This is a genomic window from Avibacterium volantium (genome assembly GCF_900635775.1).
In the GTDB taxonomy this organism is placed as follows: domain Bacteria; phylum Pseudomonadota; class Gammaproteobacteria; order Enterobacterales; family Pasteurellaceae; genus Avibacterium; species Avibacterium volantium.
Map to the genome: position 1 here is coordinate 1960299 of NZ_LR134167.1, position 57506 is coordinate 2017804.

The window sequence follows — 57506 nt, forward strand, 5'->3', positions numbered from 1 at the left end:
TCTGCTCAATCACATCAGGGAAAGACAAATTCCATACGGGATCGTTTTCCACCCAATCCGTATTAAAATGGTAAGCGCCCACAATGTGCTGGGTGTAAGATTTAGCATTTTCCAAACTGCCCCAAGACACTTCAAACAGCATTACCTTGTCATTGGTTAAGGTTTCTGGTTTTTCACCTTTTAATGCTGAATTCACCCATTGTGGCGAAACGCTATATTGGAAATTCGCAAAGGATTCCAGCGGATAATCCGCATTGACATAGCTGATAAAATCGTTAAAACGATGAACTTTGTAGCCTTTTGCGGCGAACTCGGCGGTAACGCAATCTAAATTGTCGGCATTGCTATCATAAAAAACCAGATTCTTTTCTTTGGTAATCCCCTTCCCTTCGACAAAAGATTTAAATTTTTCAGGTTGAATATTGCCAATCCAATCACAGCTAAATTGCACTGCCCCTTTGATGTGTCCGCCCCTTGTGGCGTTTTTATCTTTGAAACCGTTATATAAACTGTCTTGCCTTGTATCCACAATAACAAAATCAGGATTCTCAAGCTGCTTGAGCAATTCAGGGGTATCAATCACTTTCACCGTGCGATCATCACAAGCAGACAACGCCACGCTCACAGCGACCGCCAATAAGATGGGTTTCATTTTCATAAGATTTCCTTTTGATTAGAATTAAACGCCACATTTTGTGGGCTTGATAAAAGCAGAAGTGAGCCAACAACCCAGCATAATCATCAAAGTTGCCAGCCAGCCTTGCCAAGAAAAATAGGCGGTGGAAACTAACGCATTGGTTACGGTACAACCGCCTGCTAAAGCGGCGCCAATGCCCATTACGGCACCGCCCAAAATACGTTGCAACACGCCTTTCGGCTCAGGGAAACGCCAATGCAATTCGCCTGCTAATTTAGCGCTCAGCAACGCCCCCAGTGGAATGCCTAGCACAAAAAGCGTACCCCAATTCCAGTAACGCTGCTGTCCAGTTACCACATATTGCACCACATTGGCAGAAGGCACAGAAATGCCAAAGCCGAAATTTCGCCCAGCTTTCGCACTCAACCACCACGCCACAACACCTAACAACCCAATGGCAACGGCGGTGAGAAAAGGGTGCCAAGTGCGAGCAAAAATTTTAGGCAAAATCAACGCTGCGCTAGGCTCTTGCGGAAATTGATAACGCGGATGTTTGATATAGTAATAAAGCAAAAGTGCGGTAATAAAAATCAGCAAAATCACGCAAATCCAAGGGGAAAGATTAAAGGTGAGATAAATATTATCCAGCGGGGTAGGATTTTCTAACAGGGCATTAATTTGATATTTTAAAATCCCTGATTGCGTGGCTGCCATTGTAAGGGCAAAACTCAGCAACGCCAAATAACTCCCCACTGCTCCTTCAGCACTACGAAACCAGGCCCCGCTACCACAGCAATTCGCCAAACTCATTCCGATACCAAACAGCAATCCCCCTAACAGCGTGGCGAAAATAGGTAACTGGCTTGTGGGAATGGTGATGAGATTAAACTGCGCAAGGGTAAAAAATCCCACCGATTGGATAGATATGGCAATAAAAAGTGCGGTCAAAAAACGGATATTTTTTTGCGTATAAAGCGTCCGAAAGCCAGACACAAAACAGAATTGCCCACGTTGTAACAAAAAGCCAAACAATAGGCCAATAAGAAAACCTGAATACATCGATTAAACCTTAATACGATTATTTGGGAAGTGCCTGAATTAAAGCATAGCCTACGAAAATTTTCAATTTATTAAATCTGATTTTCTGTGCGAGATCACAAAAAATTCCCCATTTTTAACCGCACTTTCAATGAGGAAGATCAAAAAGAAAAACAGATTTTCCATTGAGATTACACACATAAAATAGTAAAGTAACCCACTGTTTCTTCATTCATTACAACTCAGCATACAAGGCGGAATTTATGGGAAAAAGTGTTGTTATCTTAGGCGCTCAATGGGGCGATGAAGGTAAGGGGAAAATCGTTGATCTATTAACGGATCGCGTAAAATATGTGGTGCGTTATCAAGGCGGACACAATGCAGGGCATACCCTGATTATTAACGGTGAAAAAACCGTGTTACGTCTGATTCCATCGGGTATTTTGCGTGAAAACGTCACCTGTTTAATCGGTAATGGTGTTGTGCTTTCACCAGAAGCCTTAATGCAAGAAATGGGCGAATTAGAAGGGCGTGGCATCAATGTGCGCGATCGCTTGCTAATTTCAGAAGCTTGTCCATTAATTTTGCCTTATCACGTTGCAATGGATCACGCTCGTGAAGCTGCATTGGGCAAAAAAGCCATTGGTACAACCGGCCGTGGTATTGGCCCTGCCTATGAAGATAAAGTGGCGCGCCGTGGATTGCGTGTTGGCGATCTTTTCGATCTTGAAAGTTTCGCTGAAAAACTCAAAAATATTTTAGATTACTACAACTTCCAACTTGAACATTATTATAAAGTTGAGCCAGTTGATTACGAAAAAACCTTGGCAGCAATCAAAGAAGTTGCGCCAATTATTACTGGAATGGTTGCTGATGTTACTGCAATTCTTGATATTGCGCGCAAAAATGGCGATAACATTCTGTTTGAAGGCGCACAAGGCACAATGCTTGATATTGACCAAGGCACCTACCCTTATGTAACTAGTTCAAACACTACAGCTGGTGGGGTTTCCACAGGTTCTGGCTTTGGCCCACGCCATATTGATTATGTGTTAGGGATTATCAAAGCCTATTGCACCCGCGTTGGCGGTGGCCCATTTGCAACAGAATTATTTGACGATGTGGGTGCTGAAATTGCACGTAAAGGGAATGAATTTGGCGCAGTAACTGGTCGTCCACGCCGTTGTGGTTGGTTTGATGCTGTGGCAATGCGCCGTGCTATTCAAGTGAATTCCATTTCAGGTTTTTGTATAACTAAACTTGATGTGCTAGATGGTTTTGATGAAATCAAAATCTGTGTTGGTTACAAAATGCCAAATGGTGAAATCGCTGAATTTGCTCCGCTCGCGGCAAAAGATTGGGAAGGCGTTGAGCCTATTTATGAAACCCTCCCTGGCTGGAAAGAAAGCACTTTTGGCGTAACCGATGTGAATAAATTGCCAGAAAACACGCGCAAGTATATTAAACGCATTGAGGAAGTAACAGGTGTACCGGTGGATATTCTTTCAACTGGCCCAGATCGCATTGAAACAATGATTTTACGCGATCCGTTTGCTGAATAAAACTAATAAGCCTCTGTCTATAAACAGAGGCTTATTTTTTATATTTTATTTCTTCGGCTCTAACACAAATTCACCGAATGAAGAATTAATATGGAAATTTGGTTTTTCTGTTTTTGGATCAACCCAAGTAATCCAATTTGCTTGTTCTTTGCCTTTTCCTTTAATAATAGAAAATTCCGCACGATAAGCCCCTGCGCGGATTTTATTGCCTTGAATTAAATTATGTTCTTTTAATTCACTAAGCGCAATTTTACCCTCAAGGGTATAACCTTTTTCTGTGCGAACGCCCACAGTTTCTAAGGTTTTTGGATCCCATTCTGCATTAATATTTTTTTCAACATCACGCAACATTGATAAGGTGCGGCCTTTGTAATCCATTTCCAAGGCAACATATTTTGGATATTTTCCATCTGCTTGCTGTTTATCAATTTCGCCCGGTGCCATAAATAATTCTACACGGTCTTCACGCGCAACCATCCATTCGTGATCGGTGGTGTCATAAATTAAAACATTCGGATCTTCTACATCAAAAGAGAAATAAAAATTTTGATCATCGTGAAACGCCTTAAATTCTGTTTTTGGCATTTGTGCTTGTTCCCAAGGATTAACAAAATCCGTTACTCCTTGCACTTTGCCCCACACGGCTTCATCAAGCTTACCATCTAATACTGGCGCTTGTGATTCAAATGCCACGTTATAGCTCTTAGCTGAAGCTTCTGCTGCCGCATTCATTGAAAATAATGCACCGAAAAGTGTTGCAATTAATAATTTCTTCATAAAAATTCTCCTATGAATTAAAGATGAAATGAATCATTATCTATGAGTTTGACGCATTAAACGAATAATGGTGATGGTATTTACCGCCATAACAGTACTTTCTAATAACACGCCACCTAAAGATCCCACTAAAATATTATTTGTTAGCCAACAAGCTGAGCCGACTAACATAAATAAACGCATTGGAATGCCTTTTAATAAAAATAATGAAATCGTTCCAATAGTTGAAGCAATAATCGGAAAAACCTGCCAAACGGAATCTGCAATGACATAGCCAAAAATAATCCCTAATAAAACAAAAAAGAAGGCAATATATTTTGATGAAACATAAATGGACGTTGCCGTTCTTAAGGTGGAAAGTAACGAACTTAATGCCGCTACATTTGCACCTAATAAAATAAAATGGCTCATATAAGTGATATTTTGAATCAACATCACAATTTTGAGCTTTTTATCATTCTTTTGATAAAAACAAATTACTCCTAATATAAAAGCTAAAATACCGAGTAATTGTGGAATGTTTATAATATCATTAAACATAAAATTTACTACTTCACTAATCCCATTAATTCAGGAATTGACATTGAAATTGCAGGAATATAAGTTACCAACATTAACGTAATAAAAATGGCTACAAAAAATGGAAGTAGCGTTTTTATTACTTGTTCAATTTCAATATTCCCCACCTTACAGCCAGTGAACAAAATTGGGCCAACTGGAGGGGTTATTGTACCTAGTGAAAGATTAAAAACCAACAAAATACCAAATTGAATTGGACTCATTCCAAGAGAAGTACAAATCGGTAAGAAGATAGGTGTAAAAATAAGAACAGCTGGCGTTGGATCCATAAAGGTTCCAATCACTAATAAAATTAAGTTAATAATTAACAGAATGAGAATTGGGTTATCTGTAATAGACAGTAATCCAGAGGCTATCATATTTGGAATCTGTGTGAATGCCATCACCCACGACATCACAGATGAAGTTGCCAACATAAAAATCACGATGGCAGACATTTTTGCTGTTTGCAAAAAGATTTGCGGCAATGCTTTAAAAGATAAAGTGCGGTAACAAATACTTAAAATTAATGAATACACAACAGCAATGGCTGAAGCTTCTGTCGCAGTAAATATCCCTGCAAGAATCCCTCCAATAACAATAAATACTAAAGAAAGACTAGGAAGTGCTGCAAAAATTACGGGAATACTTTGAGTAAAACTCATCTTTTCATGACTAATATATCCTCTCTTCTTTGCCATTAGTGCTGCAATAATCATTACCGCAACACCCCATAAAATTCCAGGTAAATAACCAGCCATAAATAAGGCAGAAACAGATACACTGCCTGCAACAGTGGCATAAACAATAATCGTATTACTTGGTGGAATTAGCATTCCAGTAGGAGCTGAAGCAATATTCACAGCAGCGCTGTAACGAGGATCATACCCTTCTTTTTTCTCTATTGGCGACATTATTCCCCCAACCGCAGCTGCTGAGGCTACTCCAGATCCACTAATAGAGCCAAATAACATATTGGAAATAATATTCGTTTGAGCAAGCGATCCTGGCAGAAAGCGACTAAATAATTTCGCAAAGTTAATTAAACGAATAGCAATACCCCCACTATTCATTATATTTCCAGCCAAAATGAAAAAGGGAATGGCTAATAATGCGAAAGAATCCAAACCTACGAAAATTCGCTGAGCAGAAGTTACCATTCCACCATTAAATGGGAGAATAACCAACATTGCGGCAACAGATGAAATTCCAACACTAATACTGATTGGCGTGCCAATCACGAGGAAAAATACCGTACCGATTAACATTACTAATGCTGCTGTTGTGGCAAGATCCATAATCATTTCCTCTCTATAATCTATTTTTCATTAGGCTGATAAAATTTTATTAAATTACAAATAACATAAAACACAATCAATATCCCGCTAATTGGGATCGCAGAATAAATAAATCCCATTGGAATTTGTAATGCTGAATCCAATTGAAACATCTGACGTAAGGTTGCACTATAACCACCAAAAATCATCACACCAATAGCAAAAGCCGCAATTGCTAATTCAGCTATGGTATTAGCAATAATTTGTCCTTTCGCTGAAAGTTTATTTTTTAGAAAAGCAATCTCCATATGCTCTCTTAGTCCAAAAACATAAGCTCCAGCAAAAAGAATAAGCCAAACAAAAAGATATCGAGAGAGAATTTCACTCACTGCACTTGGGCTATTAAATACATATCTCGAAACTACTTGATAAGTAATTAAGATTGTCATTAACGCAACAATAAAAATACAAATACCTTCGAGTAGGCGATCAATAATTTTTTTAATTCCAAACAGAATATACATGCTATTCTCTCCCAATAAATAAGGGATAGATATCAACTATCTATCCCATAATGTTTTATTTCAATGCAATAATTTTTTCATAGAGTGCTTTCTGAGCTGGTGTTTTAATTAGCTCTTCTTGCAATGATTGGCAACTTTGTTGGAATTCGGTGGTATCCACTTCCACAAAAGTTGCTCCTTTTTCTTTCGCTAACTCTTCTGCTTTTTTAATTTGAGCATTCCAAAGTTCAAATTCAGTTTTTGTACTCTCTTTTGCTAGCTTTTTCAATGTCGCTTGATCTTGTGGTGTCATTGTAGATAAGAACATATCGCTCACAACTAATAAATCAGCCACTCGTAAATGCCCTGTACGAGAAAAATAAGGGGCGACTTCATATTGTTTTAGATCTGCATAAGTAATCTCATTATTTTCTGCACCATCTAACACACCTTGCTGAATTGCGGTATAAACTTCACCTTGGTTCATTGGAACCCCCGTTCCCCCCATACAAGAAAGCATTTTAATCATAGTATCAGATTGTAAAACACGGATTTTTTTGCCTTTTAATTCAGCTTTGGTTTTAATTGGCGCATCTTTGGTGTAAAGGCTTCTCGCACCAGCTGTATAGGCAGTAAGCACTTCAAAACCAAATTTCTGTGTTGACGCAAACAAATCATCTAAAATACCAGAAGTAAATACTTTCTTTTGGTGTGCTGTATTCGCATATACATATGGAATACCTAATACAGCAAAGGTTTTATCGTAATTTTCAACTAATGGATTTGCTACCACCGCCATTTGAATCGCACCATTTTGTACTAGTTCTAATGATGCTCGCTGATCACCTAATAATTCATTTGGAAAAACACTCACTTTATAACGTCCATCTGTCGCTTTAGTGAGCTGCTCACCAAATTGTTGCAGGGCCTGATACTGAGGGTGTTTATCTGATTGATTAAAAGAAACTTTAATCTCAGTCGCTGCTAGGGTATAAGATGAACACATTGCTCCCATCGCAGTAACCAATAACAATGCTTTCTTAGATAATTTGAATAATTTCATACTTAACTCCTCATAGATTAGTAGTAAAAAGAGTGATATTTATGGTCATAAGCATTTAACGTAAATCATTCATCTCAATGAAATCCATATCATCAAATGTTTGATTTTCACCTGCCATTCCCCACACAAAACGATAATTTTTTGTACCGCAGCCTGAGTGAATTGACCAGCTTGGTGAAATAATTAATTGTTTATCTCGCACTACAATATGGCGAGTTTCTTGTGGCTCTCCTAAGAAATGAAAAACCACTTGATCTGGTGCAATATCAAAATAAAGATAAGCTTCCATACGACGTTCGTGAGTATGCGCTGGCATTGTATTCCATACACTACCAGTCTCTAATTCCGTCATTCCCATACAAAGTTGGCAAGTTGGCAGAATATCGGGATGCAAATATTGATTAATCGTCCTAGCATTTGCATTGTCTAAGGAGCCGAGTTTAACTTTCCGTGCTTCGGCATATTTGATAAGTTTATTTGGGAATTGATGATGGGCGGGAACGCTTAATCCGTATAAAACTGCTGGTTGTTTTGTATCAAGAGAAGAAAAAACGATATTTTCCGTTTCTTTACCTAAATACAGTGCATCGAAATGCGCTAAGGTGTAGCTCTCTTGCTCTGTTTCAATTAGTGCTGGGCCACCTAGATTAATAATACCTAACTCACGACGTTGCAAAAAGAAATCCGTACCAAAAGATTTTTTATCAATCACTTGATCCAAAAATAATTTCTCTACACCATTTGGCATTATGCCTAAAGCAACCAAACGATCGATATGGCTATATACTACATTAATCTTATTGAGTTGAAATAAGTCCTCACAAAGAAACGAATCACGTAATCTCTTAGAGTCATAATGTTTAGCATCTTCTGGATGCATATTATGCAAAACTTTCATTCCATTTCTCCTGTTCAAACAGAATTCAAGCTAAATCTAGACCAGAATGTGCGTTTCGTCTATGAATAAGTTTTGATTTTGTGATCTTGATCTAAAATTTTTCAAAACAATGTTTCAAATAAGAAAAGCGGTCTAAAATAGACCGCTCCTTTTCTATGTATCTTCTCCGCATCACGCCATCAGATTAAATGTTTAATGGCTGTGCGGTTTCTTTTAATACGGCATTTAATGCTTCAATATTGGCTTTGCCTTCGTTGAGTAACCATTGTTTTGCTGCTTCAGCACCTTCTGCTTTAAAGATTTCCGCAGCACCTGCCCAAGTAGCACGTCCGCATAATACGCCGTTGAAATCACAACCTGCATCTTTGGCAAAACGTAATGTGTCTAAGAATAATTGTGCGCTCACACCTGCACTTAAGAAGATAAATGGAATTTCGGTGGCATCGCTTTGTTCTTTGAAGTACGCTTTCGCTTGTGCTTGGCTATATACCGCATCTTGCTCTGCAAAACCTTCGACAAATTTCATATCTACTGGCACTTCCACTTTTAGCACATCAACGCCAAAACGTGGCTCGGAGAATAATTTCATTGCTTCGATCACTTTACGCGGTTTGATTTTCGCATATTCTTTTGGATCAGAAATATTCGCATCATAGCTCACAAGCTCTAGGAAGAATGGCATTTCTTCCGCTTTACATTCTGAAGCCACCCGTTCTACAAAGGCTTCTTTGCGATCATTGACTTCTTTGCCTTCGTCAATGTCGATATAAAGCAATAATTTGATGCCATCTGCACCTTTGGCTTTTAAACGTTGCACGGAAACATCGTCAATTAAATCGGGATAGCGACCCGGTTGGGTTTTGTCGTAACCTGTTTTTTCATAAGCCATTAATAAACCCGCACTGGCAGCACGTTTTTCAGCCGCTTTCCAGCCCACTTCTGGGTCAAGCAAAATAGATGAGGCATAAGGGGTTAAGTATTCAGACACCAATACTTTAAACTCTGCAAGTTGTTCATTGCTTGCAGATTCACCAAGCATACGGCGTAATGCGCCACGCTGGTCAATGGCGAGCGCCGCGATTAAATTGTCTTGGCTACATAATTTTTTTAAACGTTCAGTTCTTAACTTTGACATTGTTTTCTCTCCATCTTTGTAAATATAAAAATCTTAAAATTTTTCACCGCACTTATAAACTTGTTCGCCTTGAATATAAGTGGCTTGAACTTGTAATTCTTTGTTTAATAAGGTGAAATTTGCTTCTTTGCCGACAGCAATATCACCAATGCGATCTGCCACACCTAAATAAGTGGCGGGAATGGTGGTAACCATTTGAATGGCTTCCCAAACTGGCACATCAGCTTTAAATACCATATTGCGCAAGGCTTGATCTAGACTGCAAGTGCTGCCTGCAAGGGAGCCGTCAAAGGTTCTCGCTTGCCCGTTTTCTACACGCACGGTTTGCACGCCTAGCATGTACTCACCATCTGGCAAGCCGCCTGCGCGCATACAATCTGTGATCAACACCATTCTGCGGTAAGTTTTTAATTTATAAGCTAGATTTAATACGGCTGGGTGAACGTGAATGCCGTCTGCAATAATTTCCGCCAGCATATCGTGATATAACACTGCCCCCGTACAACCCGGCTCACGGTGATGCAAAGCGCTCATTCCGTTGAATAAATGTACACCACAATCCGCCCCTAAATAATAAGCTTTGGTCACTTGCTCAAAGGTGGCGTTAGTGTGTGCCACAGACACCTTCACGCCATTTTCTACCAACCATTTAATGGCGGGTTCTGCATTTTCAATTTCAGGCGCAATAGCGACACGTAATAAAGTGCGGTCGGAAATTTGCAATAATTCTTCTAGCTGTGGAATCGTTGGTGGCATTAAATATTCGGTTGGGTGCGAGCCTCGATGACGCTCGGTGAAATAGGGCCCTTCCATAAAGCTACCCAATAATTCAGCGCCCGATTGCTTGCCTTGTTGAATGTAATCTTTCATTCGTTGCATTGAGGAAAGAATATTTTGCCAAGGCGCTGAAACTGTCGTTCCCACCCACGCGGTAACCCCTGTTTGTGGTAGCGCTTGTGCAATGGTAGCCAGTGCGGTGTCGTTTTCGTCCATCACATCTGCCCCTGCGCGGCCGTGAATATGCACATCAATGAACCCCGCAGAAAGATAGCTGTCAGGATAATAATGTACATCGCAATCAGTGGGCTTTTCTACTTGGATACGTTCGATTTTACCTTGATTTATCACCACATATTTATTCAGTAACTCCCCTGATGAAGTCATCACTTTTTCAGGTTTAATGGCATAACGCATTGTTTTTTCCTCTTAATCTACAATAATCACTTCAATATTATTTTCCTGAAGTGCGGTCAAATATTCAGGAGAAATGCCAGAATCGGTAATTAATACGTCAATATCGGCAAATTTGCGGATAACGTGGCAACTTTTTTTACCAAATTTACTGGAATCCGTTACCGCAATCACTTGATTAGAAATCTCGCACATAATGCGGTTGAGATTCGCCTCTTGCTCATTATGCGTGGTAATACCTGCTTGAATATCAAATCCATCAACGCCCAAAAATACTTTGCTGAAGCAGTAATTTGCTAAACTCGCATCTGCTTGTGGTCCAGAGAAAGACATCGCATTTTTGCGTAATTTACCGCCTGTCATGAGCACTTCCACATTTTCCGCATCGGCTAATTCAGAAGCAATATCCAGCCCATTTGTCATTACCAGCACATTTTTCACTGTGGATTTTTTCAACGCAGCAGCAATTTCTCGCGTGGTCGTGCCTGAATCTAAAATAATAATATCATCGTCATTAATCAGTTTTAGCGCGGCTTCCGCAATCTTATTTTTTGCCCCTAAATTACGATGTCTTTTTTCGGCATTGCTTAATTCTGCGATCATTCCTTTATTTGGTACAGCACCACCGTGTGAACGCACAATATAGCCATTTTTTTCTAAAAAATTGAGATCTTGCCGAATAGTAACGGTAGAAACAGAAAAGGTTTCAGCCAAATCTTCCACACGGGCAGAAGAATTTTTATTGACTATTGCGACAATCTCCATTCGTCTTTCAATTGCACTTTTCATCTTTTTTCCTTTGACCGGTTTTATATTGTATCAATTATAGCCTTAAACAAAGATAAATGAAAGAAAACGAAATGATATATTACAAAAATAGGAATATAATATGTTAGAAGCCTCCTCCTACTTTCATTTTCTTATTTCTCGCTATGCTGTATTCTAATATTCTGCCCTAATACCTCAATTTGCGTTAGAGCAGTAAAAGGGGATTTGTCTTCACCTTTTATAAAATTAGTCAGCAAAATAAAATCACTTTGTCGTTGCTTGAAAGAAAATGTCTGCGGTTGCCCTGTTCGGCTTAAATGCAAGATTTCTTCGCTACCATCAGAAAAATGTACACTCAAACTTTCCCACCACGCATCGTGAGGAAAATCCGCTCTTAACATCAAAATCAAGCCGTCAATTTCTACTGTTCGTCCAAAATCGATTTTTAATTGTGCATTAGGGGATTGGGCGTTGCTCCAAGAGGTAAAAGGATAAGAACCGTGTGCATTACTATCAAAAATGCCATCAATCACATTATAAGGGGCAAAGCGAATATTGCTTGGCACAATATTACTACTAATTTGTGGATACACACCTTTTTGCTGAGGTTGGCAATAAGGGTTAAACGCTAGATTGCCATATTGGTTAATTTCATACTCTCTCGCACTGCGAACCCAGAGGAAATGCAGCCCGCCTTGGAATGCTTTATCACTATTGTATAAGCGTGTTTGATCACCAAACGGAATTTGAAACTCAAAAAGGTTTTCCGTTACATAAATAAGGCAACTTTCTAAGCTATCCTCTAAACGCAACTTTAAATAACAAGGGGGATTATCTACCTCAATACGGATCACATCGCCCGCTTGATATTCACCTTTATAAGTGAGCATTAAAAAGTCAAAAGCACTTTTGCAAATTTTGATGTTGCTATTTTGATCTAAAACACTGAGCGTAATTTTTGTCATCATTCTTCCTCAAAAAAATCAGCCACCATAACAGTGGCTGATTCATCAGATTATTTTGCTTTTGCTGAAGCCTCAATCGCTTGGAATTCTTCAGGATTCCACGCCATTGGTTTTGGTTGTGTGCTGATCCAGTCGTAAAATGCTTTTTGCAATTCTTTTACTTTTTCTGGATATTTATCTGCCACATCTTGGCTCTCTGCTGGGTCAACTTTGTCGTGATAAAGATGAAGTTTGTTACTTCCATCATTGTAGAAATATAACGCCCAATCTTGATCGCGAATTGCCCACGAGCTTTTCGAGAGTTTTTCTAAGTTTGGATTTTTCGGTGCATCATTAGTGTTATAGGTGATATATTTCCAATAATCCGCCCAGAATTTTTGGTTATCCTCACTATAATGTTTCGCACCTGGTCCCGCCCAATAGAGATATTTGTGCGGTGAAACTTTTTCTTTGCCTTCTAACACTGGCAAAATATCACGTCCGTCCAGTTTTAAAGAAGCTGGCACTTTAATATTCGCAGCTTTCAGTGCTGTTGGCAGAATATCTACCGCAGAAATTAAGCTGTCATTTTTAGTATCCGCTGGAATGTGTCCCGGCCAAGAAACGATGAATGGCACTCGCACACCACCGTTATACATTTGTCCTTTAAAGCCACGATCCATTCCATTTAATGGCATTGGCGCTTCGTGAACCGAACCATTGTCGGATAAGAAGAAAATAATGGTGTTATCTAATTTGCCGTCAGCTTTTAATTTGTCGATGATTTTACCAATGCCCTCATCAGCCGCATTGATCGCCGCAAAATATTTATCGGCTTCCACATTCCCTGTATTAAAACGATCCATATATTTGGCAGGTGATGCCTCTTCCAATGGAATGTGTGGTACGCTATAAGCGAGATTTAAGAAAAACGGTTTATCGCCTGTTTTATCAATAAATTGAAGTGCTTCATTGGTTAAATTATGGGTTAAATAGCCCGGTGCTTCAATCGGTTTGTCATTACGCCATAGTGCCGGGGAATTCCACAATGCCGCCCCTGATACAAAGTAGCTGTAAGAATAATCAAAACCGCGATCGGTTGGGAAATAACCTTTATCTGGTACAGATGAGAAGTTATCGTGGTAATCACGGGTTTTTACATCATCAGGCTTAGTGATACGTCCAATTTTTCTGTCTTTATTCACTCGAGCATTATGGTATTTACCAATATTCGCCGTGGCATAGCCATTTTCTTGGAATAACGCTGGCAACAGTTTCACATCAAGTGGAATACCGTTGAAAGAATCATCATTACTATAAATACCAAATGACGCTGGATAACGTCCTGTCAAAATCCCTGCACGAGATGGGCCACAAACAGGGTGAGCAACGAACGCATTGGTCATTTTTACCCCAGTTGCGGCTAATTTAGACACATTCGGCATTGCACGCTGTGCGGCATCAATCATTTTATCTAAATCACCTTGATAACGAGCAGCAACAGGGCGTTTGCTTAATTCGTTCTTGTCTAAACTGTCAATGGCGAAATCAAGCTGGCCTGTGCCTAAATCGTCCATTACAATAACCAGCACGTTCGGTTTTTGAGGATCTTGGCTGTGTGCGTAAACAGGCTGAGCCGCAGCACCAACAACCAATGCGGATAATAAACACTGACTAAGTAACGAGCGTTTCATTATGATCTCCTTTGATTTTAGTTGATTATTTTCATAATATCTTCAGCCAACCCGCCACGCTGAATAATTTCTCGCATACGGTGCATCAAAGGTGCGGTTTGACGAAAGAAGAGTTGGTAAGAAGGACAAAGATAATTTTGTTTAAATTTTTCCCCTTTCAAATTCACAATACGATGCTTCGGACACCCGCCTTGACAAATCATTCTCACATCACATTTTTCGCAGGCTTTAGTGAGCGTTTCTTTTTTCGCCTTACCAAATTTTTGTTGCTTGGTTGAAAGTGCAATTTGATTGAGAGGCTGTTTATTCACATTACCTAAACGATAATCAGGATAAACATAGTGATCGCAAGAATAAACATCTCCATTGGCTTCTACGATCATTGCGGTGCCACAAGTTTCCGTATGAATACAGCTGGTGGAAGGATAGCCCAACCATTGCCCAAGTAAGTTATCAAATTCACGCACGAAAATACGCCCCACATCTTGTCGAACCCATTCGGTAAACACGTCTAATAGGAAATGCCCGTAGCCATCGGCTGGTACAGAAAAGGGAGCCATTCGATAATTTTTTCCAGGACTATAATCACAGCGTTGTAAGGAATAATTCGCCACTTCAACAATAGGAATAAACTGCATAAAAGTCGAGCCTAACTCTTTCAACGCTTGGTAAGTTTCCCGTCCTTTATCCCAGTTTTTATCATTAATTACAGTGAGCGTATTAAAATCCACTTCATATTCTTTTAATAGATCAATGGCTTTTTTCACCCGTTCAAATGTGGGCTGCCCATTGACAGAAATACGATAGCGGTCGTGAACCTCACTTAAACCATCCACAGAAATCCCTATAAGAAAATTATTTTCTTTGAAAAATTCTGCCCATTGACGATTAATCGCAATGCCATTGGTTTGAAAACCATTGGTAATCGTTTTGCCGTTAGCAAATTCTTTCTGAAATTGCACCGCTCTTTTAAAAAAATCCAAACCGAGTAAGGTGGGTTCACCGCCTTGCCACGCGAAATCAACGTGATCGCCTGCGTGGGATTCAATGTAATTTTTGGTATATTGACGTAAAGTATCGTCAGACATTAGGCGAACGTTATGTGTTAGGACTTGCTCTTTTTCCAAATAAAAACAGTATTCACATTTGATATTGCAATGGAAACTACTTGGTTTTGCCATCATATGAAAATAAGCGGGTTGAGATTGACACATAAACAACTCCTAATGTGAAAGAAATGTTAGGTTAGGGAAACGATAATTCAATTTAACTAAAATTATCTGATAAGAGGGAAATTTCCTTTTCCCTCTTACATTGCATAAAAAGCAAAAACGAAATTAGCTATTCAATACTTCTGTAACATAAGCTCGGATTTCATCGTCTTGGCAGTTATCGAAGAAGCATTGTTGGAAGCGTTCACCACTCACTGCGGTTTTCACCAATTCTGGATCAATTGAACGCAAGGTGTCTAAATAGTCTTTCGCCACCGCCGTTTTCACTTGATTGAGAATGCCAGCATTGCGAACTTGAGGTTCACGACGTTCAACTGGATAGCCTTGACCACGCTCACCTTCAAAGGCTTTTTCAAACATATAACGCACGTTTAATTCTGCCCCCCAGCCGAATCCTTTAGCAAAGGCTAAAGATAATGCGTTACCATTGTTGATTTGTGCGAATAAGAACGCGTCAGCAGGTTCTAAGCAGTAACCACACACCACACCTGGGTGCAGGTTTAATGACATTAATGCACCTTGCCCTGTTCCACAACCCGCTACAACGAAATCCACCGCTTTAGAGTTCAATAAAATGCTCGCCATAATCCCTAAGTGGATATAAGTTAAGTGGTGATCTTGCTCGCTGTTCATTCCCACGTTATAAACGCTATGCCCTTTTGGCTCAACCACGTTTTTTAACTCATTTAAGATAATTGGGTTTTTCGCCGCTTGGCTGTTTTCCATCATTAATGCAATTTTCATTTTTCTTTCCTTAATTCAATAATTAAAAGTTACCGTTATTCGGCTTGTAATTGATAAATTTCTGCTCCTGCAAGTAAGAAAGCACCCACACCGTAATCGATGTTGTCTTCTTCTTTCACTTCACGCGGATTGAAAGCAGGAAGCTGAATCCAGCCTAATTTGCCCTCAGAATTGACCGCACTTTCTAATGCAGCCCACGCTTTTTCAACCACTGGCAAATAAGTTGCACGATCTAAAATGCCTTGATTGATCCCCCAAGCTAATGCGTAGCAGAATAATGCTGTTGCGCTACTTTCTTTGGCTGGGAAAGTTTGAGGATCAAGTAAACTTGCACGCCAGAAACCGTCTTCTTGTTGGAACGGTAAGATGGTTTCTGCAAGATGACAATAAAGCGCTAAATAACGTTCGCGATCTGGGAAATCTTCTGGCATATCACGGAACAAGCGTGGAATGGCGGCAATCACCCAACCTACGCCACGTCCCCAAAAGACTTTTTCACCATTGGCTTCACGCAATTCACCGCCTTTGCCATCTGGAATATAACGGTAATCACGATAGAACAAGCCCGTTTCTTTATCTTGTAGATGATCGACAGAATCCCACCACGCTTGGTTTGCGTAATCACGGTATTTGCTTTCGCCCGTTAAGGTGGAGAGGGTAAAGAACACTTGTGGTGCCATAAAGAGTGAATCACACCACCACCAATCTTCACGCCCTGGTTTTGGATTTGCCAGCATATCTTCTACAAAGTTGATGGTTGGCTCTAAGGCTTCTGGTTGATTAAATAACGGATACACATCAAGATAGGATTGTGCACAAACCAAATCATCAGCAAAGCGTAAATGTGGTCCTGTGCGGAACCCCGTGTGCAAGGTATAATCTAATGCCCCATCTAAAAAGCTTTGTTCACCCGTTACTTTCCACGCATTGGACACACTTGCCCAAAACACCGCGCGATCCCAGTCTGTGTCTTTAATAAAACGCACTCGTCCTGTGCGTCTAATCACCGTGCGTGTTTGATGATCTTTTTGCCAATGATACACGCGTTTCATTAACTCAAGGGTTTGCTGTTGTTGAGGGTTCATAATTTTTCCTCTTTATTGTAAGCCAGAATGCTTATAGTCCGTCTGTTTCGTCTTCATCATCTTGCGAAAGTGCGGCAAGATCTTGGCGTAAATCTTTGATTTGGCTAAATTCGCCATTGGCAAGACAATCCGTTAATTCACGCAGGGTGAATTCCTCACGTTCTAATGCCGCATTGACGATCATTGATAAATTGGTGCCAGCCACTACTTCGACATTAGGATCTTGCAATAAGAGATTGATTGCACGATTACAAGGAGAACCACCATAAAGATCCACTAAAAATAAAACACCGTCCCCTGAGTTTACACGCTCTTTCGCCGCTAATAATTGGGCTTCTAGCTCATCAGTGGACATAGATTCTAAGAAATCAACAAATTCTAATTGCGGTTGTTCGCCAACAATAGCTTGTACGGCTGAACGCATACCCGAAGCAAAATTAATATGACCTGATACCACGATACCTAACATAAGCTGTCCTTGTTTTTCTTGTTATTGTGGAGGGAATGAGATAGCTCTCATTCCCTGATTTCGTTGATTACTCAACAGAGCATTAGATAATGCCGATTAAATGTCCAACCACACCAAAAGCAAGCGTACTAAAAATAAGTACTGGTGGTTTCGCCCAGAAGCCTGTACCTTTTACTAATTTAAACATTAGGAAAACTAAGGCTAATGGTAACAAGTTTGGCATAATCTTATCGAAAAGTGCGGTCTGTAATTCCACCACTTTTCCACCCATTTCTATGGTTGCCGTGGTTTTAAAGCGTATAAAGGTCGCACACAATGCCCCGATAACGAAAATACCCATAATGTTCGCTGCTTTAGCTAAACGCTCGGTAGAATCACTCATATTTACCATCGCAGCTGTACCGGCTTTATATCCCATAAACATCAAGCTGAAGTACACAAAGAAGTGTAAAATTTGATATAGGATAAAGAACACGAACGGCCCCGCAATCGATCCTTCAATCGCAATAGATGAACCTAATGCAAGGGTTAATGGCATAATGGTCATATGGTCGATACCATCACCGATCCCCCCAGTTGGGCCCATACCCGCTACTTTCATTACGTTGATAGTAGATGGTTTTTCTTTATTTTCTTCCATCGCAATGGCTGTACCAAGCAAGAAAGTAAAGAGTTTTGGACTTGCATTGAAGAATTGTAGGTGGTTTTTCAATGATTTCGCTAAATCATATTTATTGTTACCGTGAATTTTTTTCAACGCTGGGATAATTGAATATGCCCAACCACCTGCCTGCATACGTTCAAAGTTGAAGTTCCCTTCCATAAACAAACCACGAATCGCACATTTCCAAAGATCACCTTTTGTAATCACTTTGCGAACGGTTTGATCTTGATACGCATCGATATCATCAACAAGATTTACTTGATTATTTACGTTTTTAGATTCCATCTTCGAACTCCTGTGCTTGTGATTGGTTGTTGTTATTGCTGTTACCTGAGAAGTAGAAATAAAGTACTGCGATTGAACCACCGATGATTGCAACGGCCATAATTGGTAGTTTTAAGTAAGTGGTTGCAACGAAACCGATGAAGAACACACCCGCAACTTGTTTTGACCACATAATTTTTAATAACATTGCAAAACCGATTGCTGGAACTAAACGCGCACCTAAGCCTAAGCCTTCTAATAATGCTTTTGGTGAGTTATTGTTGATCCAATCTGCTGCGTGTTCACCGAAGTACACGGTAATAAAGGCAACGATTGCATACATTAATGAACGTAATGAAATCGTCGAAATCAATAAGAAATCAATACCATTTGGATTCGCTTGTTCTGCATACTCATCGGCTTTACCCATTGTGAATGAAGTTAATGCGAAGAAACCAATCACCAACATTTGCATTAATACAGCAATTGGCATACCTACACCCATTGCCACTTCCGCGCTTTGACCTGTCATTGCGGCGAAAGCCACTGCGGCGATAGTACCCATTGTTACATCTGGTGGCTGAGCCCCAGCATTAGGCACTAAACCTAACCAAGCTAATTCAAGTGTTGCACCTGTGATTAAGCCTAATTGCAAATCCCCCATAATCAAGCCCACAATAGGCCCTGTGATTAACGGACGGTGGATATTTAATGCGACATCGTATTTATCGATACCACAGAAGAACGCCCAAACGGCGACTAATAATGCTTCAGTTAACATAAACGCTCCTTATTGAGTATTAAAGATATTGTTTAATATCGATTTCTTGTGCATCTGGCGTATTTTGAATTGTGCAAGTTACCCCTGCGTTCACCATACGGCGGAATGCATCAAGATCCTTTTCATCAACAGAAACCGTTTTGGTTAATTGCGTTTTGCCTTCGTGGAAATGCATATTACCGATATTGCAATGTTTGATAGGCACACCACCTTCAACTAAGCGTGCGACATCTGTTGGGTTATTACATAAAATAAAGATTTTTTGCTGTGGCGAGGCTTTATGAATCACATCAATCGTTTTCTGAATTGTAAAGAAACGTACCGCATATTCCCCCCCCGCTGAAGCTTTCATTCCGGCTTGCATAAATGCCGCATTTGGGCCTTCTGCCGCTTCATCGTTTGCCACTAAAATCAAATTGGCTTCTGAGTGTTTACCCCAAGTAATACGGATTTGTCCGTGTAATAAACGCTCGTCAATTCGTGTCCATACAATATTAGGTGTAGCCATAAAAAACTCCTTAATTACGAATGAAATGGGTGAATAATAACGCCTTGAACCACTCGGTTTACTTCACCTGTTGGGCAAGGATTGTCAGTGGTGATACCACGACTGAAAGAACTATAAAATGAATTCACTTGCGCAAAAACAATGTATGGGAATAACAAGGCATAATCTGGTGCATTGCTAAAGCCTTCCACTTCAATCACATCTTCGCCTTCCACGCCTGCTTGCGCAGTTAAACACACAACACGACTTGCAATATTATCGCGGCGTAATTCATTATATAAATCAAGATCATATAAACGGGTATAGGGTTGATTTGATAAAAATTCCACCACTACCGTTTTAGGATTTACAATAGATTTTGGTCCGTGGCGGAAACCTAACGGTGAATCATAGGTTGCCACAATGCGTCCTGCGGTTAATTCCAAAATTTTCAATGCAGATTCTTGTGCCAAACCTTGCAAACCACCGCTGCCTAAATAGATAATGCGTTCCATATCTACCTGAGAGAGTTGACGTGCATAATCCACATAACGCGGGATCAATTTTTCTGTGGCATCGCAAATAAATTGTAGCTGTTCAACTACTGATCCTTTTGGCAATAAGAATACAGAAAGCGCTGATAACATCATTGAGCTAAAGCTAGATGTCATTGCAAAACCGCCGTCATTGGTTTGTGGAGGCATTAATAAGGCTAAAGTGCGGTCATTTTTTTGTGCATTTTTATATAACGCCCCTTGCTCATTACAAGTAATGAATAAGTGATAACAGTTAGTTAAACACTGATTGGCTAATTCCACTGCTGCCACACTTTCAGGGCTGTTACCTGAACGTGCGAAAGAAATTAATAAGGTTGGCACGTCTTGTGCAAAATATTGGTAAGGATTAGACACAATATCTGTTGTGGCAATAGATTCCACACGTTTATCCGTTAAGGTTAAAACGAAAGGCTGTAAGGAATGCCCCACAAAAGCGGAAGTTCCTGCGCCGGTGAAAATCACACGTCCATTTGCTGCATTCATTACAGGTGCGATGAAATCTAAGATTTGCTGACGCTGTGTATCTACCGTATGCAATGCTTGCAACCAAGCTTGAGGCTGATGTTCAATTTCTTTTGCGGTCATAATGGCTTTACCCGCCACTAATTCGCTTTCTGAAAACCCTAAATAATTTGTCATCTTATCTATCCCCAATTATTTATTGAAAAAACTTGCTAAGGCGTATTGACGAACCACCGCACGCACTTTATCTAACACTACGTCTTTACCACGAGGGGCTAATGTACCTGCACGCACGGCGGCATATTGTTCTGGTAAATATTGGCTTAATAGTGGTAATGGAATATCTACGTTCTCAAAATTGACAAATAATTTTTCTACTGCGGCTGCAATTTCAGGATTAGTCCAGTAATAACGGATACGATCACTAAAACTAAAACTTCTCGCAAAACGTTGCTCTAACTCGGTACCGTGGTAGTATTTTTGCCAGTTTTCTGGGTGTGCTAACATTTGCTCTTCAAGCACAGCGAGTAAGTTGGAGCGTTGTTCTGCCGGGAACAAATAGTCTTCCATTGCACATAAAGCATATAAGCCTTCACGCAATGCAAACGTTAATGCCGGCCCCACTTTCAAAATCGCAAAGTGGTTTTTTACTAAGGCTTTGTAAGCTTCTTCCGTTTGATAATCAGTAGAATGTGCTTCAAACACTAAATTTTCATAATCATTCACCACTTGGCTTAAGGATTGTGCTTTCTCAGGAATAAAATCAATCACTTTTGTATGATCAAACTCTACCCCTGGCTGCACCACCAAACCAATTACGCGTGGCCAAATATGTTCTAACCCAACGCGAGCAAAGGCTTGTTGATGAGCATTAATGGTGGCTTTCGCGGCACTTGGTGAAGTTACTTCTAATTCGGCAATTTCTTCTGCTTCACCGCCTGGTACAGGAACTTCTGTGCCAACAATGTAAACGATACGATCCGCCAAACCATTTTTTGACGCGGTTTGTTCTGCAATCACCGCAAGACGAGCGGCACGCTCTGCCACAATTTCATCAGACAATGGCACAGGATCGCCTTTGCAAGACATACTGCAATCTAAGTGAATTTTTTCAAATCCTGCTGCCACATAAGCTTCAATCAGTTTCTCGGCATTGGCCATTGCTTCATCAGCTGTTAATCCTTGCCAACGATTAGGCCCTAAATGATCGCCCCCTAAAATTAATTGATCACGCGGAAAACCCACTTGGTCAGCAAGCTGTTCAACGAAATGACGAAAATCCGCTGGCGTCATTCCTGTATAACCACCAAATTGATCCACTTGGTTAGAGGTTGCTTCAATAAGTAATGGCGTTTGATCTTGTTTTGCTTGTAACAATGATGCTTCTAATACAAGCGGATGGGCTGAACAAACCGAATAAATCCCGATTGCTTGCCCTGTTTTATGCTTTTTAATGAGGTCTAATAAAATACTCATTGTTATTTCATCCTTTCTTTATATTGAAATATTGAATTTCATTTTGTATATATGAAAGAAATTAACCTTTCACATTACTTTAAAAAAATTATAACGAAAGTAATCAAAGCAAAAAAACACAAAAATCGAAATATGTGATCTAACTCACAAAATAAAATATTTTTTCTAAAACATTGTTTCGAAATATAGAGAAAACCGTTTTTTTATGAAAAAATAACCGCACTTTGTTTATTAAGAAGTAGCGCAAAGTGCAACTAAGTCAAAGATAAGGAGTAATCAGATGAGTATTTCACGTCGTAATTTTATTAAAGGTGTTGCGACAACCGGTGCGGCAGCGGCGCTGTCAACCACTGCGGTGAATGCAGTCGCCAATAATAATGCTAAAGATTCAGCCAAAAAATCTAACAATCCACCACTGAACCTATTAATCGTATTTCCAGATGAAATGCGAGCTATGGTACAGGGCTTCAAACATCAAGATCCCGCCATCACTCCACATTTAGATGCCTTTGCTAAAACCGCAAAAGTGATGGATCAAATGGTGTCCAATTACCCACTTTGTTCGCCATTTCGCGGAATGTTTATGACAGGGAAATATCCACAACACAGCGGTGTAACAGGAAATACCCACGATTACGGCGGTAAAGTAGGGATTGAACTCTCCCCTTATGCGAAATGTTGGTCTGATGTATTAAAAGATGAAGGCTATTCATTAGGTTACATTGGTAAATGGCATTTGGACGTGCCGCAAAAGCCGTACATTAAGAGCTACAACAACCCAATGGAAGGACGCTATTGGAATGATTGGACACCACCAGATCGTCGCCACGGTTTTGATTTCTGGTATTCTTACGGTACTTATGATTTACACTTAAAACCAATGTACTGGGGCAATGACACACCACGCGAATACCCAGAATACGTGGATCAATGGGGACCTGAACACGAAGCGGATATGGCGATTAAATATCTTCGTAATGAAGAAAACAAATATCGCGATCCAAGCAAACCGTTCGCCTTAGTAGTTTCAATGAACCCACCTCATTCCCCTTATGATCAAGTGCCACAAAAATATCTTGATATGTATCCGCAAAGTTCTAAAGAACTCAACACACGTCCAAATGTAGATTGGGATAAAAAATATCAAGAAGGCTACGGCCCGCAATATTTCAAAGAATACTTGGCGATGGTTTCAGGGGTTGATGACCAATTTGGCCGCATTCTTGCCGAACTTGACAAACAAGGCTTGGCAGACAACACCTTAGTGGTGTTCTTCTCTGACCACGGTTGTTGTATGGGTTCTCACGGTGCGCCAACCAAAAATAATATTTATGAAGAATCAATGCGCGTGCCAATGATGTTCCGCTTACCGGGCAAAATCCCTGCAGGTGTAAATGAGAGCTTGATGTCTGCGCCAGATATTTATCCAACCATCTTAGATCTTCTTGGTTTCAAAGATAGCATTCCAGATAGCGTGGAAGGGGTGAGCTTAGCGGAACAAGTATTACACGATAAAGGGGTTAGCCCAACTTCTCAGCTCTATCTCTTTGTACCTTACGGTCAGCCTTCTTTCGGCAGACGTGGCGTGCGCACTAAAACTCACACATTAGAAGTTGATCGTCAAGATGGCGAACCATTGAAATATAAACTCTTTGATAATGTGGCAGATCCATACCAAATGAAGAATATTGCAGATAGCAATCCTGAATTGGTACAAAAACTAATCAAAGAAGAATTATTACCTTGGTTAGAAAAAACCGGTGATTCTTGGCGTCCAGTGGAATTCATTACTGGCCCAACGAAAAAAATGAAAAAACAACTGGAAAGCTGTGCGGCACCAAAAGCCTAACAGCACACACTCACTGAATGTTCAGTGAGTGTAACTAGGAGCGGATAAATGCCAACCCAACCTCAAATTCGTTTTACTGAACGACCTTATTTAGCTCACGAACATCCTCGCTTACGGGATTATTGGCGGGCATTTAAGGAAAGATTGCAGCGTTCACTCAAACGAAAAGCCTTGTTTGGCAATACTGATCCTCTTATTGATAAACAGCTCAAACAGGCATTTACAAAAGATTCCTCCTTTTCGCAAGAAAAGCTTGAATTATTGGTGAGTTATTTTATCCGCTCCTTTCTTCATTATGCCAATGATGGCTATGCTCGTGCCGATTATCACGGCTATCCTTCCGAACAAGGAATGGTATCGGATTCCATTGAGGGAGCAGCGCGGAATTATCCCCTGCTTGCTGCCTATTTACATTATCAAACTCATTCCAGCGAGCCACTTTTCATTCAAATTCGAGAACGGCTTGCACAAGGTTTTCTGAATGCCACCAATCCCCAACATTCAGGCTATTGGGGAGATTTAGCCAGCTTTCAGCAAACCATTTGCGAAACTGCTGATTTTGCCCTTGCCTTATGGCTGAGTAAAAAATGGATTTGGCAGCAATATAACGATGAACAACAGCAACAAATTCTCACTTGGCTACGGCAAATTAATCAAGTTCAAACGGTGGATAATAATTGGCATCTGTTTGTTTTACTGGTGCAATTTGTGGTGAAAGATCTCAGTGGCATTGATGAAATCTGCCACGAGCGTTATCAACGCATCAAAGAATTTTATGTGGGCGAGGGTTGGTTTCGTGATGGCGAAAAAGGGAATTTTGACTATTACAATTCATGGGGTTTCCACTATGGGCTGTTTTGGTTAGACCAAATTGACCCAAATTTTGACCGCACTTTTATTCAGCAAAGTGCGGTGCAATTTTGCGATAAATTTCATTATTTATTCGCGCCACAAGGCTTTGCCTTTTTTGGACGCAGCCTCCCTTACCGCTTCGCCGCACCAAGTGCTTTAATTAGCACAATGATCCAACAACAAAAAAGTAATGGACAAGGTAAGCGTATTTTATCTTGCCTAACGCATTTTTTTATTCAACAAGATGCCATTGCGCACGGCAATGTAACACAAGGCTTATTGCAAAAAGACAGACGGCTGGTTGATCCTTATAGTGGTGCGGCAAGTGGTTTGTGGTCATTACGTCCTTTCATTTTGTTACTTTATGGCAGCCAAAAAATCCATTTCTGGCAAACTGAAGAACAGCCCCTTGCCCTCGAACAGCAAGACTACGACATCAGCATACCCGCGATTAATTTAAGAATCATTGGCACACAAGCAACGCAAGAAATTGTGGCGTTATTCCAACATCAACAATACCCCAACGCCCCATTCAGCCAAGCGTGCCTGCAACAACAAAATATATTAAAACGGGGCTTAGAATGGCTTTGTGGACGCTCAACCAGGGGAAAAAATAATCTATTGCGCAAAGGGGTTATCTCATTTTCATCGAAACTCTCTCTTTATCTTGCTGATAAAGAGAAAAATTAATTGAAAATCTACCGCACTTTCAAACTTAAGTTGGCAATACCATACTGAAAAATAAGGTGATTTTATGCCTATTTGCGAAAAAATAAGGCGTTATTCCACGCCTTATTTTTAGTGAATATGTGTTATTCCGCCACAGGATAATGCTGATAGCCCAGCTGTTTCGACACATTACGTCCTGCTTGGTGAAGCAAGTCCACAAGGTGAGTGAGGTTTTCTTTTTCAAAACGCACTAACGGCAATGAAATCGAAATGGCGGCAATGCAATGTCCAAAGCGGTCGTAAATCGGTGCGGCGACACAATGTAGTCCGACCTCTTGTTCTTCTTTATCTTCAGCATAATGCTGTTCACGCACCAATGCTAATTCTTGCTTGAGTTCTTCGATATTTTTAAGCGTGTTCGCCGTGTGCGGGATAAATTCCACCTCTTTCAACAAGGTTTCCACTTCGTCATCAGTATGTGCGGAAAGCAACACTTTCCCAATCGCCGTGCTGTACGAAGGATTTCGCCGCCCCACGCGAGAATACATTCTTAAATTGTAAGTGGAATCAATTTTATGCAAATACACAATCTCATTGCCATCAAGGGTGCCTAAATGCAGGGTTTCCCCTGTTTGTTTTGAGATTTCTTCCATTTCTTTATTTGCCAACTCAATCAAATCTACATATTCCAATGCCCTTGCGCTGAGTTCAAATAATTTTAAGGTTAAGCGATATTTATCCGTTTCACCTTCTTGAGCCACAATCCCTAGGCCTTTCATCGTTTGCAAAAAACGATAGATCGTGCTTTTCGACATCATTAAACGCTGAGCAAGATCCGTTACACCAATTTCCTTTTGTTCACTTAACGCATCAACAATACCGAATACTTTCAATACTGATGATACGACATCGGGTTGAGTATCTTTTTCCATAGTGCCTCTAAATATCATAAAAGAATTGCCTGTGCATATTAACACAAGCAATATTTTTGAAAAGCGGAAAAATTAAAATCATATTTCATTTTTATTGAACAAAAGCATTAATAAATTTATAATCGGCATTATTTCACTCACTTTATTAAGGGGGAAAAAGTGAAAAAAATTGCAATTATTGGCGAATGTATGATCGAATTAAACGGTGAGCCATTTGGCAATATGTGGCAAACTTACGGCGGGGACACGCTTAACACCGCTACCTATCTTGCCCGAGTAAGTAATCCACAAGATATTGGTGTGCATTATATTACCGCAATGGGGGCGGACAAACTCAGCCAACAGATGATTCAACACTGGCAACAAGATCAGATTCACACCGACAGCGTACTTATCGATCCCAATCGCCAAGCAGGGCTTTATTTAATCCAACTCGATAAATTTGGCGAACGCACCTTTCTTTATTGGCGTTCAGAATCTGCCGCGCGTTACTTACTGCAACACCCCGATTATCCGCAAGTGCAAGATAAATTAGCAGAAATGGATATGATTTATCTCAGTGGCATTTCCCTTGCCATTTTGCCTGATGCCGATCGCTATGCGCTTATCGAACAGCTCAAACAGCTTGCCGCGCAAGGCGTAAAAATTACCTTTGATAGCAACTATCGCCCGAAACTCTGGGAATCTGCCGCAAAAACGCAAGAAATTTACACTGCACTTTATCCACTGGTTCACCTTGCTTTAGTCACCTTTGATGATGAACAAGCGCTCTGGGGCGACAACGATCCTGCACAATCTGTGCAACGCTTAAGAGAACTTGGGGTAAAAAATATCGTGTTGAAACAAGGTAAAGAAGGGGCATTATTCTGCGATGAGCAAGGCAACCAGCAAAATGTTGCCACCACGCCTGTAACCAACGTGGTGGATACCACCTCTGCAGGCGATGCCTTCAACGCTGGCTTTTTAAACGGCTATTTGCGTGATAAATTACCGCAACAATGCTGCCAACAAGGCAACCAAGTCGCAGGCATCGTCATTCAGCATAAAGGGGCGATTATTGACAAAAACGCCACCGCACACCTAATTGATCAATTTAACTGAGGAATACGCAATGAACACAGCGCAAATTATTGAAAAACTTCGCCAATTAAAAGTGATCCCCGTGATCGCCCTAGATAACGCACAGGATATTCTTCCCCTTGCGGAAACCTTAGCCAGCAACGGCTTACCAGTGGTGGAAATCACTTTCCGCTCAGCCGCAGCGGAAGAAGCAATCCGCTTAATCCGCCAGCATAACCCTTCTATCTTAATCGCTGCTGGCACGGTGCTAACCAGCGAACAAGTGGTACAAGCGAAAAATGCAGGCGCAGATTGCATTGTTACCCCAGGCTTTAACCCAAAAATCGTAAAACTTTGCCAAGAATTGGATATTCCTGTTATGCCGGGAGTGAATAACCCAATGTCCATTGAAGCGGCATTAGAATTAGGCGTAACCGCAGTGAAATTCTTCCCTGCCGAAGCTTCAGGTGGCGTGAAAATGATCAAAGCCTTACTCGGCCCTTATGCACAATTACAAATTATGCCAACGGGCGGAATCAGCGTAAACAACATTAAAGACTATCTCGCCATTCCAAATGTCGTGGCGTGCGGCGGCTCGTGGTTCGTAGAAAAATCCCTTATCAACAGCCATAATTGGGAAGAAATCGGCCGTTTAGTTCGTGAAGCCGTAGCAATTACTAATGCTTAACTCGGCTAATAGCAAAACAAAGCCTTGAAAAAAGTGCGGTGGAAAATTTTGAAGAATTTGCACCGCACTTTTTCTTATAATTCAGAACATCAATAAGGCATTTTGCCTGCTTTTTCAATTAATGATTTGAGATAGGGAATATCATCGTGGCTTAGCATATCGATCAAGCCTTCGCTTAGCCATTGAATGATTTCACTTTCTGTATCGTAACCATATTTTTGGTTGTACATTTCTAGCACAGGGATTTCTTTGGATTCGTGCAGATACATTCTCACTGATAACCCTGCTTTTTTGTAAGCAATTAAATCTTCTTTGCCAACATAGTGGTATTCCACGCAAACACTGCTGGCGTTTGATCCCAACACTGCACTGAGCTGATCGTTATAGCGTGCGAGGGTAACCACTTGTAAACGCAATGCTGGTAATAATGCTTTGACTTTATTAATTAAAACGTGATCAAAACCCAATAATAAAATTTGATCTACCGTGTTGGTGCGTTGCAAAATCTCCGCCAGCACTTCGGCAAAACGCTGATGATTACGGCGTTGTTTGGCTTCTACAATCAAACCAACATTATTTTCTAATGCCCATTTTAACACGGTTTCTAATTCCACAATGTGCGTACCTTTGAATTCAGGTGAGAACTTTTCACCAAAATCATAGCGTTGTAGTTCAGCAAGCGTCATTTGTTCCACATAACCTTCACCGTTAGAAACGCGTTCGATAGAAAAATCGTGGATAACCACCATTTTTTCATCTTTTGTCATTGCAATATCAAGTTCAATGCTATGTGTTCCCGCCTCTAATGCGCCGATAAAAGCAGGCATTGTGTTTTCTGGATACTTGGCACTGTAACCGCGATGGCTGTTTGCCAAAATCAAACCTTTTTCTGTAACGTTAAATTCAAATGCCATTTTCAACCTCTCTTTTAATTCATTTTAAAAACTAAATTCATTTTAGAGATAATAGAAACATCGCGCAAATACTATCGCAAATAACAGGGATAAATATCTAATTTTCGTGATCGAACTCACAAAAACAAACTTAAATGAGTTTATTTTTTATATTGTAATTGATCGCGCTTTATCTTCTAGTTTAGAGTATCCACAAAATTATCATCGAGGAGGAATCGATTATGGCAAAACTAGAATTACGCAATATCACCAAAAAATTTGGTGATTTTTATGCAGCAAATAATATTTCGTTTAGTGCTGAAGAAGGGGAATTTGTTACCTTGCTCGGCCCGAGTGGTTGCGGAAAAACCTCATTACTGAAATTGATCGCAGGCTTTCATCGTGCCGATGAAGGGGAGATTGTGATTGGCGATCGCCAAGTGAATGACATTCCACCAGAAAAGCGTAACACGGCGATGTGTTTCCAATCTTATGCGTTGTTCCCTCATTTGAATGTTTCACACAATATTTGTTATGGGCTAAAGCAAAAGAAAATTCCTATTGATGAACAAATTGCACGCTTGAATGTGGCGTTAAAACAAATGGATTTAGAAACCCAAAAGCTAAAATTACCTTCTGAGCTTTCGGGCGGTCAGCAACAACGTGTCGCCCTTGCACGCGCAATGGTAACGCGTCCTGATGTGATTTTATTTGATGAGCCGCTCTCAAATCTTGATGCGAAATTACGCGAAAGTGTACGTTTTGAAATTAAGCAACTTTCTCATCAATACAATCTTACCAGTATTTATGTTACCCACGATCAAGCAGAAGCCTTATCAATGTCAGATAAGATCATCGTGCTAAACAAGGGGTCGATTGAGCAAGTAGGTACGCCGCAAGAAATTTATTATCAACCGAAAAATCGCTTTATTGCCGATTTTATTGGCGTGGCAAACATTACTAAAGCGAATGTCAAACATTGGCAAGGTGATCTCTATCAAGTGGATTCCTTATGGGGCAAATTCATTGTGCAATCAGCCCACAAGCCTGTGGCTGAGAATATTTATATTTGTTTCCGCCCTGAAGATGCAATCCCTTGTGAGCCAAATAGCAACGTGGAAAATAAATTTAGCGTCAAAGTGCTGCAAACCGCCTTTATGGGCAATATGACTGAAGTGCAAGGCTTGGTAACTTCAGGTTTGCCCAATGAGAAAGTGCGGTTGCAATTAACCAAATTTTCGCCGTTGTTAAATCAATCAGAAGAATTATTTTTCACCCTCGCGCGTGATGCCATTCGTTTCTTGGAGGCGGTATGAAATCCTTAAAACAAGATCTCAAAGCCTGGCTTCTGTTAGGAACAGGGCTTGGCACTATTTTATTATTAATGGGTTCAACCTTTTATTTAGTGGTGGCGCAAAGTTTCGGCTTGCAAAATATGTATGGCGAACCGTCCCATTTCACCTTGGATTATTGGCAAGAAGTGCTTAGCAATCCTATCTTTCATAAGTCTTTTTGGTATTCGGTACGCGTTTCCTTTCTTGGCGCGGTATTTTCCATTTTAGTGGCTTACCCTATTGCGCTGTGGTTGCGTAATCCAATTAAAGGCAAAGAATTTATTGTTACCTTTTTCCGTATGCCGATGCTGGTGCCGGGATTGGTTGCTGCATTCTTATTTATGAATATGATTTCCTACCACGGCATTCTCAATGAAACCTTAGTTTGGCTCGGTATTTGGGAGCAGCCAAAATCCCTACAAAATGACAGCTTTGGCTGGGGCATTGTGATTTTGCAAATGTGGAAAAATATTCCTTTCGCCTTAATTCTTGTTGGCGGTGCAGTGAATTCACTAAAAAGCGATCTCTTTGATGCGGCGTCAAATCTGGGTTCAAACAGTTGGCAGCGTTTTATTTATGTGATTTTCCCTCTCACACTTGGGGCGGTGCAAGTTTCCTTTATTTTGATTTTTATCGGTGCATTAGGGGATTTCGCCTTTTATAGCATTGCCGGCCCACGCGATACCTATTCTCTGGCTCGTTTTATGCAAATGAGCGCCTATGAATTTGAAGAATGGAACCAAAGTGCGGTGTTAGCAATGGTAATTATGCTCACCTCTGCACTCGCGTCAATTTTAATCACGCTGATTATTCGTCCATTATCTGTTAAACGAGGAGCGGTAAAATGAACAAAATACAAAGCAAAAACACACGTTTAATCAACCGCATTGTGCTGATCTTTTTTGTGGTAGTAAATTTTGTTTGGCTCGTTTTGCCGTTCCTAATGGCAGGATTATGGTCGCTTGTTGATCCACAACATCCTTGGAGCTATCCAGATATTTTCCCGCCTGTGCTTTCTTTTGAACGTTGGCATTATGTATGGGAAAACACCGCACTGAAAGAAGCAATGTTGAATAGCTACACCATTGCACCGATTGTTTCTTTAATCGCCATCACCCTTGCCTTGCCAACAGCCTATGCCTTTGGTCGAATGGAGTTTCGTGGTAAAAAAATTGCCGAACTCATCACCTTAATTCCTTTGGTGATCCCGGGAATGATCATTGCGCTATTCTTTAGTGCGGTGTTAATTCAGTTAAATATTAACAATCCAATGATCGGCATTATTATCGGGCATACGGTAATGACATTACCTTACGCGATTCGCATTTTATCTTCAGGATTTTCTTCCGTGCCACAAGATTTAATTGATGCAAGTCGCGATCTTGGTGCGTCAAAATTCACTACCTTTAAAGATGTTTATCTACCTATGCTAAAACCTGCATTTTTGGCGTCAATTATTTTCTGTTTAGTGAAAAGTATCGAAGAATTTAGTATTTCTTTTGTCATCGGTTCACCAGATTTTATCACCGTTCCAACCATACTTTACTCTTTCTTGGGCTACTCTTTCATTCGCCCAAATGCCGCCGTGGTATCGATCATCTTATTAATTCCAAACGTTATCTTGCTATTAATTATTGAGCGTTTATTGAAAGGTAACTATTTATCACAATCCACAGGCAAAGCCTGATTTCCACCAGAGGAGAAACAATGATGAAAACTCGTCTTATCAAAACCGCATTAATCAGTTTAGGGCTAACCACCGCCCTGTACGTTTCGGCTTCCCAAGATCTCAGCCAAAAAAGCTGGGAAGAGATTGTGGCGCAAGCTAAACAAGAAGGCTCGGTAACCTTTAGCGTGTGGTATTTACAACCGCAATTCCGTCTTTTTGTCAAAGATTTTGAAAAAGCCTATGGCATCAAAGTGAAAATTCCTGAAGGCACTTTAGACGGCAATATGAATAAGCTGATCGCAGAAAAATCCCTCGCGAAAGGAAAAATGGACGTGATCGCCATCGCAGCCGACAATTATCCTATCGTGCAGAAAAATGATGTGTTACGAAATCTCAACAGCTTGCCTAATTTCGCTCAAGCCAACCACGCTTTGCAAGGAGTGAAATTTGGCAATCACGCAATGGGCTTTTGGGGCAACCAAACGGGCTTCGCTTATGATCCAATGCGGGTGAGTGAAGATCAACTGCCACAAACCTGGGCGGAAACTGAAACCTATATCCAAACTCACCCGAAAAAATTTGGTTACGCTGATCCAAATGGTGGGGCTTCGGGCAAAGCCTTTATTTTCCAAGCCTTGCTCAACATCAGTGGTAATTATGATTATCAAAACACACCTTTTGACGCAGCTCAAACCGAAAAATGGCAAAGCACTTGGGATTGGTTTAATCAAAATAAACAAAATATGGTACGCACCGCCTCGAACGCGGACAGCTTAACACGCTTAAATGATGGTGAATTAGACATTGTTTCCGCGTGGCAAGATCATTTATTTAGCCTACAAAAACAAGGCGCGGTAACACCAAGATTGAAATTCTATGTGCCAAAATTTGGTATGCCGGGCGGCGGTAATGTGGTGGTTGTCGCACAAAATGCCCCACACCCTGCGGCAAGTTTAGTGTTTACCAACTGGCTAGTTTCACCTGAAACGCAACAAAAATTAGCCGACCATTTTGGTATCCGCCCATTAAATGCCGAAGTGGGCGAAGCGGATATTCCATTCTTCCCACTAGATTGGAGCAAAGCCGCCATTGCTGATTTTACCAAAGAAGTGATCGCCAAATAATATTATTGATGAGTTAAGGTTCTGCCTTAACTCATTTTTTTCTCTCTTTTTTTGATTATTGTTGCAACAAAATCCATTTAGATTTAACGTTGTTATTGCAAAAGTGCGGTTAAAAATTTTGCAATTTTTATGGCATTTAGTGCAAATAATGCCCCTTCCTTTCTCTCAATATTGGAGGACATTCTATGAAAAAACTCACCTTAAGCCTTAATTTAGTTAGCTTACTTAGCTGCTCACTGTTTTATGCAACCAATCTTAATGCTGCGCCTAATGTGCCTGACAATCCCCAAGCACAAGCGCTGCAATTAGAAAAAATTGTGATTTTCAGCCGACACGGTATTCGCACGCCCTTAGTTGGTAAAGACAGCATTTTATCCCAAGCTACCCCTTATCAATGGGTAAAATGGCAGGATAAAACGGGCTATCTCACCGCTAAAGGTGCAAGATTAGAAAAATTATTCGCGGCGTACTGGTCTGAATGGTTGCAACAAACAGGAATTCTTTCCTCACAATGCCCGAAAAACGATCTCTTTATTTACACCAATGCTCGTCCACGCACCATTGATACTGGCGTAAGTTTCGCTAAAGGGGCTTATTCACATTGTGCAATAAGAGTCAATTATCTGGGCGAATATAACACGATGGATAACACCTTTAATCCCGTGATTCGCAGCAAAGTAGATAAAGCCTTTGAACAAAAAGCACGCAAAGCGGTAGATGAATTAGTGGGCGAAGGTGGATTTGCACAACTCAACAGGCATCTACAAAGCAATTTCAACGAACTCGCGCAAGCCTTAAATCAAGGACAATCGCCATTATGCCAAGAAAAACAATTGTGTAATTTAGACCAAGAAGCCAATACGCTCACTTTCACCCAAGGCAAAGAGCCTAAAACCACAGGTGCGTTACGTGATGGCACAGGTGCGGCAGATAGTTTCCTACTACAATATTACGAAGGCTTCCCAGCCAAAGAAGTGGCTTGGGGACGCATTGATAACCAAGAAAGCTGGAAAAAAATTGTTGATATAAAAGAGCGTTACAACCAATTATTATTCGGCACGCAAGTAATGGCAAAAGAAGCCGCAACGCCATTGCTCACCTTTATTCAAAACAGCTTCAAAGATTATGGTTATCAGCACCCTTACATTGAAAAAGCTCGCAAGTCGAAAGTGGTATTATTAGTCGGACATGATTCCAATGTTGGCTCGCTCTTACCATTATTGAAAGTGAAACCTTATCATCTGCCCGATCAGCTAGAAACCACGCCAATTAGTGGTAAAGTGGCATTTGAGAAATGGGTGAACGCAAAAGGCGAAGCCTTTATGAAAGTGGAATATGTTTATCAAACCATTGATCAATTACGCAACGGCACGAAACTTTCTTTGACTAATCCCCCAAATCGTATAACCTTACAGCTTGAAGATTGCCCAACCAACGCGCAAGGTCTATGCAAAATGGAAGATTTTTACCAAGCCGTTGAAAACGCCTTAAAATAATACCGCACTTTTCGTTGTGCGAGTTAAGGTAACATTGAGGGATAAGCCTCTCTGATCGCAAAGCGAGGCTTTTATTTCATAAAGACAACAAAATGAAAAAAGAAAATTCCGTATTTAATTTAAAATCCAGCGAAAAATTGTTATTACGCCTCATACGTCAATATTCCCCTTCACGCAAGGAATTAAGTGCTTTGTCGGGCTTAACGGCAGGGGCAGTAACGCAATATTGCCGCAAACTGCTGTTTCTCGGCTTAATTAAAGAAACGGAGAAAATGGTAAAAAAACGGGGAACGCCCTCTTTTCATTTAACTTTAAATCCCAATGCTTGTTGCTCGATTGGTATCACCTTTTCAGATAACTCATTTCAGCTCGCAATCGTGGATTTTATTGGCAATAAAATTGCCAATGAACGCTATGTTTACCACAATAGCGTGCAATTTGATGAATTATGCCAACAAATTCGCACCGCACTTCAGCAACTTTTAGACAAAAAATTTCTCGCTGAAGCAAAAATTCTCGGCATCGGTTTTTCTCTTTCTGGCTACCTATTGGCCGATCAATCCATTTCCTCCCCTTGGTTTCCGTTATTACAAAATATCCCTAACTTAGCCAACGTATTCAGCGAAAAACTGGGCTATCCTTGCTACATCGAAAACAACATTAACACCGTTGCCTTAGGGGAATATTATTCAGGTTTATGGAATGATATTGAAGATATGGTGGTGATTAGCCTTGATTTTGGTATCGGCGCGGGGATTATTTCACAAGGTAAGCTAATCCGTGGCGGTTTCGGCAATGCAGGGGAAATCGGCTTATTATTTCCTTATGGCTCCCCACGCCCAAGTTGGAAAGATCTGAAAGAAAAACTTGGCGAAGAAAATCAGAACGCTAACCTACTCGACAACTCAGCGGTAAAAACTTGGCTTGAACATAGCCAACCCCAAGTGTTATCGCTCATTCTCTCCGCCATTGCGTGGCTTGATCCAAAAGTAATCGCCCTAACAGGAATGTTGCCCCAAACGCTAATCAATCAACTAATTGATTATGTTAAAAATGCAGAACAAGTGCAAAATATCAACCGCACTTCAGCACAACTCAGTGCCTCAAAAATAAAATTTGAAGATATTTCCATCGGCGCTGCCATTGTGCCAATTTATCACTTCTTACAAGATGGATGAGTAAATAATAAAGTGCGGTGCAAAAATCAGAAAAATTTGCACCGCACTTTTTCTTTATCTTGTTGTTGAGCGTAATGCAAAATAGCATTACAATTATCACAAAAATCAAAGGAGGAAAAATGGCAACACTTAATATTCGCCTTGATGACGAACTAAAACAAGAAGCTTATGCGGCATTACAGAAAATGAACCTGACACCAAGTGAAGCGGTAAGATTATTATTCCAATATGTCGCACAAAATAATAAATTTCCTATTCAAACGGTGTTAGTCAATGATGAAGATCTTGAATTGCTCGAAACAGTACGTCATCGCCTAGCCCACCCAGAAAAAGGCATTAAGGTTAGCTTCGATGAACTATGAGCTAGTTTTTGATCCAAGGGCGTTAAAAGAATGGCGTAAACTTGATGAAAATATAAAAGCACAATTTAAGAAAAAATTGGCTGAGATTTTGCGTAATCCTCACATTGAAGCTAATCGGCTTAGTCATTTTCCTGATTGCTATAAGATAAAACTACGCAATGCGGGATACCGTTTGATTTATCAAGTTCAAGATGAGCAAGTGATTGTTTTTGTTGTGGCTATCGGTAAACAAGAAAACAACCAAGCTTACAAAGAGGCAAAAAAAAGCTATAAAAAATCCGTACTGTTGTACGGATTTTTTGTATTTGCTTTACGCTGAAAATTACTTCACACGCGAAACATATTCACCAGAACGGGTATCAACTTTGATCACTTCGCCTGTTTGTACGAATAATGGCACGCGCACTACTGCACCAGTGCTTAATGTGGCTGGTTTGCCGCCTGTTCCTGCGGTGTCGCCTTTTAAGCCAGGATCGGTATCCACGATTTCTAATTCCACAAAGTTTGGTGGGGTTACAGAAATTGGTGCGCCGTTCCATAGGGTTACGATACAATCTGCTTGGTCTAATAACCATTTTTCTGCATCGCCCACCGCTTTTGCATCTGCTGAATATTGTTCAAATGTTTCTGGGTGCATAAAGTACCAGAAAGCGTCATCTTTGTAAGAATAGGTTAAGTTTAAATCCATTACGTCAGCCGCTTCCACAGACGTACCTGATTTAAAGTTCACATCTAACACTTTGCCAGAAATTAATTTACGAATGCGAGTACGGGTAAACGCTTGACCTTTTCCCGGTTTTACAAATTCATTTTCAACGATCACGCAAGGCTCGCCATCTTGCATAAATTTTAGACCTGGTTTGAAGTCAGTGGTAGTATATGTAGCCATATTATCCTCAAATAAAAAGAGATTGTTTTTAAAAGTGCGTATTTTAACCCGAAATATCCCCATTAGAGAAGTAGAAAATTGGGCAGTTCATCTCGCAAATGCCATTTCCGATCCCAAAGTCTTGCTGGAACACTTAAATCTTCCCCTTTCTCTTTTTGAAAAAGATTTTGCGGCCCGCAAGCTGTTTGCGTTGCGTGTTCCCTTGCCTTTTGTGGAACGAATGGAAAAAGGCAACCCGAATGATCCGCTCTTTTTGCAGGCAATGACGTCTCATTTAGAATTTGTGCAAGAGGAAGGATTTAGCAAAGATCCCTTAGAAGAACAACAAACCGTCGCGCCAAATATTTTGCATAAATACCATAACCGTTTGTTATTTATGGTAAAAAATAGCTGCGCGATTAATTGTCGCTACTGTTTCCGCCGCCATTTTCCTTATGCCGAAAACAAGGGCGATAAGAAAAATTGGCAAAAAGCCTTGGACTATATTGCGCAACATTCAGAAATTGATGAAGTGATTTTCTCTGGCGGCGATCCGCTTATGGCGAAAGATCACGAGCTACAATGGCTGCTAAAACAATTAGAAAAAATCCCGCACTTACAGCGTTTACGCATTCACAGCCGTTTACCGGTGGTGATTCCGCAGCGTATCACTGAGGAACTTTGCGAACTGCTGGCGCAATCTCGTTTGCAAACGGTGTTGGTTACCCACATCAATCACCCCAATGAAATTGATGAGCATTTGGCACACGCAATGGTGAAGCTGAAAAATGCGGGCGTAACCTTGCTTAACCAAGCGGTGATGCTGAAAAATATAAACGACAATGCCCACACGCTAAAGGCCTTGAGTGAGCAACTTTTTCGCATAGGCATTCTGCCCTATTACTTGCATTTGTTTGATAAAGTGGAAGGCGCGAGCCATTTTTATCTTGATGATGAAAGTGCGGTGGAAATTTACAAAGAATTACAAAAGCTCACTTCAGGCTATCTAGTGCCGAAATTAGCACGCGAAATTGCCAATGAGCCGAATAAAACCTTATATTCCGCTTAATTCAGCATAGAACAATGGCGAAATATCCTTTAAAATACGCAAAATTTACACCGCACTTTAGTTTAGTGCTTTTATTAACATAAGGTATCAACTGTGACTGAACAACATAAACCAGAAAATAATGCTGCTAACACAGCACAAAATGAACTTGATTTAGAATTTAATCAAATGGAACCCATTACGCCGAAGAAAACCATTACGCCAGAGCCTTCTTTGTTAGATAAAGCTAAAGGTTTTGTACATTCTTTCGGCAAAAAAGAACAGCCAGTTTCTGAACCTCAAAAACCTGTTATCAGCGAAAGCGAGGTCATCGTGGAAAATCACGCCAATAATACCCAAGAAACGGAGGTGATTATGGAAGAAAATGTGAAAACAGAACCTGTTCAGGAAGAACCTGTAAGCAGAAGTTTAAATAAGCCTGAACGTTGGGCAATTTTAGGCTTCATTCCGCCAAAATATCGCCGTATTTTCATCGTATTATTACTTGCGGTGATCATTTTGTTGATTATCTCTTGGTTAAAACCAAGTACAGATACGGTAAATGCGTTTGAACAGCCGTCAAACAGCATTCCAACGCAGTTCCAATCGCTCAATCAAGAACAGCCAATGGAAAATAATGTGTTGGATAACTTAAACCAAGGGCAACCTGCACAACAAGCAGATACACAAAATGCTCAAAGTAGCAGTGAGAATGCGCAAACTACTGTGGCAAATGCAGAAAATAGTGCAGACAATGCTCAAAGCAATCCTGCAACAAGCCCTGAACCGGTTGCCCAGCCAAGCGTTCAAACAGAGCAACCTGTTGTGCCAGCAGTGAAACCGCAACCAACACCCGCTGAGCCAAAACAAGTGGTAGAAACGGTGAAAACGGCAAGCAACCCTGCTGCGGCACAAACACAGCCGAAACCACAGCCTAAGCCTGTGGCAAAAGCGACAACGCAAACAACCAATACAAGCAAACCAAAAGCAGAAAACAAAGCTCAAACTGCGAAAAAAGCAGAGCCTAAAGCGGAGAAAAAAGTCCCTGTGGTGGAAGCAAAACCAGCAACGAACAAACCTACTGGCACAAGCAAAACCCTGACTATTCCGCAAGGCGTTTCGCTTATGCAAGTCTTCCGCGATAACAATCTGAATATTTCTGATGTGAATGCGATGACAAAAGCAAACGGTGCGGGCAATGCGTTAAGTAGCTTTAAACCGGGTGATAAAGTGCAAATTTCGGTTAATTCGCAAGGGCGTGTTGAACAGCTTCGTTTAGCCAATGGTAGCACCTTTATTCGTCAGGCGAATGGCACTTATCAGTATAAAAAATAAACCGTAAAAAAAGTAAACTGTTGAAAGAAACAAAAATGGCGGAATTTAATTTTCCGCCATTTTTTATTTCTGACAAAAACGACAAAAATTACAACCGCACTTTCTCTCCGCCGAAATCGTCCAATAAATTGGACGTTAATTTAGTAAGAATCCCTGTCATCAACACAAAATCGGCATCAAAGCGTTGCGCCACATCTTCTTTCAAAATATCGTCATTTTTTTCCCGCACTTCATCGGCAAACTTCAAGCGTTTTAAGGTGCCGTCTTCATTTAATACAAAGGTGAGATGCGCTTCCCATTCCAAAGCCAATTTGGTGATGGTTTTGCCAGATTGCAATAATGACAGAATTTCTTCCGCATCTAAGGCTTGCTGTTTGCAACGGATCACGGCGTTATCTTCACTGCCACGTAATTCGGCATCTTCCAATACAATCAACCAATCTGGTGTGGCATCATTGCTCACCCAATGACTCATTACTAAACTTGGATCATTGGCAAAAGCCAGCGGCACAACAGGCAGAGAGCCTAAGGATTTACGCAATAGTGCAAGGGCGTCCTCAGCACGCTTGCTTGAAGCCGCATCGACATAAACGAGCTGATTTTCACTATCCACCCAAATTGCCGTTTGCTGATATTTACTAAAGGCACGCGGTAGCAACATTGCCACCACATCGTCTTTCAGCGCTTGCTTTTCCACTTTCTTCAATTTGCGATTTTCTTTTTGCTCTAAATCAGCAATCCGCTGATCTAATTCGCGTTTTACAACGTGAGCAGGCAGGATCTTTTCTTCTTTGCGAGCCATTAATAAAATCTGTTTGCCCACCGAAAAATGTAACAACTCACTGGTTTTCAACGGTGAAACCCAACCAAATTTCTGCATATCCCCTTGACCACAAGGGTGAAACTCACATTGTGCAAGCTGTGCTTGCAACTGCTCGGCTGACCAATCTAATTCTTTAGTTAAACGATAGGTCATAACGTTCTTAAACCACATAGGCATTCCTTCTTTATTCGGGTAAAATGTGCCAACGAAAAACCTATTGTAACTGATCTTAAACAAAACTATGCAACAGAAATTAATTACTTTCATCGGCGGCGGAAATATGGCGCAAGCCATTGTGTTTGGTTTATTGAAACAGGGGTATCCTGCGCAAAAAATTACCGTTAGCGATCCGAATACGGATAAATTGGCGTTGTTTGCTGAGCGTCAAGTGAATATTTCGCAAGATAATGTGCAAGCGGTACAAAATGCCGAAGTGGTGGTGTTAGCGGTGAAGCCACAAGCGCTTGTGGAAGTGTGTCAGCCTTTAAGTGCGGTGGATTTTTCTGAAAAATTAGTGATCTCCATTGCGGCGGCAATTTCTGTGCAAAAACTTACCGCACTTTTGCCTAGCGCGCGCCATATTATCCGCGTAATGCCGAATACGCCAGCCTTGGTATCGGAAGGAATGGCAGGTTTATTTGCGGAACACAATGTGCCAGCCGATCTCAAAGCCTTCGCACAAGATTTAATGAGTGCCGTAGGGCAATCTTGTTGGGTTGATCAAGAAGATGAAATGCACTTGATTACCGCCGGTTCTGGCAGCAGCCCCGCATATTTTTTCTTATTTATGGAAGCAATGGAAAACGCCTTGAAAGCGCTTAATTTAGATGCACACACCGCACGAATGTTAGTGCAACAATCGGCGCTTGGGGCAGCCAAAATGGTGCAACAACAGCCTGATGTGGCCATTTCGACCTTGCGTGAAAATGTAACATCAAAAGGCGGCACAACAGCGGCAGCGCTTAATGTTTTCCAGCAACAACAATTATCCCAAACTGTACAGCAAGCCATTGAAGCCTGCGTGCAACGTTCACAAGAAATGGAAAAATTATTTTGATGAAAATCAGCCCTTTTAATTGGTTAGCCTTGAGCTTTTTCGGCTATTACTGCGCCTATGGTGTGTTTGTGCCATTTTTCCCCGCGTGGTTGAAATCGCAATCTTACAACGAAGAAATCATCGGCTTTATTATTGCCAGTTCTTATGTTTTCCGCTTTTTAGGTGGGATCGTTTTCTCCGCAATGATTAAAAAAGCAGGGCATTTGCTCAATGCCTTACGGTATCTCGCTTGGGCAAGCTGTGGCGTAATGCTTTATATGAGCTTTGTGGCGGAAAGCTTCCCCTTGCTTTGCCTTGGTATAGCCTTATTTGCGATGATTAATGCGGCAGGAATGCCGTTAAGTGATACTCTTGCAACAACTTGGCAACAGCAAATTAATTTGGATTATGGCAAAGCGCGATTGATTGGCTCAGCCGCGTTTGTGGTAGGCGTTACGCTGTTTGGCAACATTATTGGTTTTATTGGTGAGAATTATACGGTATGGATTTTAACCGTATTGTTAGCCCTTTATGCCATAATGCAAATGACCACACCGAAGATTTTGCCACAAGATACGCAGACAAGTGCGGTGGAAAATTCTGTTGGATTTTTGCAGTTATTAAAAAATAAATGCACGTTACGTTTAATTATTGCCATTTCTCTTATTCAAGGTTCGCACGCCGCTTATTATGCTTATAGCGTGCTATATTGGCAAAGCATTGGCATTTCTGTGCAGACAACCAGCTTACTGTGGGGATTAAGCGTGGTGGCGGAAATCTTGCTCTTTTTCTTTTCCACCAAATTATTCCGTTTCTGGAAAGTCAGCACCTTGTTTTACTGTGCCGCCATCGCTTGTGTGGTACGTTGGGGCGTGTTAGGCAGTGCGACAAGCCTTTGGCTAATTGCCTTAGTGCAATTATTGCACAGCTTAACTTATGCCCTTGGTCATTACGCAATGGTGCGTTACATCACCACGCAACCACAAAATACAATGGCGAAATTGCAAGGCTTGTATAACGGCATTTCAGGCTCAGCAGTGATCGCCTTGCTTACCGCATTGGCTGGCGTGTTATACCCAATTTCCCCACAAATGGCATTTACGTCAATGATGATTTTTGCTTTGCTCGCATTGCCGATTATTCCGCGTAAAGTGGAAGCCTTTTTAGTGCGCCGAGTAGAATAGGACGTTGAATAGGGAACAGAATAGGATTAACAATGAAAGACAGTGCCTTAATCGATCTTTTTCTGAATGAACAATGGCTAGAAAAAGGGCTTTCGGAGAATACCATTCAATCCTACCGCTTGGATCTCAGTGCGGTGGCAAATTGGCTCGAAACGCAGAATCTCACCTTTGAAACCTTAGATGCCATTGATCTGCAAAGCTTTCTTGGTGAGCGATTGAACTTGGGCTACAAAGCCACAAGTACAGCAAGATTATTGAGCGCGTTGCGTAAATTTTTTCAATATTTATATCGGGAGAAATATCGCACAGACGACCCAAGTGCGGTGCTAACTTCGCCAAAATTACCGAGCCGATTGCCCAAATATCTCACCGAACAGCAGGTTACGGATTTGCTCAACACCCCCTGCGTGGAAGTGCCGTTAGAATTACGCGATAAAGCAATGCTGGAATTGCTTTACGCCACAGGTTTACGGGTTACCGAGCTGGTTTCACTCACCCTTGACAACATCAGCGTGCAACAAGGTGTGGTGCGTGTCATCGGCAAAGGCAACAAAGAACGCATTGTACCAATGGGCGAAGAAGCCGCCTATTGGATCAAACAATTTATGCTTTATGGCAGAGCCGCATTGCTAGACGGACAGCCTTCAGACGTGCTATTTCCCAGTCGGCGCGGCACTCAAATGACTCGCCAAACCTTTTGGCACCGCATTAAACATTACGCCATTTTAGCGGATATTGACAGCGAAGCACTCTCCCCCCACGTCCTACGCCACGCCTTCGCCACTCACTTAGTCAACCACGGCGCAGATCTACGCGTGGTACAAATGCTCTTAGGACACAGCGATCTCTCCACCACCCAAATCTACACCCACGTCGCCAAAGAACGCTTAAAACACTTGCACGAAAGGTATCACCCAAGGGGGTAAAATTTGTGAAAAAACGACCGCACTTTAAAAAGTGCGGTGTTTTTTTTATCAAATTTTATTCAATCCCAATCAGCTTGTGCGTTTGAATGCTCAACTGCCATTTCGGTTTATTTGGGCGTTGGTTTAGTAAGCCTAACTGTGTGATGGTGTGGAGCAAATTCATTTCGCCGTTGTTTTCACAAGGGGAAAGGTAGTAATGCTGCGCTTGAATCTGGCTTTCGATTAACGCACAAAATTCTTGCACATCGGCATCTGCCACAATGCGAACTTCGTTAGCTTGCGTAATGCAGCGTTGGCGATATTTCTGCGCATATTCTCGTTTTGGACTGGTGGCAATATAATCAATTTGTGCAGGGACAGGCTTTAATCCATTGGTTTCAATGGCAAGAAAATAGCCCTCTGCCTTAAGTTGATCAAGCAATAAGCCCAGCTGTGGCTGAATGGTGGGTTCGCCACCCGTGATGATAATATTTTTTGCCGAAAACGACCGCACTTTAGCTAGGATTTGCTGTAACGACCACGGTTCAAAATCATTGTAGGGCGTATCACACCAAGGGCAAGCCAAGTTGCATTTGCCGAAGCGGATAAAAATGCTCGGCATTCCTGTATTTGCCCCTTCTCCTTGCAGGCTTTGGAAAATTTCTACAATGGGATAGCTTGGATTAGAAATTAATTCAGCCATTAATCTTCCCGATATTCACAAAATGAAGTAGGCGTTTCCCACAAGCGAATGGCGCTAATCGGCAAGTGTTCACTTAAGCGTTGAAAAATAAAGCGTGCCATTTCTTCTGCGGTGGTGCGAGTAGGCATTGCAAAGGTTTTGGAATTGAGATCTTGCAATAGCCGTGCAATTTGACTTTCTCGCTCGCTGGTTTCATCATAAATAAAGGCGTGATCCATTGGGGTGAGAATCTGTTCTTTTACGATCTGTTTGAGATCCGAAAAATCTATCACCATTCCTTTTTTTGCTCCGCTGGCGTGTAGTTCCCCTTGCACTTCCACTTGTAATTTATAAGTGTGGCCGTGCAGGTTTTGGCATTTGCCATCGTGTCCGTCCAACAAATGCGCCATATCAAAACTGAATTCTTTAGAAACTTTAAACATTTTGCACCGCACTTTTTTGTTGTAAATATTCGTCTAAACCTTTATTGCGCAATACGCAGCTTGGACATTCGCCACAACCACCGTCCACGCCCTGATAACAAGTGTGCGTATGATTGCGAACATAATCTAGCGCACCTAGGCTATCTGCTAACGCCCAAGTTTGCGCTTTGGTGAGATACATCAACGGCGTGCGAAGATTAAAATTGTAATCCATCGCTAAATTCAGGGTAACGTTCATTGATTTGATGAACACATCACGGCAATCAGGGTAGCCACTGAAATCCGTTTCGCACACGCCAGTGATAATGTCAGAAATACCTTGCCCTTTGGCATAAATGGCGGTGTAAAGCAAAAATAAGGCGTTACGCCCGTCCACAAAGGTGTTTGGCAGCTCATCTTTTTCTTGCTTGATTTCTGCATTTTCGTTCATTAGAGCATTTGAGGTGATCGCTTTGATCACAGAAGTATCAATGAAAGTTTGTTTTACCCCAAGATCTTGCGCGATCCATTTGGCTTTTTCTAATTCAATGGCGTGGCGCTGACCATAATGAAAGGTTACGGTTTCCACATTTTCTACGCCATAATCGGCAATGGCTTGAATTAAACAGGTGGTGGAATCTTGTCCACCAGAAAAGATAACAACCGCTTTGCGATTGTGATTTTTGAATGTTGTCATAAGATGTCCTAGTTTTTTTTTGCGTGGGAGGTTTGCGAACCACGGTTACAGCTGAATTTGATTCAACCAACGAAATAAGGGCGGTATTGTACAATAAAGGCGAGTTTAGACAAAGAAAAAGCCCGCAAAAGTGCGGGCTAAAATGGAAAAGTTTTTAGTTAAATGAATCTTTTAGGCGTTCCTCGGCACGGCGAGATTCACTTTTATGTTGCAATTTATTGAGTTGGCGTTCGAGTTTTTCTTCTACTTCATTAATTGCTTTGTACATATCCTCCGATTCGCTACTTGCGAACAAATCACCAAATGGCGTGCCGATAGAAGCCTCCACCGCAAAGCCTTTTGGTACTTTATTTAAAATGAAATGAGGATTAATCAGTTGAGTTTGCCATTTTCCTAATTTAGCAAGTCTTTCTTCAATGTGAGCGCGGATTGCAGGGGTGATGTCCATTTGTTTACTTGTGATATTTAGAGTCATAGCATTTACCTCTCTTTTGATTGTAAGTATTTCTACTTGTGTGAAACCTTATGGCTACAACATAGCTCTGTTAGGCGAACTTTTCAAGGACTTTATTGAAGAATAAAAAAGAAAAATGCAAATTTATGATCTAGGTAGAAAATTTAAAAAAAGATACTTTCATGTTATGAAAAAGTTGCTATCATTCAGGAGATAGTGTTTCTGAAATCCTCCCTTTTAAGCAATAATTTTCCATTCTTTACATAATATTTGACTAAAGTACAATCCGCTTCCTTTTTTATTTTAGATAAAAAAAGCACAGTAAATGATCATTTTTACTGTGCCTAAATGTGCCTAAAATAGTCAATGTCTATTCAACGTTTTCTAATCATCAGCATCTCGATGAGCAATGCTTAAACGTTGAAAATAGTGCCTAGTTTCTTCGAACACCACCTTGCGCAGACCAATTAGGGCGACAAGATTTGGGAATGCCATTAATCCGTTGACAATATCTGCCAAGATCCAAATGGTTTCAAGGTGAATAAACGCGCCACAGCCAACTAATACAATAAAGATAAAACGGTAGAATTTTACCCCTTTCACCCCTGCTAAATAAACAAAACAGCGCTCGCCATAATAACACCAGCCTAAAATCGTGGTGAATGCGAAGAATAATAAGCCAAGGGTAACAATCGTCCCGCCCGCTGCTGTACCAAGTCCTTTGGAGAACGCAAGATTGGTTACCGCCGCTCCTGCTTCTGGCGCTTGCCACGCCCCAGTTAGCACAATCACAACGCCTGTCATCGTACAAACGATAAGCGTATCTAAAAACGTTCCTGTCATTGAAATCAAGCCTTGGCGTGCAGGCTCTTTGGTTTGCGCCGCAGCCGCTGCAATGGGGGCGCTACCTAAACCTGATTCATTAGAGAAAATACCACGCGCCACACCCGATTGAATAGCTTTCATTACGGTATAACCTAATGCACCACCAAGTGCCGATTGCGGATTAAATGCGCTTTCAATAATCAAACTCACTGCTGCTGGCACTTGTTGCCAATTCAACACAATAATAATGATTGACGTTGCCACATAAAGCACGGCCATAAAAGGCACAACAATGGCTGCAACAGAAGAAATACGTTTAATACCGCCTAAAATAATCGCCGCAACTAAAAGCGTGATAATGGGCGCCATAATTTCCACAGGAATATGAAAACTATCCTGCATTGCGTGAGTGATAGCCTGCACTTGTGGAAATGTACCAATGCCGAAAAAGGCAACCAAGATCCCGCAAACGGCAAACATTTTTGCCAGCCATTTGATGCCTAAGCCTCGTTCAATGTAGTACATCGGGCCGCCAGCAATAAATCCGCGTTTATCAATAATGCGATATTTCACCGCCAATAAACATTCTGCATATTTGGTCGCCATACCAAACAACGCCACTAACCACATCCAGAAAATTGCCCCCGGCCCTCCAGCTTGTACAGCGGTTGCCACCCCAACAATATTTCCTGTTCCAATGGTAGCCGCCAACGCGGTGCTTAATGCGGCGAAAGCAGACACATCGCCCTTGCCGTTTTGCGCGCCTTTTTCTTTTCTAAATAAATAACTTAAGGCTCTTGGCAATTGAAAAATTTGAATAAAACCTAAACGAAAGGTGAAATAAAGCCCTACGCCAGACAATAGAATTAAGAGTGGCGGGCCCCAAATAAATGAATTAACTGATGATAATAATTCAGTGATTGACATTGAATGTTCCTCGTAAAAAATCTCGGTTTACAAGGAGGCGAAAAGAGTTTGGCGAATAGAAAAAAGACAACGCGAAGCCTCGCGTTATATCACCTGAAATAATCTCTTGCCCCTGTCCTTTTGCCTGAGCGTTTGAAAAACGATGAAAATTTCACCGCTCTTTTGCGCCTTCGGCGTCCATTTTGCAAATGCAATGGATCTCTCCAAGGGTTCGTCCAGTAACAGTCCTCGCTAACTTAATAGCACCTGAAAGATTTTACCTCGTCGGTGCAGGGTTAATTCCCTACTCTCCAGCTACCTTCATCCGAACATACTTTTGTAAAAAAGTGCGGTGGATTTTAGCAAGATAATTTTAATTTCTCAATCCTTTTGCAAAAATCGGCGGAATTCCTAAGAAAATGGACAAGAAAATAGATAGGCAACAGACAGACAATTACCGCAACGGCGTTTTAATTGCCACCGTTGCTAGACAAAATTTGTGATTTTCGATCAATTAGTTAAAGGGATTAATGCGCTTCACGCTGCCATTTTTTAGCAATATAGCTACAACTTGGCACTAAATTTAATTGATGTTCTCGCACAAATTGCACTAAGGCCTGATAAAGTTTATCCGCCACACCTTGCCCGCGTAAACTCTCTGAAACATAAGTGTGATTAGCATTAATGCTATGCGCATCAATAAAATAATAAGTGAGTTTTGCCACTTTTTGCCCTTGTTCATCAAGGACAAAAAACTCGCCATCTTGTGGATTTTGTTGATGTTGAATATTCATTTTTTCCTTTGCTTGCTTTCTTAAATAACTTTCTTTTAACTAGCCACGCCAATCTTCGCCAAAATGCTCATTCGTGGCAAAATCTGCGGTTTCACAGGGAATGGCTTTTTCTTCATTTGCCCATTCACCTAAATCAATTAGCTGGCAACGCTTGCTACAAAAAGGACGATACTGGCTTGCCGCCGTCCAAGGCACGGCTTTTTGACACACAGGACAAGGCACTTCAAAAATTTCTTCACCCATTGGTTTTCTCTTTTTCCTTTGCAAGTTGTAAATATTGGTGGTGCAATTCTAACACTTTTTGCTGCAAATAAGGCAGATTTTGGCTTAATTCTGGCTCGTTATCCACCACATCATCGGCGACTGATAAACGTTTTTCTCGGCTAACTTGTGATGTCATAATATTTTGAATCAAGGCAATTTTGTTTTGATCGCGCTTCGATGCGCGCAATAACTGAGTTTCTGGCAGCACATCAACTACTAACACGCGATCACAAAATTCCATCAGATCATTTTCGATCAACAACGGTACAACCCACAACACATAAGGCGCTTGGCTTTGCGCAAGCTGATGTAACATTTCACGCCGAATGGCAGGGTGAAGCAAATTATTTAACCACGCTTTTTCTTGCGGACGCTCAAACACAATTTGACGCAAGGCTTGGCGATTTAACTCGCCTGAATCTAACAAAATAGTTTCGCCAAAATGTGCTGCAATTTCCGCCAGCAAAGGTGTTCCTTTCGCCACCACTTCCCTTGCAATAATATCCGCATCAATAATTTCCGCCCCTAACTCGGCAAATAAATCCACAATGGTGCTTTTGCCACTGCCAATGCCGCCTGTTACGCCAACGATATAACTCATTTTTTCCTACCTTTATTTATTTTGCTAGAAATCATACGCTGTCTTTTTTAGCGAAGCAATAATAGGCTCAGGGCAGAAAGGCTTAAAAACGGCGCAAAGGGAATTTGCTGCACAATTTGTTGTCCATCACGCCTGCACAATTTTTGTATGCCACAAAAAATAATGGCATAACAGCAAGCAAGAAAAACAAAGTGCGGTAATTTTTGCCAGAAAACTCCTGCTCCAAGTGCAAACGCTAGCCAACAATCCCCTTCGCCTAACATTGTTTTGTGATAAACCATTTGACTTATGTAGCAAATACTATAAAAAATTAACAAAATTCCCACCGCACTTGCTAAAGCCTGCTCCAACGAAAGCAGAATAATGTGCCAATGCACGCCAAGCAATATCCATAAGAAAAGCCAAACGCATAATAACGGTGAAATCAATCGATAAAGCCAATCAATAATGCTGATTAAAATCACCAAGCTCAACCAAATCGCCCACCATAATGTGATATAAGGATCCGCATTAAGCTTGCTACATAAGGCAAACAATCCTGCAAAGGCAAAAATATAACACAAAAAACTACCGCTCTTTTTATTCTGCCAAGAAGAATGCAGCATTGGCTTTTCTTTTTGTTGTGGCTGGAAAAATTCACAATAATCTTGCCATACAGCTTGTTTTAGCCGTTGGACAAAAGTGGCAATATACAGAAAGATAAGTAGCCCCACAAAGCCACCCAATAAAAATGTCGCAAGCGTAATCATTGGATCATCGCTCCCATATTGAAAATCGGTAAATACATTCCTAGCAACACGGCACCGATTAAACCGCCAATAATCACCATTAGCAAGGGTTCAAGCAGTTGAGAAAGTAGATCCACTTGGTGATTGAGATCCTGCTGATATTTATCAGCAATATGTTGTAGCATCTGTGCTACCTGCCCACTTTCTTCACCTATTTTTAGCATTTGTTGTGCTGTCATTGGAAAGAAATCACTAGCTACGCTATCGGAAAATTTATAACCTTGATTGAGCCAATATAACGCCGTTTCCACCGCTTGATTTAGCACGGGATCAGCCACATCGCTTTTTTCCACCTGCCAGCTTTGCTGTTTTGGGAAAAAAGATTGCAATGCCATATTTAACGGTACGCCTGAACGCAGCATTAATGCAAGGGCTTGGCTAAAGCGAATCAAGCGGGCTAACTGGGTAATCTTGCCGAAAATTGGCATTTTATTGATACATCTATTTTTCCACGTTATTAGCTTTGCCGAACGCTTTAGGCGAAAGCGAATAAACAGCAAAACCAGTATAAATAATAAAGCAAGTTGCCAAAAATGTTGTTGCAACCCTTCGGAAAGATGTAATAAAAATGCGGTAAATGCAGGTAAGCTAGCATTATTATTGCCGTACATTTCAGCAAATTGCGGCACGATAAAAATCAGCAACAACAAGGTCAAAAGCACGGAAATGCCCAGCACCAACATAGGATAAAGCAAGATTTTTTGGATTTTTCGTTGCAGAATTAACGAGTGCTGACGATATTGTGCAATTTGCTCACACACTTGCGCGAGCTTGCCTGTCATTTCGCCCACTTGAATTAGCTGTTGTTCCTGTTGTGAAAAATATTTCCCTTGTTTTTCAATTCCTTGTGCAAAACTTAAACCGCTTTCAAGATCTTCTATCAATCGCCCAAGCCATAGATTTAAAGAAATCACAGTGCAATTCTGCAGCAATAATTGCAAACTTTGCTTAATCGGCACGGCGGATTTCAGCAGTAACGCCAGCTGGTTAATCAGCTCATACAATTCATTCGCTTTCGGTTTACGCGGAAATTGCCAGTTGCGTTGCAGCTTGATATTTTGCAACTGTCGTTGAAACAACGCTTGCCGCGCTATTTCAATATTCTCTGCCACGATCATACCTTGTTGTTTTTGTTGCAAAAAATTCGTAGCTTGCCAATTAAACAGTTTCATTTTGTGATTGTTCATTATGTGATGAATGGGCTAAATACAGATGTCGCCTAGCTTAACCAAGAAAAAAGAGCGAAAAAAATACCGCACTTTATTTTTTCGATTTAGATCGCAAAATTTATTTTTACTTATCGCGAGCCTGCTAAGCCTTGTTGGATAATGCTTTGTTAAAAATATGTTGAAATATGATCGAAATGTTTTTTCTGAGCAAAAATAATTTTGAATTATTAAACAAAAATTAGGCAAATATTAAACAAACAGATACTTAATTCGCGTTATTATTACTTATTGTCAAAAAACTGTGATCTTAATCACATTAAATTGGAGTGTTTTCCTATACAATCCGCGCCAGATTTTAAACTTAAACCATAACCACTTGTATAAGGAGTCCTTATGGCTATTGCGATCATCATCGCAACACACGGCGTGGCGGCAGAGCAACTGCTCAAAACGACCGAAATGTTGATTGGTGAACAAGAAAATGTTGCCACGATCGATTTTGTTCCCGGCGAAAACGCTGAAACGATTATGGCGAAATATCAGGAAAAACTCAGCACAACCCTATCACATTGTGATGAAGTCTTATTCCTTGTAGATACTTGGGGCGGCAGTCCGTTTAATGCGGCAAACCGTGTATCGGAAGGCAAAGACAATATGGATATTGTGACTGGGGTAAACGTGCCAATGTTGGTGGAAACCTTTATGGCGCGTGATGATGGCCCAAGTTTGCAAGAACTCGTGGCAATCGCGTTAGAAACAGGTCGTACGGGGGTTCGTGCGTTGAGATATGTGGAAGAAGAGCCAGAGCAAGCGCCGCAAGCCGTTGCTCAAGCCGCCCCTGCACCAAGCCAACCTGAAGTGGTTACACCAAATAAAGAAGGTCATCTTGTTGTTGGGCTTGCGCGTATTGATGACCGCTTAATTCACGGTCAAGTAGCAACGCGCTGGACAAAAGAAAGCAAAGTTTCTCGCATTGTGGTAGTCAATGACGATGTAGCGAAAGATAGCGTTCGTTCAACAATGCTGAAAAGCGTTGCACCACCGGGAGTAACCGCACACGTTGTGGGCGTAGATAAAATGATCCGCGTTTATAACAACCCTGAATATGCAGGCGAGCGTATGATGTTGTTATTCACCAATCCAACAGACGTGTTAAAACTGCTAGAAGCTGGCGTTGATATGAAATCCATCAACATTGGTGGTATGGCTTATAAAGATGGTAAGAAAATGATTACCAGTGCGGTATCTGTTGATGATAAAGACATTGACGCATTCAAAGCCATTGATGCAATGGGCGTGGAGCTTGATGTGCGTAAAGTATCAAATGATAGCCGTCAATATATGATGGATTTATTGAAGAAAAACAATCTTGTGTAAAGGATGAATATTATGGAAATTTCAACGCTACAAATTATTCTTGTATTTATCGTTGCCTGTATTTCAGGTATGGGATCGATCCTTGATGAATTTCAAACTCACCGTCCGCTTATCGCTTGTACCCTTGTGGGCTTAGTGTTAGGCGATATTAAAACGGGGATTATTGTGGGTGGTTCATTAGAATTACTTGCTCTTGGCTGGATGAACATTGGTGCGGCACTTGCACCTGATGCGGCATTAGCTTCTGTGGTTTCAACCATTCTTGTCATTGTGGGAGGTCAAGAAATCACTACCGCGATCGCTCTTGCCATTCCACTTGCCGCAGCAGGTCAAGTTTTAACCTATGTGGTGCGTGCAATTACTGTGGGTTTCCAACACGCTGCAGACCGTGCCATTGAAGATGGCAATTTAACTCGCTTAGACTGGATTCACTGCAGCGCCTTGATTTTACAAGCAATGCGTATTGCAATCCCAGCGTTAATCGTTGCTTTAACCGCAGGTACAGACGCTGTGCAAGCAATGTTAAATGCAATTCCGCCAGTTGTGACAACAGGCTTAAAAATTGCCGGTGGAATTATCGCCGTTGTGGGTTACGCAATGGTGATCAATATGATGCGCGCAGGCCACTTAATGCCATTTTTCTACGCAGGCTTTGTGATTGCCGCCTTTACTGATTTCAACCTTGTTGCCTTAGGTGTGCTAGGTGCAATTATGGCAGCACTTTATATCCAACTTCACCCGAAATACAACCAAAGTAAACAAGTGGTGCAAGTGGTTTCAAATGGCAACAATGATCTTGATAACAGATTAGATTAATGGGGTAAGAAAAATGACAACTGAAATGAAAAAAGTAACCCAAAGCGATTTAAATAAAGTGGTAATGCGTTCTAACCTTTTCCAAGGTTCTTGGAACTTTGAGCGTATGCAAGCACTAGGCTTCGCTTATTCAATGGTGCCTGTTATCAAGCGTTTATACCCAGATCCAAATTCTCAAGAACGCAAAGATGCAATCAAACGCCATTTAGAATTCTTTAACACACAACCTTTCGTGGCCGCACCTGTATTAGGGGTAACCATCGCAATGGAAGAAGAGCGTGCGAATGGGAAAGAAATTGATGATGCGGCAATCAACGGGATCAAAGTAGGTCTAATGGGGCCACTTGCTGGTGTGGGTGATCCAATTTTCTGGGGAACAGCTCGTCCTGTATTTGCAGCTCTTGGTGCAGGCTTAGCATTAAGCGGAAGTATCCTTGGCCCATTATTATTCTTTGTTTTGTTCAACCTTGTACGTTTAGCAACCCGTTATTACGGCGTAGTTTATGGCTATAAGAAAGGGCTTGATGTGGTGCAAGATATGAGTGGGGGCTTATTGCAAAAACTCACTGAAGGGGCATCAATTCTCGGTCTATTCATAATGGGGGCATTAGTGCAAAAATGGACAAGCATTAATGTGCCACTGGTGGTTTCCACCATTGAAAAGCAAGACGGTACAATTGAAGTGACCACCGTGCAATCTATCCTTGATAGCTTAATGCCGGGCTTATTACCATTGCTATTTACCTTTGCTTGTATGTGGTTATTACGCAACCGTGTCAATGCGTTATGGATTATCGTGGGCATTTTCATCATCGGTATCATCGGTGCAGCAACCGGTATTCTTGCTTAATCGTTACTTAAACGCAGAATAATGCTAAAATTAAACTCTCCCCGAACTTTCGCGGAGAGTTTATTTTTTGTCTAATCAGAATACGGACGTTGTTATGATCAATACCGCTTTATTAGTTTTTATCATTCTTTATTTTTTATATGCTTTCTATGATCAATTCCTAATGGAAAAACGCTTTGGTGAAACCATCTTAAAAGTGCGTTTACGCCGTAAATCGAAAATTGAAGGCCTTATTATGCTCGCACTGGTTGGCATTGCTATTTATCAAGCGCTACCACAAGGTATCGAACCTTACACAATGTTTTTATTGGTAATGTTTGGTATTTTGATGATTTATCATTTCTTTATCCGCTACCCTGTGTTTATTTTGAAAAAAGACGGCTTTTTCTTAAATAATCTTTATTTGCAATATGCTTACATCAATACCATTAATATTGGTGAAAATGGCTTTTTGCAATTAGTGTTAAAAAACCGCAAAGCCGTGCCTTTAGTTGCTGAAAATCCTAAAGATGTGGAAAAAATTCTACAATATCTCACCGATAGCGGTCGCATTTCGCAAGATCAAAACGCCCTAGAACAAGCTAAGCAACAAGCGAAACAAAAATCCACGGCGAACAAAAGCGAAAAAACCAATAAAAAAGGAAAATAACAATGCTTTACCCATTAAACGGTCAGCTCCAGCATTATGTCTGGGGCGGACACCAATTTTTACCTGAGTTTCTGGGCATTCCAGCCGAACAAAATCAATATTATGCTGAATGGTGGCTAGGGGATCACAATTCTGCCCCATCAATCATTGAAGAAAATGGCATATCTGAGCCACTAAACGCATTTTTAGCGAAAAATCCCACCGCACTTGGGGAAACAAGCCGAACCCAATTTGGCGACAACTTGCCTTATTTGCTGAAAATTTTAGATGTAAAACTGCCCCTTTCCATTCAGCTTCACCCAACAAAAGCCCAAGCTGAAGCAGGCTTTGCAAGAGAAAATACCCTAGGCATTGCCTTAAACGATCCAAAAAGAACTTACAAAGACAACAATCACAAACCCGAAATGATGATTGCCTTGTCCGATTTTTGGTTATTGCACGGATTCAAAACCAAGCAAGCCATTCTGCAAACCTTGCAAGCTCGCCCTTCTCTCGTTCCGCTTGCAGAAAAACTTGCACAACAATCCTTAGCAGATTTTTATGCCGACATTATGCAAGCCGACCAGCAAGCCCTTGCGGCGTGGCTCAACCCAATTATTCAAGCCAATCAAAGCGCTTATGCACAAAATCAGCTAAGCCTTGATAATCCTGATTATTGGGTACTTTACACAATGGACACAATGCAGATTTCCCCTGAAAAACTTGATGTGGGGCTGATCTGTTTCTACTTATTTAATATTGTGGAAGTAAAAAAAGGCGAAGGTATTTTCCAAGACGCAGGCATTCCACATGCCTATTTACGCGGGCAAAATATTGAATTAATGGCCTGTTCCGACAACGTTATCCGCGGCGGCTTAACGCCAAAACACGTTGATATTGCTGAGTTATTGAAAGTGATTGACTGCCGAGAAGTCGTGCCACAAATTATCCCTGTCGCACCAAAAAACGAGCCAGTATTCACTTATCAAACACCAGCAAAAGATTTCGCCCTCACCCAAGTGAGCTATCAACAAGCTGAGCAACATCGCTTACACGCACAAAGTGCCGAGATTTTATTGGTCATGCGCGGCGAGCTAAAAATCAGCGAAAATTCCACCGCACTTTATTTAAAACAAGGTCAATCGGCGTTTATCAGTGCAGATTCTGACTATTTAATAGAAGGAATTGAAGATGGGTATGCAGTGATTGCGAAGTTGCCCACCGAAGATAACTAAAATAAAAAGTTTACTTAGAATATTCAAAAAGCGGTGAAAGATACTTTCATCGCTTTCTGCTATGAACGCTCATACCCCACATCTTCCAACGTTGGATTTTCTGCACCTTGTTTTGCGAGTTGATCGCAGATTTCGTTTTCTCGATGCCCGCTATGTCCTTTCACCCATTGCCAATGTATTTGGTGTCTTTGTGTTTCATTATCAAGCAATAACCATAAATCTTGGTTTTTCACTGGCTTGCCTGTGCTAGATTTCCAGTTATTTTTTTTCCAATTAAAAATCCACTTAGTAATGCCATTTTTCATATATTGGCTATCGCTATGTAGAGTAACTTTGCAAGGTTCTTTTAAGCTAGCTAAAGCCTCAATAACGGCTCTCAGCTCCATTCGGTTGTTTGTTGTTTTGAAATAACCTTTTGAAATTTGTTTTTCGTGCTGTTTATAACGTAATAGAATGCCTATGCCACCCGCACCGGGGTTGCCTAGACAGGACCCATCAGTGAAAATTTCAATATGTTTCAACATAAATTCAGATAAATTTTAGCTATAATTTTTTTTCAAATGGGGCGATAATACCGCAAAATTTCATAAAGAGATAGGAAAACTATGACGACTTCACTTATCCCTGAACGTCAAATTGTGCTAGATACAGAAACCACTGGTATGAACCAATTTGGTGCGCATTATGAAGGGCATTGTATTATTGAGATCGGTGCGGTTGAATTGATTAACCGCAAATATACGGGGCGAAAGCTGCATTTGTACATTAAACCTGATCGCCCTGTTGATCCTGAGGCAATTAAAGTTCACGGCATTACTGATGAAATGTTAGCGGATAAACCAAGTTTCTCTGAAGTGGCTCAAGAGTTTATTGAGTTTATTCAAGGCGCTGAGTTGTTGATTCATAATGCGCCCTTCGATGTGGGGTTTATGGATTATGAATTTGAAAAACACAAGTGCAATGTGAAGACTAGCGATATTTGTACCGTTACAGATACCTTACAAATGGCTCGTCAGCAATATCCCGGCAAGCGCAATAGCTTAGATGCTCTTTGTGATCGTTTACATATCGATAATAGTAAACGAACACTACACGGTGCATTGCTGGATGCGGAGATTCTAGGCGATGTTTATTTAGCAATGACAGGTGGTCAAACAAGTTTGTTTGATGATACGGAAACCGAAGAACCGATACAACAGATTGAAGAAGAAGTACAAATTGAAAGTGCGGTGGTTTTTTCACAAGATTTTACTGTGATTACACCCGATGCAGAAGAAGAGCAAGCCCATTTAGACTATTTAAAATTAATTAATAAAAAAAGCAAAGAAAACTGTTTATGGATAAAACGAACGGAGAATGAAAGCGTACATTAGCGCTCATTGATTAATCAGTTAAACAGCCGGGTATAAAAATTGCTTGACGAACTTT

At 41.0% G+C, this 57506-nt stretch carries 61 protein-coding genes and 2 riboswitches (1 of these 63 only partly in view); of the genes, 24 read left to right on the forward strand and 37 right to left on the reverse strand.

What is annotated here, in order from left to right; genetic code table 11:
- A protein-coding gene (locus tag ELZ61_RS09250; protein ID WP_197717456.1) for a rhodanese-like domain-containing protein crosses the window boundary here: on the reverse strand, positions 1–658 show its beginning. Its footprint begins 719 nt before the window's first position; only the first 658 of its 1377 coding nucleotides appear in the window; its start codon is at positions 656–658; the stop codon falls past the left edge of the window.
- Between the two features lie 21 nt (positions 659–679).
- Positions 680–1696: a YeeE/YedE family protein gene (locus tag ELZ61_RS09255; RefSeq protein ID WP_126373139.1), complete on the reverse strand. Its 1017-nt coding sequence runs from the start codon at positions 1694–1696 to the stop codon at positions 680–682.
- A gap of 242 nt (positions 1697–1938) precedes the next feature.
- On the opposite strand from ELZ61_RS09255, the gene purA reads away from it, so the two are divergent.
- The gene (purA, locus tag ELZ61_RS09260) at positions 1939–3237 is read left to right on the forward strand and encodes an adenylosuccinate synthase (RefSeq protein WP_126373141.1); all 1299 of its coding nucleotides are present in this window, start codon (positions 1939–1941) and stop codon (positions 3235–3237) included.
- Between the two features lie 45 nt (positions 3238–3282).
- On the opposite strand, the gene ELZ61_RS09265 is transcribed toward purA, so the two are convergent.
- The 20 genes from ELZ61_RS09265 to kbaZ form a co-directional block, all read right to left on the reverse strand.
- Positions 3283–4014 carry a carbohydrate-binding family 9-like protein gene (locus ELZ61_RS09265; protein ID WP_126373143.1) on the reverse strand — a complete coding sequence of 244 codons (732 nt, stop codon included), beginning with the start codon at positions 4012–4014 and terminating at the stop codon, positions 3283–3285.
- Positions 4015–4050: 36 nt separating this feature from the next.
- On the reverse strand, positions 4051–4554 hold the full coding sequence (locus tag ELZ61_RS09270; protein WP_126373145.1) for a YgjV family protein: 504 nt from the start codon (positions 4552–4554) through the stop codon (positions 4051–4053).
- Between the two features lie 8 nt (positions 4555–4562).
- On the reverse strand, positions 4563–5870 hold the full coding sequence (locus tag ELZ61_RS09275) for a TRAP transporter large permease (RefSeq protein ID WP_126373147.1): 1308 nt from the start codon (positions 5868–5870) through the stop codon (positions 4563–4565).
- A gap of 20 nt (positions 5871–5890) precedes the next feature.
- The gene (locus ELZ61_RS09280) at positions 5891–6373 is read right to left on the reverse strand and encodes a TRAP transporter small permease (protein WP_197717457.1); all 483 of its coding nucleotides are present in this window, start codon (positions 6371–6373) and stop codon (positions 5891–5893) included.
- A 55-nt stretch (positions 6374–6428) separates the two neighbouring features.
- Complete coding sequence (locus ELZ61_RS09285; RefSeq protein WP_126373149.1) at positions 6429–7415, reverse strand: TRAP transporter substrate-binding protein; 987 nt, start codon at positions 7413–7415, stop codon at positions 6429–6431.
- Positions 7416–7470: 55 nt separating this feature from the next.
- Positions 7471–8313 carry a 5-dehydro-4-deoxy-D-glucuronate isomerase gene (kduI, locus tag ELZ61_RS09290; protein ID WP_126373151.1) on the reverse strand — a complete coding sequence of 281 codons (843 nt, stop codon included), beginning with the start codon at positions 8311–8313 and terminating at the stop codon, positions 7471–7473.
- Between the two features lie 184 nt (positions 8314–8497).
- A complete protein-coding gene (locus ELZ61_RS09295) occupies positions 8498–9448 on the reverse strand; it encodes a tagatose 1,6-diphosphate aldolase (protein WP_126373153.1) in 951 nt (316 codons plus the stop codon).
- A 33-nt stretch (positions 9449–9481) separates the two neighbouring features.
- Positions 9482–10642 (reverse strand): N-acetylglucosamine-6-phosphate deacetylase, encoded by a 1161-nt coding sequence (nagA, locus tag ELZ61_RS09300; RefSeq protein WP_126373155.1) that lies wholly within the window; start codon positions 10640–10642, stop codon positions 9482–9484.
- Positions 10643–10654: 12 nt separating this feature from the next.
- Positions 10655–11428, reverse strand: coding sequence for a transcriptional repressor AgaR (gene agaR / locus ELZ61_RS09305; protein WP_103853293.1), 774 nt, complete (start codon positions 11426–11428; stop codon positions 10655–10657).
- Positions 11429–11559: 131 nt separating this feature from the next.
- Positions 11560–12375, reverse strand: a complete 816-nt coding sequence (locus tag ELZ61_RS09310; RefSeq protein ID WP_126373157.1) for a carbohydrate-binding protein — start codon at positions 12373–12375, stop codon at positions 11560–11562.
- 47 nt (positions 12376–12422) lie between these two features.
- Positions 12423–14045: a sulfatase family protein gene (locus tag ELZ61_RS09315; protein WP_017806045.1), complete on the reverse strand. Its 1623-nt coding sequence runs from the start codon at positions 14043–14045 to the stop codon at positions 12423–12425.
- A gap of 17 nt (positions 14046–14062) precedes the next feature.
- Positions 14063–15259: an anaerobic sulfatase maturase gene (locus ELZ61_RS09320; RefSeq protein ID WP_103853296.1), complete on the reverse strand. Its 1197-nt coding sequence runs from the start codon at positions 15257–15259 to the stop codon at positions 14063–14065.
- Positions 15260–15382: 123 nt separating this feature from the next.
- On the reverse strand, positions 15383–16021 hold the full coding sequence (locus ELZ61_RS09325; RefSeq protein ID WP_035686857.1) for an RpiB/LacA/LacB family sugar-phosphate isomerase: 639 nt from the start codon (positions 16019–16021) through the stop codon (positions 15383–15385).
- Positions 16022–16056: 35 nt separating this feature from the next.
- Positions 16057–17106, reverse strand: coding sequence for a glycoside hydrolase family 88/105 protein (locus ELZ61_RS09330; RefSeq protein ID WP_126373159.1), 1050 nt, complete (start codon positions 17104–17106; stop codon positions 16057–16059).
- 31 nt (positions 17107–17137) lie between these two features.
- Complete coding sequence (gene agaF / locus ELZ61_RS09335; protein ID WP_115249120.1) at positions 17138–17575, reverse strand: PTS galactosamine/N-acetylgalactosamine transporter subunit IIA; 438 nt, start codon at positions 17573–17575, stop codon at positions 17138–17140.
- 82 nt (positions 17576–17657) lie between these two features.
- A complete protein-coding gene (locus ELZ61_RS09340; protein ID WP_126373161.1) occupies positions 17658–18524 on the reverse strand; it encodes a PTS system mannose/fructose/sorbose family transporter subunit IID in 867 nt (288 codons plus the stop codon).
- Positions 18514–19284: a PTS N-acetylgalactosamine transporter subunit IIC gene (agaW, locus tag ELZ61_RS09345; protein ID WP_126373163.1), complete on the reverse strand. Its 771-nt coding sequence runs from the start codon at positions 19282–19284 to the stop codon at positions 18514–18516. The genes ELZ61_RS09340 and agaW overlap by 11 nt, the downstream gene beginning before the upstream one ends.
- 19 nt (positions 19285–19303) lie before the next feature.
- On the reverse strand, positions 19304–19792 hold the full coding sequence (gene agaV / locus ELZ61_RS09350) for a PTS N-acetylgalactosamine transporter subunit IIB (RefSeq protein WP_126373165.1): 489 nt from the start codon (positions 19790–19792) through the stop codon (positions 19304–19306).
- A 14-nt stretch (positions 19793–19806) separates the two neighbouring features.
- Positions 19807–20967, reverse strand: coding sequence for an SIS domain-containing protein (locus ELZ61_RS09355; protein WP_126373167.1), 1161 nt, complete (start codon positions 20965–20967; stop codon positions 19807–19809).
- 15 nt (positions 20968–20982) lie between these two features.
- Positions 20983–22266, reverse strand: coding sequence for a tagatose-bisphosphate aldolase subunit KbaZ (gene kbaZ / locus ELZ61_RS09360; RefSeq protein WP_126373169.1), 1284 nt, complete (start codon positions 22264–22266; stop codon positions 20983–20985).
- Positions 22267–22546: 280 nt separating this feature from the next.
- Here kbaZ and ELZ61_RS09365 point away from each other — a divergent pair, with 280 nt between their 5' ends.
- A complete protein-coding gene (locus tag ELZ61_RS09365) occupies positions 22547–24115 on the forward strand; it encodes a sulfatase family protein (protein WP_126373171.1) in 1569 nt (522 codons plus the stop codon).
- Positions 24116–24163: 48 nt separating this feature from the next.
- Positions 24164–25657 (forward strand): DUF2264 domain-containing protein, encoded by a 1494-nt coding sequence (locus tag ELZ61_RS09370; RefSeq protein WP_241969692.1) that lies wholly within the window; start codon positions 24164–24166, stop codon positions 25655–25657.
- A gap of 122 nt (positions 25658–25779) precedes the next feature.
- Here the strand turns inward: ELZ61_RS09370 and kdgR are convergent, their stop codons facing one another.
- Positions 25780–26568: a DNA-binding transcriptional regulator KdgR gene (gene kdgR / locus ELZ61_RS09375; RefSeq protein WP_103854935.1), complete on the reverse strand. Its 789-nt coding sequence runs from the start codon at positions 26566–26568 to the stop codon at positions 25780–25782.
- Positions 26569–26727: 159 nt separating this feature from the next.
- On the opposite strand from kdgR, the gene ELZ61_RS09380 reads away from it, so the two are divergent.
- Entirely contained in the window at positions 26728–27669 is a 942-nt protein-coding gene (locus ELZ61_RS09380) for a sugar kinase (RefSeq protein ID WP_126373173.1), read from the forward strand.
- A 10-nt stretch (positions 27670–27679) separates the two neighbouring features.
- Positions 27680–28315 (forward strand): bifunctional 4-hydroxy-2-oxoglutarate aldolase/2-dehydro-3-deoxy-phosphogluconate aldolase, encoded by a 636-nt coding sequence (locus tag ELZ61_RS09385; RefSeq protein WP_115249112.1) that lies wholly within the window; start codon positions 27680–27682, stop codon positions 28313–28315.
- A gap of 89 nt (positions 28316–28404) precedes the next feature.
- Here the strand turns inward: ELZ61_RS09385 and ELZ61_RS09390 are convergent, their stop codons facing one another.
- Complete coding sequence (locus ELZ61_RS09390) at positions 28405–29229, reverse strand: glycerophosphodiester phosphodiesterase (RefSeq protein ID WP_126373175.1); 825 nt, start codon at positions 29227–29229, stop codon at positions 28405–28407.
- A gap of 221 nt (positions 29230–29450) precedes the next feature.
- On the opposite strand from ELZ61_RS09390, the gene ELZ61_RS09395 reads away from it, so the two are divergent.
- The 8 genes from ELZ61_RS09395 (at position 29451) to ELZ61_RS09430 (ending at position 36690) form a co-directional block, all read left to right on the forward strand.
- Positions 29451–30524, forward strand: a complete 1074-nt coding sequence (locus tag ELZ61_RS09395; RefSeq protein ID WP_126373177.1) for an ABC transporter ATP-binding protein — start codon at positions 29451–29453, stop codon at positions 30522–30524.
- Positions 30521–31390, forward strand: a complete 870-nt coding sequence (locus ELZ61_RS09400; protein ID WP_103853312.1) for an ABC transporter permease — start codon at positions 30521–30523, stop codon at positions 31388–31390. The genes ELZ61_RS09395 and ELZ61_RS09400 overlap by 4 nt, the downstream gene beginning before the upstream one ends.
- Positions 31387–32229, forward strand: coding sequence for an ABC transporter permease (locus ELZ61_RS09405; protein ID WP_035686885.1), 843 nt, complete (start codon positions 31387–31389; stop codon positions 32227–32229). Before ELZ61_RS09400 ends, ELZ61_RS09405 begins: the two co-directional genes overlap by 4 nt.
- A 23-nt stretch (positions 32230–32252) precedes the next feature.
- Positions 32253–33335: an extracellular solute-binding protein gene (locus ELZ61_RS09410; protein ID WP_126373671.1), complete on the forward strand. Its 1083-nt coding sequence runs from the start codon at positions 32253–32255 to the stop codon at positions 33333–33335.
- Between the two features lie 185 nt (positions 33336–33520).
- The gene (locus ELZ61_RS09415; protein WP_126373179.1) at positions 33521–34831 is read left to right on the forward strand and encodes a histidine-type phosphatase; all 1311 of its coding nucleotides are present in this window, start codon (positions 33521–33523) and stop codon (positions 34829–34831) included.
- 92 nt (positions 34832–34923) lie between these two features.
- A complete protein-coding gene (locus tag ELZ61_RS09420; RefSeq protein WP_126373181.1) occupies positions 34924–36009 on the forward strand; it encodes an ROK family protein in 1086 nt (361 codons plus the stop codon).
- Between the two features lie 119 nt (positions 36010–36128).
- Positions 36129–36371, forward strand: coding sequence for a type II toxin-antitoxin system RelB/DinJ family antitoxin (locus ELZ61_RS09425; RefSeq protein ID WP_126373183.1), 243 nt, complete (start codon positions 36129–36131; stop codon positions 36369–36371).
- Positions 36361–36690 (forward strand): type II toxin-antitoxin system RelE family toxin, encoded by a 330-nt coding sequence (locus ELZ61_RS09430; RefSeq protein WP_126373185.1) that lies wholly within the window; start codon positions 36361–36363, stop codon positions 36688–36690. The genes ELZ61_RS09425 and ELZ61_RS09430 overlap by 11 nt, the downstream gene beginning before the upstream one ends.
- Positions 36691–36693: 3 nt before the next feature.
- Here ELZ61_RS09430 and efp read toward each other — a convergent pair whose 3' ends face one another.
- A complete protein-coding gene (gene efp, locus ELZ61_RS09435; protein ID WP_103853318.1) occupies positions 36694–37260 on the reverse strand; it encodes an elongation factor P in 567 nt (188 codons plus the stop codon).
- A 34-nt stretch (positions 37261–37294) separates the two neighbouring features.
- Here efp and epmB point away from each other — a divergent pair, with 34 nt between their 5' ends.
- Positions 37295–38308: an EF-P beta-lysylation protein EpmB gene (gene epmB, locus ELZ61_RS09440; RefSeq protein WP_126373187.1), complete on the forward strand. Its 1014-nt coding sequence runs from the start codon at positions 37295–37297 to the stop codon at positions 38306–38308.
- 93 nt (positions 38309–38401) lie between these two features.
- Complete coding sequence (gene oapA / locus ELZ61_RS09445; RefSeq protein ID WP_126373189.1) at positions 38402–39622, forward strand: opacity-associated protein OapA; 1221 nt, start codon at positions 38402–38404, stop codon at positions 39620–39622.
- Positions 39623–39710: 88 nt separating this feature from the next.
- On the opposite strand, the gene rdgC is transcribed toward oapA, so the two are convergent.
- Positions 39711–40616 (reverse strand): recombination-associated protein RdgC, encoded by a 906-nt coding sequence (gene rdgC / locus ELZ61_RS09450; RefSeq protein WP_126373191.1) that lies wholly within the window; start codon positions 40614–40616, stop codon positions 39711–39713.
- 70 nt (positions 40617–40686) lie between these two features.
- Here rdgC and proC point away from each other — a divergent pair, with 70 nt between their 5' ends.
- From proC to xerD, 3 genes are read left to right on the forward strand one after another with little or no spacing between them, the layout of a single operon-like run.
- Positions 40687–41502 (forward strand): pyrroline-5-carboxylate reductase, encoded by an 816-nt coding sequence (gene proC / locus ELZ61_RS09455; protein WP_126373193.1) that lies wholly within the window; start codon positions 40687–40689, stop codon positions 41500–41502.
- On the forward strand, positions 41502–42665 hold the full coding sequence (locus ELZ61_RS09460) for a 3-phenylpropionate MFS transporter (protein ID WP_126373195.1): 1164 nt from the start codon (positions 41502–41504) through the stop codon (positions 42663–42665). Before proC ends, ELZ61_RS09460 begins: the two co-directional genes overlap by 1 nt.
- 32 nt (positions 42666–42697) lie before the next feature.
- Positions 42698–43591 carry a site-specific tyrosine recombinase XerD gene (gene xerD / locus ELZ61_RS09465; protein WP_126373197.1) on the forward strand — a complete coding sequence of 298 codons (894 nt, stop codon included), beginning with the start codon at positions 42698–42700 and terminating at the stop codon, positions 43589–43591.
- A 55-nt stretch (positions 43592–43646) separates the two neighbouring features.
- On the opposite strand, the gene ELZ61_RS09470 is transcribed toward xerD, so the two are convergent.
- The 10 genes from ELZ61_RS09470 to ELZ61_RS09515 all read right to left on the reverse strand — a co-directional run bounded on the left by ELZ61_RS09470 (position 43647) and on the right by ELZ61_RS09515 (position 51190).
- Positions 43647–44273: a 7-carboxy-7-deazaguanine synthase QueE gene (locus ELZ61_RS09470; RefSeq protein WP_126373199.1), complete on the reverse strand. Its 627-nt coding sequence runs from the start codon at positions 44271–44273 to the stop codon at positions 43647–43649.
- Entirely contained in the window at positions 44273–44695 is a 423-nt protein-coding gene (gene queD, locus ELZ61_RS09475) for a 6-carboxytetrahydropterin synthase QueD (RefSeq protein ID WP_126373201.1), read from the reverse strand. The genes ELZ61_RS09470 and queD overlap by 1 nt, the downstream gene beginning before the upstream one ends.
- Positions 44688–45371: a 7-cyano-7-deazaguanine synthase QueC gene (queC, locus tag ELZ61_RS09480; RefSeq protein WP_126373203.1), complete on the reverse strand. Its 684-nt coding sequence runs from the start codon at positions 45369–45371 to the stop codon at positions 44688–44690. The genes queD and queC overlap by 8 nt, the downstream gene beginning before the upstream one ends.
- A gap of 2 nt (positions 45372–45373) precedes the next feature.
- Positions 45374–45420: riboswitch (PreQ1 riboswitch) on the reverse strand.
- Between the two features lie 105 nt (positions 45421–45525).
- Positions 45526–45846 (reverse strand): ribosome hibernation-promoting factor, HPF/YfiA family, encoded by a 321-nt coding sequence (hpf, locus tag ELZ61_RS09485; protein ID WP_126373205.1) that lies wholly within the window; start codon positions 45844–45846, stop codon positions 45526–45528.
- Between the two features lie 363 nt (positions 45847–46209).
- Positions 46210–47577, reverse strand: coding sequence for an alanine/glycine:cation symporter family protein (locus ELZ61_RS09490; RefSeq protein ID WP_126373207.1), 1368 nt, complete (start codon positions 47575–47577; stop codon positions 46210–46212).
- A gap of 102 nt (positions 47578–47679) precedes the next feature.
- Positions 47680–47794: riboswitch (glycine riboswitch) on the reverse strand.
- Between the two features lie 289 nt (positions 47795–48083).
- Complete coding sequence (locus ELZ61_RS09495; RefSeq protein WP_126373210.1) at positions 48084–48350, reverse strand: GNAT family N-acetyltransferase; 267 nt, start codon at positions 48348–48350, stop codon at positions 48084–48086.
- A 39-nt stretch (positions 48351–48389) separates the two neighbouring features.
- Positions 48390–48593, reverse strand: coding sequence for a DNA gyrase inhibitor YacG (gene yacG / locus ELZ61_RS09500; protein WP_103853339.1), 204 nt, complete (start codon positions 48591–48593; stop codon positions 48390–48392).
- Positions 48586–49215, reverse strand: coding sequence for a dephospho-CoA kinase (gene coaE, locus ELZ61_RS09505; RefSeq protein WP_126373212.1), 630 nt, complete (start codon positions 49213–49215; stop codon positions 48586–48588). Before coaE ends, yacG begins: the two co-directional genes overlap by 8 nt.
- A gap of 47 nt (positions 49216–49262) precedes the next feature.
- A complete protein-coding gene (locus ELZ61_RS09510) occupies positions 49263–49964 on the reverse strand; it encodes a prepilin peptidase (RefSeq protein WP_126373214.1) in 702 nt (233 codons plus the stop codon).
- Complete coding sequence (locus ELZ61_RS09515; protein WP_241969694.1) at positions 49961–51190, reverse strand: type II secretion system F family protein; 1230 nt, start codon at positions 51188–51190, stop codon at positions 49961–49963. The genes ELZ61_RS09510 and ELZ61_RS09515 overlap by 4 nt, the downstream gene beginning before the upstream one ends.
- Positions 51191–51565: 375 nt before the next feature.
- On the opposite strand from ELZ61_RS09515, the gene manX reads away from it, so the two are divergent.
- The 5 genes from manX to manA all read left to right on the forward strand — a co-directional run bounded on the left by manX (position 51566) and on the right by manA (position 56078).
- On the forward strand, positions 51566–52549 hold the full coding sequence (manX, locus tag ELZ61_RS09520; RefSeq protein ID WP_126373216.1) for a PTS mannose transporter subunit IIAB: 984 nt from the start codon (positions 51566–51568) through the stop codon (positions 52547–52549).
- 12 nt (positions 52550–52561) lie between these two features.
- Complete coding sequence (locus ELZ61_RS09525) at positions 52562–53365, forward strand: PTS mannose/fructose/sorbose transporter subunit IIC (protein ID WP_126373218.1); 804 nt, start codon at positions 52562–52564, stop codon at positions 53363–53365.
- Between the two features lie 13 nt (positions 53366–53378).
- Positions 53379–54215 carry a PTS mannose transporter subunit IID gene (locus tag ELZ61_RS09530; protein ID WP_017807081.1) on the forward strand — a complete coding sequence of 279 codons (837 nt, stop codon included), beginning with the start codon at positions 53379–53381 and terminating at the stop codon, positions 54213–54215.
- Positions 54216–54282: 67 nt separating this feature from the next.
- On the forward strand, positions 54283–54864 hold the full coding sequence (locus ELZ61_RS09535) for a DUF986 family protein (protein WP_241969697.1): 582 nt from the start codon (positions 54283–54285) through the stop codon (positions 54862–54864).
- Positions 54865–54866: 2 nt separating this feature from the next.
- Positions 54867–56078: a mannose-6-phosphate isomerase, class I gene (gene manA / locus ELZ61_RS09540; protein WP_197717458.1), complete on the forward strand. Its 1212-nt coding sequence runs from the start codon at positions 54867–54869 to the stop codon at positions 56076–56078.
- A gap of 59 nt (positions 56079–56137) precedes the next feature.
- Here the strand turns inward: manA and rnhA are convergent, their stop codons facing one another.
- The gene (rnhA, locus tag ELZ61_RS09545) at positions 56138–56602 is read right to left on the reverse strand and encodes a ribonuclease HI (RefSeq protein WP_126373222.1); all 465 of its coding nucleotides are present in this window, start codon (positions 56600–56602) and stop codon (positions 56138–56140) included.
- Positions 56603–56683: 81 nt separating this feature from the next.
- On the opposite strand from rnhA, the gene dnaQ reads away from it, so the two are divergent.
- Positions 56684–57451, forward strand: coding sequence for a DNA polymerase III subunit epsilon (dnaQ, locus tag ELZ61_RS09550; protein WP_126373224.1), 768 nt, complete (start codon positions 56684–56686; stop codon positions 57449–57451).
- Positions 57452–57506: the final 55 nt, after the last annotated feature.

What these genes read in the sequence shown, in the direction of transcription:
- ELZ61_RS09390 (WP_126373175.1), bottom strand. Translation starts at nt 29,229, where the DNA reads ATGGCATTTGAATTTAACGTTACAGAAAAAGGTTTGATTTTGGCAAAC.
- ELZ61_RS09515 (WP_241969694.1), bottom strand. Translation starts at nt 51,190, where the DNA reads ATGAACAATCACAAAATGAAACTGTTTAATTGGCAAGCTACGAATTTT.
- kduI (WP_126373151.1), bottom strand. Translation starts at nt 8,313, where the DNA reads ATGAAAGTTTTGCATAATATGCATCCAGAAGATGCTAAACATTATGAC.
- hpf (WP_126373205.1), bottom strand. Translation starts at nt 45,846, where the DNA reads ATGACTCTAAATATCACAAGTAAACAAATGGACATCACCCCTGCAATC.
- proC (WP_126373193.1), top strand. Translation starts at nt 40,687, where the DNA reads ATGCAACAGAAATTAATTACTTTCATCGGCGGCGGAAATATGGCGCAA.
- ELZ61_RS09430 (WP_126373185.1), top strand. Translation starts at nt 36,361, where the DNA reads ATGAACTATGAGCTAGTTTTTGATCCAAGGGCGTTAAAAGAATGGCGT.
- ELZ61_RS09330 (WP_126373159.1), bottom strand. Translation starts at nt 17,106, where the DNA reads ATGAACCCTCAACAACAGCAAACCCTTGAGTTAATGAAACGCGTGTAT.
- ELZ61_RS09325 (WP_035686857.1), bottom strand. Translation starts at nt 16,021, where the DNA reads ATGAAAATTGCATTAATGATGGAAAACAGCCAAGCGGCGAAAAACCCA.
- ELZ61_RS09385 (WP_115249112.1), top strand. Translation starts at nt 27,680, where the DNA reads ATGAACACAGCGCAAATTATTGAAAAACTTCGCCAATTAAAAGTGATC.
- ELZ61_RS09400 (WP_103853312.1), top strand. Translation starts at nt 30,521, where the DNA reads ATGAAATCCTTAAAACAAGATCTCAAAGCCTGGCTTCTGTTAGGAACA.
- ELZ61_RS09525 (WP_126373218.1), top strand. Translation starts at nt 52,562, where the DNA reads ATGGAAATTTCAACGCTACAAATTATTCTTGTATTTATCGTTGCCTGT.
- ELZ61_RS09285 (WP_126373149.1), bottom strand. Translation starts at nt 7,415, where the DNA reads ATGAAATTATTCAAATTATCTAAGAAAGCATTGTTATTGGTTACTGCG.
- agaV (WP_126373165.1), bottom strand. Translation starts at nt 19,792, where the DNA reads ATGGCTACACCTAATATTGTATGGACACGAATTGACGAGCGTTTATTA.
- ELZ61_RS09395 (WP_126373177.1), top strand. Translation starts at nt 29,451, where the DNA reads ATGGCAAAACTAGAATTACGCAATATCACCAAAAAATTTGGTGATTTT.
- ELZ61_RS09530 (WP_017807081.1), top strand. Translation starts at nt 53,379, where the DNA reads ATGACAACTGAAATGAAAAAAGTAACCCAAAGCGATTTAAATAAAGTG.
- queC (WP_126373203.1), bottom strand. Translation starts at nt 45,371, where the DNA reads ATGACAACATTCAAAAATCACAATCGCAAAGCGGTTGTTATCTTTTCT.
- ELZ61_RS09420 (WP_126373181.1), top strand. Translation starts at nt 34,924, where the DNA reads ATGAAAAAAGAAAATTCCGTATTTAATTTAAAATCCAGCGAAAAATTG.
- ELZ61_RS09425 (WP_126373183.1), top strand. Translation starts at nt 36,129, where the DNA reads ATGGCAACACTTAATATTCGCCTTGATGACGAACTAAAACAAGAAGCT.
- ELZ61_RS09280 (WP_197717457.1), bottom strand. Translation starts at nt 6,373, where the DNA reads ATGTATATTCTGTTTGGAATTAAAAAAATTATTGATCGCCTACTCGAA.
- ELZ61_RS09265 (WP_126373143.1), bottom strand. Translation starts at nt 4,014, where the DNA reads ATGAAGAAATTATTAATTGCAACACTTTTCGGTGCATTATTTTCAATG.
- ELZ61_RS09415 (WP_126373179.1), top strand. Translation starts at nt 33,521, where the DNA reads ATGAAAAAACTCACCTTAAGCCTTAATTTAGTTAGCTTACTTAGCTGC.
- ELZ61_RS09295 (WP_126373153.1), bottom strand. Translation starts at nt 9,448, where the DNA reads ATGTCAAAGTTAAGAACTGAACGTTTAAAAAAATTATGTAGCCAAGAC.
- rnhA (WP_126373222.1), bottom strand. Translation starts at nt 56,602, where the DNA reads ATGTTGAAACATATTGAAATTTTCACTGATGGGTCCTGTCTAGGCAAC.
- ELZ61_RS09510 (WP_126373214.1), bottom strand. Translation starts at nt 49,964, where the DNA reads ATGATTACGCTTGCGACATTTTTATTGGGTGGCTTTGTGGGGCTACTT.
- ELZ61_RS09495 (WP_126373210.1), bottom strand. Translation starts at nt 48,350, where the DNA reads ATGAATATTCAACATCAACAAAATCCACAAGATGGCGAGTTTTTTGTC.
- xerD (WP_126373197.1), top strand. Translation starts at nt 42,698, where the DNA reads ATGAAAGACAGTGCCTTAATCGATCTTTTTCTGAATGAACAATGGCTA.
- ELZ61_RS09255 (WP_126373139.1), bottom strand. Translation starts at nt 1,696, where the DNA reads ATGTATTCAGGTTTTCTTATTGGCCTATTGTTTGGCTTTTTGTTACAA.
- ELZ61_RS09340 (WP_126373161.1), bottom strand. Translation starts at nt 18,524, where the DNA reads ATGGAATCTAAAAACGTAAATAATCAAGTAAATCTTGTTGATGATATC.
- queD (WP_126373201.1), bottom strand. Translation starts at nt 44,695, where the DNA reads ATGTTTAAAGTTTCTAAAGAATTCAGTTTTGATATGGCGCATTTGTTG.
- purA (WP_126373141.1), top strand. Translation starts at nt 1,939, where the DNA reads ATGGGAAAAAGTGTTGTTATCTTAGGCGCTCAATGGGGCGATGAAGGT.
- ELZ61_RS09315 (WP_017806045.1), bottom strand. Translation starts at nt 14,045, where the DNA reads ATGAAACGCTCGTTACTTAGTCAGTGTTTATTATCCGCATTGGTTGTT.
- manA (WP_197717458.1), top strand. Translation starts at nt 54,867, where the DNA reads ATGCTTTACCCATTAAACGGTCAGCTCCAGCATTATGTCTGGGGCGGA.
- ELZ61_RS09270 (WP_126373145.1), bottom strand. Translation starts at nt 4,554, where the DNA reads ATGTTTAATGATATTATAAACATTCCACAATTACTCGGTATTTTAGCT.
- ELZ61_RS09470 (WP_126373199.1), bottom strand. Translation starts at nt 44,273, where the DNA reads ATGGCTGAATTAATTTCTAATCCAAGCTATCCCATTGTAGAAATTTTC.
- yacG (WP_103853339.1), bottom strand. Translation starts at nt 48,593, where the DNA reads ATGGGTGAAGAAATTTTTGAAGTGCCTTGTCCTGTGTGTCAAAAAGCC.
- ELZ61_RS09405 (WP_035686885.1), top strand. Translation starts at nt 31,387, where the DNA reads ATGAACAAAATACAAAGCAAAAACACACGTTTAATCAACCGCATTGTG.
- rdgC (WP_126373191.1), bottom strand. Translation starts at nt 40,616, where the DNA reads ATGTGGTTTAAGAACGTTATGACCTATCGTTTAACTAAAGAATTAGAT.
- ELZ61_RS09460 (WP_126373195.1), top strand. Translation starts at nt 41,502, where the DNA reads ATGAAAATCAGCCCTTTTAATTGGTTAGCCTTGAGCTTTTTCGGCTAT.
- manX (WP_126373216.1), top strand. Translation starts at nt 51,566, where the DNA reads ATGGCTATTGCGATCATCATCGCAACACACGGCGTGGCGGCAGAGCAA.
- kdgR (WP_103854935.1), bottom strand. Translation starts at nt 26,568, where the DNA reads ATGGAAAAAGATACTCAACCCGATGTCGTATCATCAGTATTGAAAGTA.
- kbaZ (WP_126373169.1), bottom strand. Translation starts at nt 22,266, where the DNA reads ATGAGTATTTTATTAGACCTCATTAAAAAGCATAAAACAGGGCAAGCA.
- ELZ61_RS09320 (WP_103853296.1), bottom strand. Translation starts at nt 15,259, where the DNA reads ATGTGTCAATCTCAACCCGCTTATTTTCATATGATGGCAAAACCAAGT.
- agaW (WP_126373163.1), bottom strand. Translation starts at nt 19,284, where the DNA reads ATGTTAACTGAAGCATTATTAGTCGCCGTTTGGGCGTTCTTCTGTGGT.
- ELZ61_RS09310 (WP_126373157.1), bottom strand. Translation starts at nt 12,375, where the DNA reads ATGATGACAAAAATTACGCTCAGTGTTTTAGATCAAAATAGCAACATC.
- nagA (WP_126373155.1), bottom strand. Translation starts at nt 10,642, where the DNA reads ATGCGTTATGCCATTAAACCTGAAAAAGTGATGACTTCATCAGGGGAG.
- agaR (WP_103853293.1), bottom strand. Translation starts at nt 11,428, where the DNA reads ATGAAAAGTGCAATTGAAAGACGAATGGAGATTGTCGCAATAGTCAAT.
- ELZ61_RS09490 (WP_126373207.1), bottom strand. Translation starts at nt 47,577, where the DNA reads ATGTCAATCACTGAATTATTATCATCAGTTAATTCATTTATTTGGGGC.
- agaF (WP_115249120.1), bottom strand. Translation starts at nt 17,575, where the DNA reads ATGTTAGGTATCGTGGTATCAGGTCATATTAATTTTGCTTCGGGTATG.
- coaE (WP_126373212.1), bottom strand. Translation starts at nt 49,215, where the DNA reads ATGAGTTATATCGTTGGCGTAACAGGCGGCATTGGCAGTGGCAAAAGC.
- ELZ61_RS09365 (WP_126373171.1), top strand. Translation starts at nt 22,547, where the DNA reads ATGAGTATTTCACGTCGTAATTTTATTAAAGGTGTTGCGACAACCGGT.
- dnaQ (WP_126373224.1), top strand. Translation starts at nt 56,684, where the DNA reads ATGACGACTTCACTTATCCCTGAACGTCAAATTGTGCTAGATACAGAA.
- ELZ61_RS09410 (WP_126373671.1), top strand. Translation starts at nt 32,253, where the DNA reads ATGAAAACTCGTCTTATCAAAACCGCATTAATCAGTTTAGGGCTAACC.
- efp (WP_103853318.1), bottom strand. Translation starts at nt 37,260, where the DNA reads ATGGCTACATATACTACCACTGACTTCAAACCAGGTCTAAAATTTATG.
- ELZ61_RS09355 (WP_126373167.1), bottom strand. Translation starts at nt 20,967, where the DNA reads ATGACAAATTATTTAGGGTTTTCAGAAAGCGAATTAGTGGCGGGTAAA.
- ELZ61_RS09370 (WP_241969692.1), top strand. Translation starts at nt 24,164, where the DNA reads ATGCCAACCCAACCTCAAATTCGTTTTACTGAACGACCTTATTTAGCT.
- ELZ61_RS09275 (WP_126373147.1), bottom strand. Translation starts at nt 5,870, where the DNA reads ATGGATCTTGCCACAACAGCAGCATTAGTAATGTTAATCGGTACGGTA.